The 57,671-nt window shown below is 67.1% G+C and carries 44 protein-coding genes (2 of these 44 running past the window's edge); 23 read left to right on the top strand and 21 right to left on the bottom strand.

The genetic code is table 11. The annotated features are described in order from the left end of the window. Positions 1-230, bottom strand: partial view of a hypothetical protein gene (locus ABV408_RS15670; RefSeq protein ID WP_353979814.1) — the 5' end (the start) only. 1,477 nt of this gene lie to the left of the window's left edge; the window shows 230 of its 1,707 coding nt (coding positions 1-230); its start codon is at positions 228-230; the stop codon falls past the left edge of the window. Positions 231-515: 285 nt separating this feature from the next. Between ABV408_RS15670 and ABV408_RS15665 the strand changes: the two genes are divergently transcribed. Continuing rightward, a complete protein-coding gene (locus ABV408_RS15665) occupies positions 516-2,708 on the top strand; it encodes an alkaline phosphatase PhoX (RefSeq protein ID WP_353979813.1) in 2,193 nt (730 codons plus the stop codon). Between the two features lie 378 nt (positions 2,709-3,086). On the opposite strand, the gene ppk1 is transcribed toward ABV408_RS15665, so the two are convergent. From ppk1 to ABV408_RS15590, 15 genes are all read right to left on the bottom strand, one after another. Further along, positions 3,087-5,294: a polyphosphate kinase 1 gene (ppk1, locus tag ABV408_RS15660; protein ID WP_353979812.1), complete on the bottom strand. Its 2,208-nt coding sequence runs from the start codon at positions 5,292-5,294 to the stop codon at positions 3,087-3,089. Between the two features lie 55 nt (positions 5,295-5,349). Continuing rightward, entirely contained in the window at positions 5,350-6,357 is a 1,008-nt protein-coding gene (gene hemB, locus ABV408_RS15655) for a porphobilinogen synthase (RefSeq protein WP_353979811.1), read from the bottom strand. 243 nt (positions 6,358-6,600) lie between these two features. After that, a complete protein-coding gene (gene tatC / locus ABV408_RS15650; protein ID WP_353979810.1) occupies positions 6,601-7,380 on the bottom strand; it encodes a twin-arginine translocase subunit TatC in 780 nt (259 codons plus the stop codon). Then, on the bottom strand, positions 7,377-7,865 hold the full coding sequence (tatB, locus tag ABV408_RS15645; RefSeq protein ID WP_353979809.1) for a Sec-independent protein translocase protein TatB: 489 nt from the start codon (positions 7,863-7,865) through the stop codon (positions 7,377-7,379). Before tatB ends, tatC begins: the two co-directional genes overlap by 4 nt. 6 nt (positions 7,866-7,871) lie before the next feature. Next, entirely contained in the window at positions 7,872-8,141 is a 270-nt protein-coding gene (gene tatA / locus ABV408_RS15640; protein ID WP_353979808.1) for a Sec-independent protein translocase subunit TatA, read from the bottom strand. Between the two features lie 57 nt (positions 8,142-8,198). Continuing rightward, on the bottom strand, positions 8,199-8,540 hold the full coding sequence (locus tag ABV408_RS15635; RefSeq protein WP_353979807.1) for a phosphoribosyl-ATP diphosphatase: 342 nt from the start codon (positions 8,538-8,540) through the stop codon (positions 8,199-8,201). A gap of 207 nt (positions 8,541-8,747) precedes the next feature. Then, complete coding sequence (gene ubiB / locus ABV408_RS15630) at positions 8,748-10,370, bottom strand: ubiquinone biosynthesis regulatory protein kinase UbiB (RefSeq protein ID WP_353979806.1); 1,623 nt, start codon at positions 10,368-10,370, stop codon at positions 8,748-8,750. Next, on the bottom strand, positions 10,367-11,017 hold the full coding sequence (locus ABV408_RS15625) for an SCP2 sterol-binding domain-containing protein (protein ID WP_353979805.1): 651 nt from the start codon (positions 11,015-11,017) through the stop codon (positions 10,367-10,369). The genes ubiB and ABV408_RS15625 overlap by 4 nt, the downstream gene beginning before the upstream one ends. A 2-nt stretch (positions 11,018-11,019) precedes the next feature. Next, positions 11,020-11,766: a bifunctional demethylmenaquinone methyltransferase/2-methoxy-6-polyprenyl-1,4-benzoquinol methylase UbiE gene (gene ubiE, locus ABV408_RS15620; protein WP_035475680.1), complete on the bottom strand. Its 747-nt coding sequence runs from the start codon at positions 11,764-11,766 to the stop codon at positions 11,020-11,022. Positions 11,767-11,920: 154 nt separating this feature from the next. Next, the gene (locus ABV408_RS15615) at positions 11,921-12,304 is read right to left on the bottom strand and encodes a DUF971 domain-containing protein (RefSeq protein ID WP_353979804.1); all 384 of its coding nucleotides are present in this window, start codon (positions 12,302-12,304) and stop codon (positions 11,921-11,923) included. Between the two features lie 350 nt (positions 12,305-12,654). Further along, on the bottom strand, positions 12,655-14,028 hold the full coding sequence (hslU, locus tag ABV408_RS15610) for an ATP-dependent protease ATPase subunit HslU (protein ID WP_353979803.1): 1,374 nt from the start codon (positions 14,026-14,028) through the stop codon (positions 12,655-12,657). A 14-nt stretch (positions 14,029-14,042) separates the two neighbouring features. Next, positions 14,043-14,561 carry an ATP-dependent protease subunit HslV gene (gene hslV, locus ABV408_RS15605; RefSeq protein WP_035475675.1) on the bottom strand — a complete coding sequence of 173 codons (519 nt, stop codon included), beginning with the start codon at positions 14,559-14,561 and terminating at the stop codon, positions 14,043-14,045. Positions 14,562-15,166: 605 nt separating this feature from the next. Then, positions 15,167-15,844: an SPOR domain-containing protein gene (locus ABV408_RS15600; RefSeq protein WP_353979802.1), complete on the bottom strand. Its 678-nt coding sequence runs from the start codon at positions 15,842-15,844 to the stop codon at positions 15,167-15,169. 3 nt (positions 15,845-15,847) lie between these two features. Beyond that, the gene (argS, locus tag ABV408_RS15595) at positions 15,848-17,533 is read right to left on the bottom strand and encodes an arginine--tRNA ligase (RefSeq protein WP_353979801.1); all 1,686 of its coding nucleotides are present in this window, start codon (positions 17,531-17,533) and stop codon (positions 15,848-15,850) included. Between the two features lie 150 nt (positions 17,534-17,683). Then, positions 17,684-19,933, bottom strand: coding sequence for a primosomal protein N' (locus ABV408_RS15590; RefSeq protein ID WP_353979800.1), 2,250 nt, complete (start codon positions 19,931-19,933; stop codon positions 17,684-17,686). A gap of 210 nt (positions 19,934-20,143) precedes the next feature. On the opposite strand from ABV408_RS15590, the gene rpmE reads away from it, so the two are divergent. Together rpmE and ABV408_RS15580 are read left to right on the top strand one after the other, a co-directional pair. Then, on the top strand, positions 20,144-20,359 hold the full coding sequence (rpmE, locus tag ABV408_RS15585) for a 50S ribosomal protein L31 (RefSeq protein WP_035475666.1): 216 nt from the start codon (positions 20,144-20,146) through the stop codon (positions 20,357-20,359). 454 nt (positions 20,360-20,813) lie between these two features. Beyond that, positions 20,814-22,082, top strand: a complete 1,269-nt coding sequence (locus tag ABV408_RS15580; protein ID WP_285950444.1) for a malic enzyme-like NAD(P)-binding protein — start codon at positions 20,814-20,816, stop codon at positions 22,080-22,082. A 173-nt stretch (positions 22,083-22,255) separates the two neighbouring features. On the opposite strand, the gene ABV408_RS15575 is transcribed toward ABV408_RS15580, so the two are convergent. Next, complete coding sequence (locus tag ABV408_RS15575; protein ID WP_353979799.1) at positions 22,256-23,008, bottom strand: DUF481 domain-containing protein; 753 nt, start codon at positions 23,006-23,008, stop codon at positions 22,256-22,258. Between the two features lie 128 nt (positions 23,009-23,136). After that, positions 23,137-25,659, bottom strand: coding sequence for a penicillin-binding protein 1A (locus ABV408_RS15570; protein ID WP_353979798.1), 2,523 nt, complete (start codon positions 25,657-25,659; stop codon positions 23,137-23,139). 435 nt (positions 25,660-26,094) lie between these two features. Here ABV408_RS15570 and pilM point away from each other — a divergent pair, with 435 nt between their 5' ends. The 10 genes from pilM (at position 26,095) to ABV408_RS15520 (ending at position 39,942) form a co-directional block, all read left to right on the top strand. Then, positions 26,095-27,153, top strand: a complete 1,059-nt coding sequence (pilM, locus tag ABV408_RS15565; protein WP_353979797.1) for a type IV pilus assembly protein PilM — start codon at positions 26,095-26,097, stop codon at positions 27,151-27,153. Beyond that, entirely contained in the window at positions 27,150-27,728 is a 579-nt protein-coding gene (locus tag ABV408_RS15560) for a PilN domain-containing protein (protein WP_353979796.1), read from the top strand. Before pilM ends, ABV408_RS15560 begins: the two co-directional genes overlap by 4 nt. Beyond that, positions 27,725-28,396, top strand: coding sequence for a type 4a pilus biogenesis protein PilO (locus ABV408_RS15555; RefSeq protein ID WP_353979795.1), 672 nt, complete (start codon positions 27,725-27,727; stop codon positions 28,394-28,396). Before ABV408_RS15560 ends, ABV408_RS15555 begins: the two co-directional genes overlap by 4 nt. Continuing rightward, complete coding sequence (locus ABV408_RS15550) at positions 28,393-28,944, top strand: pilus assembly protein PilP (protein WP_353979794.1); 552 nt, start codon at positions 28,393-28,395, stop codon at positions 28,942-28,944. The genes ABV408_RS15555 and ABV408_RS15550 overlap by 4 nt, the downstream gene beginning before the upstream one ends. 80 nt (positions 28,945-29,024) lie before the next feature. Then, positions 29,025-31,136, top strand: a complete 2,112-nt coding sequence (gene pilQ / locus ABV408_RS15545) for a type IV pilus secretin PilQ (RefSeq protein ID WP_353979793.1) — start codon at positions 29,025-29,027, stop codon at positions 31,134-31,136. After that, the gene (gene aroK, locus ABV408_RS15540; protein ID WP_353979792.1) at positions 31,136-31,690 is read left to right on the top strand and encodes a shikimate kinase AroK; all 555 of its coding nucleotides are present in this window, start codon (positions 31,136-31,138) and stop codon (positions 31,688-31,690) included. The genes pilQ and aroK overlap by 1 nt, the downstream gene beginning before the upstream one ends. Before the next feature lie 55 nt (positions 31,691-31,745). Further along, positions 31,746-32,858, top strand: coding sequence for a 3-dehydroquinate synthase (gene aroB, locus ABV408_RS15535; RefSeq protein WP_353979791.1), 1,113 nt, complete (start codon positions 31,746-31,748; stop codon positions 32,856-32,858). A gap of 691 nt (positions 32,859-33,549) precedes the next feature. Next, entirely contained in the window at positions 33,550-38,001 is a 4,452-nt protein-coding gene (gltB, locus tag ABV408_RS15530; protein WP_353979790.1) for a glutamate synthase large subunit, read from the top strand. A 118-nt stretch (positions 38,002-38,119) separates the two neighbouring features. Next, positions 38,120-39,550 (top strand): FAD-dependent oxidoreductase, encoded by a 1,431-nt coding sequence (locus ABV408_RS15525; RefSeq protein ID WP_035475647.1) that lies wholly within the window; start codon positions 38,120-38,122, stop codon positions 39,548-39,550. A 149-nt stretch (positions 39,551-39,699) separates the two neighbouring features. Next, on the top strand, positions 39,700-39,942 hold the full coding sequence (locus tag ABV408_RS15520) for a hypothetical protein (RefSeq protein WP_353979789.1): 243 nt from the start codon (positions 39,700-39,702) through the stop codon (positions 39,940-39,942). 37 nt (positions 39,943-39,979) lie between these two features. Here ABV408_RS15520 and ABV408_RS15515 read toward each other — a convergent pair whose 3' ends face one another. Further along, positions 39,980-41,197 (bottom strand): NAD(P)/FAD-dependent oxidoreductase, encoded by a 1,218-nt coding sequence (locus tag ABV408_RS15515; protein ID WP_353979788.1) that lies wholly within the window; start codon positions 41,195-41,197, stop codon positions 39,980-39,982. A 243-nt stretch (positions 41,198-41,440) separates the two neighbouring features. On the opposite strand from ABV408_RS15515, the gene ABV408_RS15510 reads away from it, so the two are divergent. The 4 genes from ABV408_RS15510 (at position 41,441) to eno (ending at position 46,871) form a co-directional block, all read left to right on the top strand. Further along, the gene (locus tag ABV408_RS15510) at positions 41,441-42,751 is read left to right on the top strand and encodes a solute carrier family 23 protein (RefSeq protein ID WP_353979787.1); all 1,311 of its coding nucleotides are present in this window, start codon (positions 41,441-41,443) and stop codon (positions 42,749-42,751) included. 73 nt (positions 42,752-42,824) lie between these two features. Then, complete coding sequence (locus ABV408_RS15505; protein WP_353979786.1) at positions 42,825-43,532, top strand: gamma-glutamylcyclotransferase; 708 nt, start codon at positions 42,825-42,827, stop codon at positions 43,530-43,532. A gap of 141 nt (positions 43,533-43,673) precedes the next feature. Beyond that, entirely contained in the window at positions 43,674-45,332 is a 1,659-nt protein-coding gene (locus ABV408_RS15500) for a CTP synthase (RefSeq protein WP_353979785.1), read from the top strand. 246 nt (positions 45,333-45,578) lie between these two features. Then, positions 45,579-46,871 (top strand): phosphopyruvate hydratase, encoded by a 1,293-nt coding sequence (gene eno / locus ABV408_RS15495; protein ID WP_353979784.1) that lies wholly within the window; start codon positions 45,579-45,581, stop codon positions 46,869-46,871. 92 nt (positions 46,872-46,963) lie between these two features. On the opposite strand, the gene fdxA is transcribed toward eno, so the two are convergent. Beyond that, positions 46,964-47,287 carry a ferredoxin FdxA gene (gene fdxA / locus ABV408_RS15490; RefSeq protein WP_110688979.1) on the bottom strand — a complete coding sequence of 108 codons (324 nt, stop codon included), beginning with the start codon at positions 47,285-47,287 and terminating at the stop codon, positions 46,964-46,966. Between the two features lie 279 nt (positions 47,288-47,566). Next, the gene (gene mutS / locus ABV408_RS15485) at positions 47,567-50,146 is read right to left on the bottom strand and encodes a DNA mismatch repair protein MutS (RefSeq protein ID WP_353979783.1); all 2,580 of its coding nucleotides are present in this window, start codon (positions 50,144-50,146) and stop codon (positions 47,567-47,569) included. 244 nt (positions 50,147-50,390) lie between these two features. Between mutS and ABV408_RS15480 the strand changes: the two genes are divergently transcribed. From ABV408_RS15480 to ABV408_RS15455, 6 genes are all read left to right on the top strand, one after another. Continuing rightward, complete coding sequence (locus tag ABV408_RS15480; protein WP_110675103.1) at positions 50,391-50,576, top strand: hypothetical protein; 186 nt, start codon at positions 50,391-50,393, stop codon at positions 50,574-50,576. A gap of 212 nt (positions 50,577-50,788) precedes the next feature. Then, complete coding sequence (locus tag ABV408_RS15475) at positions 50,789-51,316, top strand: nicotinamide-nucleotide amidohydrolase family protein (protein ID WP_353979782.1); 528 nt, start codon at positions 50,789-50,791, stop codon at positions 51,314-51,316. A 268-nt stretch (positions 51,317-51,584) separates the two neighbouring features. Further along, positions 51,585-52,655, top strand: coding sequence for a recombinase RecA (recA, locus tag ABV408_RS15470; protein WP_353979781.1), 1,071 nt, complete (start codon positions 51,585-51,587; stop codon positions 52,653-52,655). A gap of 74 nt (positions 52,656-52,729) precedes the next feature. Beyond that, positions 52,730-53,185 carry a regulatory protein RecX gene (locus ABV408_RS15465; protein ID WP_353979780.1) on the top strand — a complete coding sequence of 152 codons (456 nt, stop codon included), beginning with the start codon at positions 52,730-52,732 and terminating at the stop codon, positions 53,183-53,185. Between the two features lie 516 nt (positions 53,186-53,701). Further along, positions 53,702-56,575: an alanine--tRNA ligase gene (gene alaS / locus ABV408_RS15460; protein ID WP_353979779.1), complete on the top strand. Its 2,874-nt coding sequence runs from the start codon at positions 53,702-53,704 to the stop codon at positions 56,573-56,575. A gap of 110 nt (positions 56,576-56,685) precedes the next feature. Next, on the top strand, positions 56,686-57,671 hold the 5' portion of the coding sequence (locus tag ABV408_RS15455; RefSeq protein ID WP_035475539.1) for an aspartate kinase. The gene runs 259 nt beyond the window's last position; 986 of the gene's 1,245 nt are visible here — the first part of the coding sequence; it begins with the start codon at positions 56,686-56,688; its stop codon lies beyond the right edge, outside the window.

Genomic DNA, 57,671 nt, shown 5'->3' with positions numbered 1-57,671 from the left:
CGCGTGGGGCCGAGACACTCCAGGGTATCGGCGACATAGAGCAGCTCGACCTGGCGTCCGGGTGCCGAGGCGCGTGCGGCGCCTGTCATCGGCGTGGCGCAGCCGCTCAGCACGCCACCCATGCCGGCGCCGAGCCCCGCGCCCAGCAGGGCGCCGATGAGGCGGCGGCGGGTCGGGTCGCAGCGTCGACCGCTGGTGGCCGGAGCGTTGATAGAAAGGGGGTCGATCATGGGGCTCCCGCGAATGATCCAACGCGGCGTGCGGTCTTCGCCGCCGCCGGACTCGGCATCCTAATGACTGGGAGATGACGGTTTCGTGACCGCGCAGCGGGCGCGGCGCTGCCGCCAAGTCGTCATGGCGTTGTCACGTTGCTGCTCTAAGTTGCCTCCGGGTAACGCAGCCCGGTGACCGCAGTCACCGGGACGCCAAGTGGCCGGCGGCGCGCATCGCCGGCTCGGGCGCCATGGCATCAGTCGACCGTCATTAGTGGATCACTCACAGAGAGGGGACACCCCATGAGCAAGGAAATCGAGGATCATCGCGTTCTCAACCAGAGCGGCAACGAGCCGTTCACGTCGGTACTCTCCCGCCGTGTCTCGCGTCGCGGCATCATGCAGGGCGGGGCCGGGCTGGCGGCCATGGGCCTGCTCGGCGGGTTCGGTCTGGCCGGTTGCAGCAGCGACGATAGCAACGACAACGGCAGCGCCGGCGGCGGCTCTTCAGAAGCCACGCCGCTGGCGCTGGCGTTCGCCTCGATTCGCGGTTCGCGCACCAATGGGGTGGTGGTGCCCGAAGGCTATGTCGCCCAGGTGGTGATCCCCTGGGGGACGCCGCTCGACAACAGCGTTGGCGCCTGGTCCGCGGACCGCAGCGTGACGCCCGACTACCAGGCGGCCAGCGTGGGCATGAACCACGACGGCATGCACAACTTCGCGCTGAGCGAAGAGAGCGCCTCGCGTGAATTCATCATGGCGCTCAACAACGAGTACATCGATCAGGGCGCGCTGTGGGCGCCCCAGGGCGGCCCGACCAATGCTGACAGCGGCGCGCGCCCGGCCGATGAAGTGCGCACCGAGATCAACGCCCACGGCGTGACCCTGGTCAAGCTGATGCTCGATGCCAACGGCCAGTGGCGTGAAGAGCGCGGCTCGCGCTACAACCGTCGTATCACTTCGGCCACGCCGATCGAGCTCGCCGGCCCGGTACGCGGTAGCGACTACGTGGTCACCGCCTACTCCACCAATGGCACCCGCACCCGCGGCACCAACAACAACTGCGCCAACGGCTTCACCCCCTGGGGCACCTACCTCACCTGTGAGGAGAACTGGCCCAATGTCTTCACCAAGGCGAGCGACCGTTACCCTGACGACGATCGCCTGGGCCTGCCCGAGGGCCGCGCCCGCTACGGCTGGGAGACCGCCCAGGGTGGCACCAACGGGGAGTTCGCGCGCTTCAACGCCACGCCGAGCGCGGCTTCCGCCGCCGGCGACTACCGCAACGAGCCGCGCACCTTCGGCTACGTGGTGGAGATCGACCCCTACGGCAACACCGCCAGCGTGGGCACCGAGGCTGCCGCGCTCAAGCGCACCCATATCGGCCGCTTCCGCCACGAGGGCTGCTGGCCGGGCAAGGTGATCGAGGGCGAGCCGGTGGTGTTCTACTCCGGCCACGATTCGCGCAACGAGTACATCTACAAGTTCGTCTCCAAGGCCAAGTGGGACCCCCAGGACGCCAATCGCCCGGGCCAGGACTACGACCGCCTGGCGATCGGCTCCAAGTACCTCGATGAGGGCACCCTCTACGTGGCGCGCTTCAACGCCGATGGCAGCGGCGACTGGCTGCCGCTGACCCCGGACGCCACCACCCAGGACGGCCGGCCGCTGTGGCAGGCGCTCAATCTGGCCAACGAGCGCGATCTCGCCGGGGTCATCATCAACACCTGCGACGCCGCCGACTTCATGGGCGCGACGCCGATGGACCGCCCTGAGTGGGGCACCGTCGACCCCTCCTCGGGCGAGGTCTACATGACCTTGACCAACAACTCCAAGCGTACCGCCGAGGGCACCGCCGCCACCTACACCAACGGGGGCGGCGACATCGAGGCGCTGGGCGTGGGCTACGCCACGGCCCCGGTCAACGGCCCCAACCCGCGGCCCGACAACGAGGGCGGTCAGGTCATTCGCTGGCGCGAGCCGTCGCCGGCTGGCACCAACTTCGAGTGGGAGGTGTTCGTGTTCGGCGCCGCCGAAAATGATCCCGACAACTTCTCGGGGCTAACCGAGCTCAACCAGTTCGCCAGCCCCGATGGCCTGTGGTACGACGATCGCGGCGATGGCCGCGGCATCCTGTGGATCGAGACCGACAACGGCTACGACAACGTCACCGACTACACCAACGACCAGGTGCTGGCGGTGGTGCCGGGCAACGTCAGCCGCGGCCCTGGGGACAAGGCGGTGATCGATGCCGCCGACCAGGCCCAGCTCAAGCGCTTCGCCGTCGGCCCCAACGGCTGCGAGGTGACCGGTATCTTCGCCACGCCGGACAAGACCTCGCTGTTCATCAACATCCAGCATCCGGGCAACTGGCCGGCCGACCCGGACGCCAACGTGCAGGATGCCACGGTCGCCATCCCGGAGTCGGGCAGCGTGCGCGCGCGTGCCGCCACCGTGGTGATCCGCAAGCGTGATGGCGGCGAGATCGCGGTCTGATCCACGGCGATACCGTCACGCAACGCGCTCGTCATTCGAGCCTCGGGCCGCGCACTGCGCGGCCCTTTTTCGTTCAGGGCGCGCATTCAGCGTGACCCGATGGTCCGGGTAGGCGGGATCTGAGTGCTCGCGACGCGGGCAGCCGAGGGGGCAGAACAGAGGCTTGAGAACACAGGTATGTCGATCTGACGAGCGGTTGAGATGGCGATATCGATGGTGCTGGATAGGGCGAGGGCTAAGCGTCCTTTTCCACCCCCATTCCCTGCCGCCGGATAAGCCCACTTCGGCTATCGGCTGTGACAGGCTTGCCGAGTGTCTGGCTGGCGGACACGTTGCGGCAGGGCGATCGCCGCGCCCGAGGGCACGGCGAACGGCACTTCAAGCCTGGCTGGCGTAGGCGTAGAGCAGGGTTTCCTGGGCGCTGATCGGCTCGGCGTCACCGCTCTCCTGCAGGTGGTACTGTCCCTCGCTGTCGAGCACCCAGCTCTGGCAGTTATCGAGCAGGTAGGTATCGAGGTCCTTGCGCACCTGCTGGGCGACCTTCTTGTCGAGCAGCGGAAAACAGGTCTCGACGCGGTGGAACATGTTGCGTTCCATGGCGTCGGCGCTGGAGCACCACACCTCGTGGGCACCGTCGTTGCTGAAGTAGTAGACCCGGGTATGCTCGAGGAAGCGGCCGATGATCGAGCGCACGTTGATGTTCTCGGAGATACCCGGCACGCCGGGGCGCAGACAGCACATACCGCGGATGATCAGATCGCAGCGTACGCCGGCCTGTGAGGCGCGGTAGAGCGCGCGGATCAACTTGGGCTCGGTGATCGCGTTGCACTTGATCACCAGACGCGCCTTCTTGCCGCTCTCGGCCAGCTTGGCCTCGCGCTCGATCATCGCGATCAGGGTGTCGTGGAGGGTGAAGGGGGCGTGCAGCAGAGTGTTGATCTTGCGCGGTTTGCCCATGCCGGAGAGCTGCTGGAAGACGCGGTGGACGTCCTCGCAGAGCGCCTCGTTGGCAGTCATCAGGCTGTAGTCGGTGTAGAGCTTGGCGGTCTTGGCGTGGTAGTTGCCGGTGCCGAGGTGCGCATAGTGGCGCAGCTCACCCTTCTCGCGGCGCACGATGTGCATCATCTTGGCGTGGGTCTTGTAGGCCATCACCCCGTAGATGACGATGGCGCCGGCCTCCTGCAGGCGCGAGGCCAGTGCCAGGTTGTCGGCTTCGTCGAAGCGTGCCCGCAGCTCGATCACCACGGTCACCTCCTTGCCGCCACGCGCCGCTTCCACCAGCGCGCTGACGATCGAGGAGTCGGCGCCGGTGCGATAGAGCGTCTGCTTGATCGCCATCACGTCGCTGTCGCGGGCGGCCTGGCGCAGCAGCTCCTCGACCGGGGTGAACGACTGGAACGGATGGTGCAGCAGGATATCGCCCTGGCTGATCATCGAGAACAGGTTGACGTCGCCGCGCACCTGCTTGGGCAGCCCCGGGGTGAAGGAGCGGTAGCGCAGGTCGGGGCGCTGGACGTCATCCAGCACCGACATCAGCCGGGTCAGGTTGACCGGCCCGTTGACTCGATAGAGATCCGCCTCGCCGAGCTCGAACTGCCTGAGCAGGAAGTCGATCAGGTTGTCCGGGCAGTTGTCGGCCACTTCCAGGCGCACGCCGCTGCCGTAGCGCCGAGCCAGCAGCTCGCCGCGCAGCGCCGAGGCCAGGTCCGAGACCTCTTCCGGGTCGACCGAGAGGTCGGCGTTGCGGGTCAGGCGGAACTGGTAGCAGCCCTCCACCTCCATGCCCGGGAACACCTCATGCGCATGGGCGTGGATCATCGACGACAGGAACACATAGTCGGTGAAGCCCGCCTCGCACAGCGCTTCGGGCAGACGGATCAGGCGCGGCAGCGAGCGCGGCGCGGGCAGGATCGCAAGCCCCCCCTCGCGGCCGAAGGCGTCGGTGCCGTCGAGCTCGACGATGAAGTTGAGACTCTTGTTGACCAGCCGCGGGAAGGGGTGCGAGGGGTCCAGCCCGATCGGGCTGATCACCGGCGCGATCTCCTCCTCGAAGTAGTCGGCGACCCAGGCCGCCTGGGCCGGCGTCCACTGCGAACGGCGTCGGAAGCGGATGTTCTGCTCCTCCAGCGCCGGCACCAGGGCGTCGTTGAGAATATGGTACTGGCGGTCGACCTGCTCATGCGCAATGCGCGAGATCTCTTCCAGGGTGCGCGCCGGGGGCAGACCGTCGGCGCCCACCTCTTCGTTGGCCAGGGCCAGCTGGTGCTTGAGGCCGGCGACCCGGATCTCGAAGAACTCGTCCAGGTTGGAGGAGAAGATCAGCAGGAACATCAGCCGATTGAGCAGCGGATGCGAGGGGTCCAGCGACTGCTCGAGCACGCGGATGTTGAACTGCAGGTGCGACAGCTCGCGGTTGAAATAGAGCGTGGGATCGCTCAGGTCCGCCTGCGGCGAGGGGGTCGCCTTGGCGTGGATGCCCTTGCGGGTGCGGTTGACCCGCAGGGGCGGCGAGCTGCCGTCGTCGACCAGCCCGCTGGGGCTGGCGAGTTCTCGGCCTGGGCTGGGCGTGTCCTGGGTGTCCGTCATCGTCTGTTCTCCACAATGATGATGTCCCGCACCCGGGCGGACGCGCCCGCGGTGGTCAGGCGTTGAGTAGTTGCGCTGCGCGCTTGGCGAAGTAGGTGAGAATGCCGTCGGCACCGGCCCGCTTGAAGCAGGTGAGCGACTCCAGGATCACGCTGTCGGCGTCGAGCCAGCCCTTCTCGAAGGCGGCCATGTGCATCGCGTATTCACCGCTGACCTGATACACGAATGTCGGCACGCCGAACGATTCCTTGACCCGCTGGACCACGTCCAGATAGGGCATGCCCGGCTTGACCATCACCATGTCGGCACCCTCCTGGATGTCGAGGGCGGTCTCGTGGAGCGCCTCGTTGGTGTTGGCCGGGTCCATCTGGTAGCTGAACTTGTCGGCCTTACCCAGATTGCCGCTGGAGCCGATGGCGTCGCGGAAGGGGCCGTAGTACTTCGAGGCGTACTTGGCCGAGTAGGCCATGATCTGGGTCTCGTGGAGTCCTTCACGCTCGAAGGTGGCGCGAATCTCGCCGATGCGGCCATCCATCATGTCGGACGGCGAGATCACGTCGGCGCCGGCCTCGGCGTGCGACAGCGCCTGCTTGATCAGCGCCTCGATGGTGCGATCGTTCTGCAGGTAGCCGTGCTCGTCTGGAATGCCGTCCTGGCCGTGGGTGGTGTAGGGGTCGAGCGCCACGTCGGTGATGATGCCGAGCTCCGGGAAGCGCTCGCGCAGCGCGCGGATGGCGCGCTGGATGACCCCGTCCGGATTCCACGCCTCGGCACCGTCGGCGCTCTTCTTCTCCGGCGGGGTGAACGGAAACAGATCGATCGCCGGAATCCCCAGCGCCATCAGCTCTTCGGTTTCGCGCAGCAGCTCGTCGATCGACAGCCGCTCGACGCCGGGCATCGAGGGGACCGCCTCGCGGCGATTCTCGCCGTCGAGCACGAATACCGGCAGGATCAGATCGTCCGTGGTCAGGGCCGACTCCCGCGCCAGGCGGCGGGAGAACTCACGCTTGCGCAGTCGACGCATCCGGGTGGCGGGGTACTGACGGGACAGGGAATGACGCATGGGGATCTCCACAGAAGCGACGAGACGGGTGTGACACCGCCCCGCGACGCCGAAGGCAACGCTATCAGCGTCGAATGACAAAACGATGACATGAGCATCATGGGGTTTGCCCAGTATAACAACCCTGTGCCGGACAGGGCGGAGAGAACCGGGCGGAGAGAAGGAAACGGAGAGAGCGGCCGCGCGGGGCTCATCGGCCACGGCCATCGAGTCCCGGGCGGTGATCGGACCGCCAGGTCGGCGCTAGGCGTCTGCGTCTGCGTCTGCGTCGACGTGGGCGCGGCGCCGGCGTACCAGGCGTGCGAACATAATGCCGACTTCGAACAGCAGCCACATCGGCACCGCCAGCAGGCTCTGCGAGATGACGTCCGGCGGGGTCAGCAGCATGCCGACGACGAAGCAGATCAGGATCACGTAGGGGCGCTTCTTGGTCAGGCTCCTGACGTCGGTGATGCCGGTCCAGATCAGCAGGAAGGTGGCGATGGGGATCTCGAACGCCACGCCGAAGGCGAAGAACATCTTCAGCACGAAATTGAGATAGGCGTTGATGTCCGTCATCACCTGCACGTCCTGCGGGCCGGTGTGGACGAAGAAGCTGAACAGCAGCGGAAACACCACATAGTAGGCAAAGGCCGCACCGCAGTAGAACAGCACGATGCTCGATGCCAGCAGCGGAAAGGCGATGGCCTTCTCGTGGCGGTAGAGCCCCGGGGCGATAAAGGCCCAGGCTTGATACAGGATCACCGGTACGGCGGCGAAGATCGAGACCACCATGGTGAGCTTGAACGGCGCCAGGAACGGCGAGGTCACCTCGGTGGCGATCATGCGCGAGCCCGCTGGCAGCAGCGCGATCAACGGCTCGGCGACAAAACGGTAGATATCGTTGGAGAAGGCGTAGAGCACGGCGAAGATGGCGATCACCACGATCACCGCCTTCATCAGGCGCGAGCGCAGTTCGATGAGGTGCTCGATCAGCGGGGCCTGCGGCTGCTCTTCCTCCGGTGGGCGTGAGGCGTCACTCATCGGGTACTCGAATCCTTGTCCTCGGTACTGCTCGTCGGCGCCGGCAGGTCATCCGTGGCGCGTGGCAGCGGGTCGGCTGGGGGCGTCGCGGCGTCGGCCGCTGTCGAATCGGCCGATGTGGCGCGTGCCGTGCCGGGGCGGGCTTCATCGCTGCCGCGGCGAGCTTCGTCGGTACCGAGGGTCTTCTCGACCTCGTGCCGAGCACGACCCACGCCCTCGTCGAGCTGGCGCTGACCCTGCTCGACCTCCTGCCTGACCCGGCCGACGCCCTCGTCGAGCTTGCGCTGCTGCTCGGCGAGCTTCTGGCGCAGCTCTTCCGCCTCCAGCTGGGAGGTGATCTCGCGCTGCATGTTGGCGACGCTGCGGCGAATGCGGCCGATCCACAGCCCGGCGGTGCGGGCGGCAATCGGCAAGCGCTCCGGCCCCAGCACCAGCAGGCCTACGATGCCGATCAGCAGCAGTTCGAAAAAGCCGATATCGAACATCGCCGCTTACTTGCGCTCGGCCTTGTCGTCGGCGCCCGACTTGATCTCGTCGCTATCGAAGCGGCTGTCCTGGGACGCCTGCTGGGAGTGGTCGATACGCTGCTGGGCGGTACTCTCGGACTTCTCTTTCTCGTCCTCGTCGTGCATCGCCTTCTTGAACCCTTTCACCGCGCCGCCCAGATCGCTGCCGACGTTGCGCAGTTTCTTGGTGCCGAAGATCAAGATGATGATCCCGAGCACGATCAGCAGCTGCCAGATACTGATACCACCCAACATAACCTTACTCCTTGAGGCGTGCGCCGAGGCGCTTACACGATTGATGCTTGATAGAGCTTACCGGCTTGGCTGCCGCGCCGCCTTCTCGTCCAGGCCGGAGACGCCGAAGCGTCGGGCCAGCTCGTCGAGCACGGCACGATGGTCGACCTCCAGATGCGAGAGCATGACCAGACTGTGGAACCACAGATCGGCGACTTCGCCGACGAGCGCCTGCCGACTCTGCTCATCATCGGCCTTGACGTCCTTGGCGGCAAGCAGCGTCTCGGTCGCCTCTTCGCCCACCTTCTCCAGGATCTTGTTGAGACCCCGGTGATGAAGCTGTGCGACGTAGGAGCTTTGCGGGTCGGCGTCGCGGCGCTCGGCGAGCACGGCGGCCAATTGTTCGAGAGTATCACTCATGAGATGACAATCCTGAGTCTAGGCTTTGTACGAAAACTGTCTGCGCTCGACAATACGGCGTCAAAAATCAGCTCAATGTGCTCATTTACAGCTCGTAAACTCCGCTTTTTCGCCAATTTTTTCCTTGTCTTGCCTTCGCTCCCCGACTTTTCGTGCAAACCCTAAATAAGCGGTTCGCAGGCGCGGGCCGCGGTGGACGGCCCGCGCTCAGCGCCAGGCGAGCAGCGCCACTCCCAGTACGGCGGCGACCACCACCGGCCACGGCTGCTGTTCGGCCCAGCCGAGCATCGGCTGCCAGCCCAGCGCCAGCGCCAGCAGCAAGAGCCCCAGGCGTAGCCGTCGGGCGCGCGCGCTGGCACGTTCGAAGCGCAGCTGCAGGCCACTCAGCGCGGCGGTCTGCTGGCGCCGCTGGCGGCGCTGCTCCTCGCGCTCGGAGAGCGCCTGGTGGGCCAGCACCGGCAGCTCCGGCAACTGATGTGCCAGCTCCGGGGCGTGTTTCTTGAGCGTCTGCCAGAAGCCCTTGGGGCCGGCGCGTTCGCGCATCCAGCGCTCGAGATAGGGCCGCGCGGTGCTCCACAGATCGAGATCCGGATAGAGCTGGCGCCCCAGCCCTTCGATATTGAGCAGAGTCTTCTGCAGCAGCACCAGCTGCGGCTGCACTTCCATGTGGAAACGGCGTGCGGTCTGGAACAGGCCCAGCAGCACCTGGCCGAAGGAGATGTCCTTGAGCGGCTTCTCCAGGATCGGCTCGCACACCGCACGGATCGCCGAGGCGAACTCGTTGGCCCGGGTGCCTTCGCCGACCCAGCCGGACTCGATGTGCAACACCGCCACCTCGTAGTAGTCCTGGCGGAAGAAGGCGAGCAGGTTACGCGCCAGGTAGTCCTGGTCTTCCCGCGTGAGACTGCCGACGATGCCGCAGTCGATGGCGATATAGCGCGGCTCGGTGGGATTCTCGCGGGAAACGAAGATGTTGCCGGGGTGCATGTCGGCGTGGAAGAAGTTGTCGCGGAACACCTGGGTGAAGAAGATCTCCACGCCGCGCTCGGCGAGCTTCTTGAGGTCGGTGCCCTGGGCCTTGAGCGCTTCCACGTCGGCCACCGGAATGCCCTCGATGCGCTCCTGTACCATCACCTGGCGATGGGTCAGCGACCAGTAGATGCTGGGCACGTAGAGCAGTGGCGAGCTCTGGAAGTTGCGCTTGAGCTGCGAGGTGTTGGCCGCTTCCTTGTTGAGATCGAGCTCGTCGAACAGCGTCGCTTCGTAGTCCTGGACCACCTCGACCGGGCGCAGGCGGCGCGCCTCCGGCACCCGGCGCAGTAGCCGTGCCACGGTATAGAGCAGGCCGATGTCTTCGCGCATGGTGCGCTCGATGCCGGGGCGGATGATCTTGACCACCACGCGCTCGCCGCTATGCAGCTCGGCGGCATGCACCTGGGCGATCGAGGCCGAGGCCATGGGCTCGGTCTCGAAGCTGGCGAAGGCTTCGGTGACCGGCTTGCCCAGCTCCTTCTCGACCATGGCGCGGGCGGTTTCGCCGGGGAATGGCGGCACCTGGTCCTGCAGCCGCTTGAGCTCGTCGGCGATGTCCGGCGGCAGCAGATCGCGTCGGGTCGAGAGCATCTGGCCGAACTTGACGAAGATTGGCCCCAGCGACTCCAGTGCCAGCCGCAGCCGCTCGCCGCGGGTGTGGCTGCCGGTGGGGATGAGCCGGGCCGGGGCGAAGCGCCACAGCCAGCGCAGCACCGGCGGCAGACGCTCCTGGGGCACCAGGGTGTCGAGCCGGTAGCGTGAGACGGTCCAGGCGATACGCATCAGCCGCAGACTCATGGGCGCGGCTCCTGTGCGGCACTGGCCGTGTGTTCGCGCTCGAGACGGGTGACCCGCGCCGAGATACGGTCGATGCGCAGGCGTAGCGCGCTCAGGGCATCACGCGCGACCTCGAGCTGATCCTGTCCGGGCACCAGCCGCGCTTCCTCGAACAGATACTCGCGCCAGTCCTGCTGCCACTCGCCGGCGCTGGCTCGCGCCTGGCGGGTCAGATAGCCGAGCCCGCGGGCCAGGCCGTGGGCCGGCGTGGCGCCGAGGGTCTGGGCCAGCGCGCCCTCCCAGTCGAGGTCGAGGTCGAGCAGCAGCGTCTGCAGCGGCGCCAGCATGCCGGTATCGCCACTGACGTCGAGATCGCCGTTGAACAGCAGACGCTCCAGCGAATCGCCGGCGACCCAGCGCTCGAGCACGTGGCGGTCGACGCCGATCACCAGGTCGTCGTGCTGCTGCCAGTCGCTGATCCGGGAGAGGCGTATGCCGGTGTCGGTGAAGCCCATCCGCAGCGCCAGTGGCGGGGTGGCGCTCACCAGGCGCAGGCTGCGGCCGGCGAGGGGGCGCAGGCGTGCGGGGGTCGCGGGGTCCCGCGCCAGCAGACGCGCGATGGCCCGCTCCGCGGCCACCAGCGTGAAGTTGTCGACCACGCCAGCCATGCTCAGAGCTTGATGCCGCGGTGCAGGGCGACGATGCCCCCGGTCATGTTGGTGTACTCGACGCGTTCGAGTCCGGCGGCCTGCATCATGCCCTTGAGCGTCTCCTGGTCCGGATGCATGCGGATCGACTCGGCCAGATAGCGGTAGCTGTCGGCGTCGTTGGCGACCAGCCGCCCGACCTGCGGCAGTACCCGGAACGAGTACTGGTCGTAGGCCTTGGAGAGCAGGCCATTGACCGGTTTGGAGAACTCCAGCACCAGCAGACGCCCGCCGGGCTTGAGTACGCGGGTCATCGAGCGCAGCGCGGCATCCTTGTCGGTGACGTTGCGCAGGCCGAAGGCGATGGTGATGCAGTGGAAACTGTTGTCGGGGAACGGCAGACTCTCGGCGTTGGCCTGCACGTACTCGACGTTGTCACCGACGCCGCTGTCGATCAGCTTGTCACGCCCGACCCGCAGCATCGAGGCGTTGATATCGGCCAGCACCACCCGGCCGCTGGGGCCGACGCGCTTGGCGAACTGGCGCGTCAGATCGCCGGTACCGCCGGCGATATCGAGCACCCGATGGCCGGCGCGGACCCCGCTGCGCTCCAGGGTGAGATGTTTCCATAGCCGATGGATACCCAACGACATCAGGTCGTTCATCACGTCGTAGCGCGCGGCCACCGAATGGAAGACGTCCGCCACCCGGGCGGCCTTCTCCTCGACTGCGACCTGCTCGTAGCCGAAGTCGGTCGTGCGCTTGTCCATGTGCTTCTCCCCGAAAAGACGCTGTAGATCGCCGCGCGAACGCCGTCAACGGCGGCCGCGGCGAGGGCAGGCGGGACGAGTCTTCGCTGACTCGGTCGATGGTGCATTGTAGCGTCTGGCCCGGGCCTTGTCTTTGCGCCGCGGCGCCGCGTCCTCACACCTGATGGATCTGGATCGTGCTCGGCTCGCGCGAGGCCCCGGCCTGTGCCAGCCGCGCCAGGTAGTCGGTCCAGCGTGCCTCCTGTTCGGTCGCCAGCTCGTAAAGGTAGTCCCAGGTGTAGAGACCGCTGTCGTGGCCGTCGTCGAAGTGCAGCTTGAGCGCATAGCGCCCGGCCTGAGTGACGTCGAGCAGCCCGACATGGCGCTTGCCGGTCTGTAGTACCGCTTCGCTGGGGTGATGTCCCTGCACCTCGGCCGAGGGCGAGTAGACCCGCAGCAGCTCGATCGCCAGGCGGTAGCTGCTGCCGTCGGCATAGCCGAGTTCGAGCTCACGGTCACGCTTGTGGTAGTGCACGCGGGTGGGGACGGGGGCGGACATGGCGAAACCTCCTGGCGCGGTGCAGGCGCCCATGTGAAGAAGACGAGCGGCGCGACGGACGACGCCCGCAAGCCCCGAGACGTCGCAGGCCATCAGGCCTTAGAACGCCTTTCACAACCGCTAGAAGACGTGGGCTCATCCGGTGGCAGGGCGTCGCGAGGGCGCTGTGAACCCCTCCCTGGGCGCTACCTTTGCCATCCCTGGCAAAGGACCCTCGCTTTGCCCTGCCCCCGGCGCCCATCGTCAGAGGGGCTGGAAATAGGCGCTATGTGTATCGAGTCCTGCGGGCGTCGAGGCCGCGTGGCGATATGGCTGCGGGCACGCGCTTGGCATGCCCGCGGCGCTCGGAATTACAGAATATAGCGCGACAGATCCTCGTCCACCGCCAGCTCGCCGAGCTGGGCGTCGACGTAGGCGCCATCCACCACCAAGGGGCTCGTGAAGTCGCCGCCCTGGTAAGAGGCCTCCTCGAGCAGCCGCTCCATCACCGTGTGCAGGCGGCGCGCGCCGATGTTCTCGGTGCCGTCGTTGACCTGCCAGGCGATCTCGGCGATCCGCGCGATGCCGTCTTCGGTGAACTGCACCTCCAGCCCTTCGGTGCCGAGCAGCGCTTGATACTGCTTGGTCAGCGCCGCCGAGGGCTCGGTCAGGATGCGCTTGAAGTCGTCCGGGGTCAGGGCGGTGAGCTCGACCCGTATCGGCAGGCGCCCCTGCAGCTCGGGGATCAGGTCCGAGGGCTTGGAGAGGTGGAAGGCGCCGGAGGCGATGAACAGGATATGGTCGGTGCGCACCATGCCGTGCTTGGTGGAGACGGTGGAGCCCTCGATCAGCGGCAGCAGATCACGCTGCACGCCCTCGCGGGAGACGTCGCCGCCGCTGCCGCCGGACTCGCCGCGCTTGGCGACCTTGTCGATCTCGTCGAGGAACACGATGCCGTTCTGCTCCACCGCTTCCAGCGCGCGCTGCTTGATCTCCTCCTCGTTGACCAGCTTGGCGGCTTCCTCGTCCTGCAGCAGCTTCCACGCCTCCTTGACCGTGACCCGGCGGCTCTCCGTCTTCTGCTTGCCCATGTTGGCGAACAGGCTCTGCAGCTGGTTGGTCATCTCCTCCATGCCCGGCGGGGTCATGATGTCGATGCCCTGGCTCGCCGGCGTGACCTCGATATCGATCTCCTTGTCGTCGAGCTGGCCTTCGCGCAGTTTCTTGCGGAACACCTGGCGCGTGCCGGAGTCGTCGCGACCGCTGTCGTACTCGCTGCCCCGCGGGCGCGGCAGCAGGGCATCGAGAATGCGCTCCTCCGCGGCATCCTCGGCCTTGTTGCGGACCTCGGTCTTGGCCTGCTCGCGCACCATCTTGATCGACATTTCCATCAGGTCGCGCACGATCGACTCGACGTCGCGGCCGACGTAGCCGACCTCGGTGAACTTGGTCGCCTCGACCTTGAGGAAGGGGGCGCCGGCGAGCTTGGCCAGACGCCGCGCGATCTCGGTCTTGCCCACGCCGGTGGGGCCGATCATCAGAATGTTCTTGGGCACGATCTCGCCGCGCATGTCGGCGTCCAGGCGCATGCGGCGCCAGCGGTTGCGCAGGGCGATCGCCACCGCGCGCTTGGCGTCGTGCTGGCCGATGATGTACTGGTCCAGCGAATGGACGATCTCGCGTGGGGTCATCGCCGACTGCGTGTCGGTCGGTGCCGGGAGGGCGTTCTGGGTATCCTGGGTCATGGCACTCGCTCTCGTCACAGCTCTTCGAGCGTGATGTGGTGATTGGTGAAGACGCAGATGTCGGCGGCGATGTTGAGCGACTTCTCGGTGATGTCGCGGGCGCCGAGCTCGGTGTTCTCGAGCAGTGCGCGGGCCGAGGCCTGGGCGAAGTGCCCGCCGGAGCCGATGGCGATGATGCCGCGCTCCGGTTCGACCACGTCACCGTTGCCGGTGATGATCAGCGAAGCGCTCTTGTCGGCCACCGCCAGCATCGCTTCGAGGCGGCGCAGGGCACGGTCGGTACGCCACTCCTTGGCCAGCTCCACCGCGGCCTTGGTCAGGTGGCCCTGGTACTTCTCGAGCTGGGCCTCGAAGCGTTCGAACAGGGTGAAGGCGTCGGCGGTGCCGCCGGCGAAACCGGCCAGAACCTGGCCACGATAGAGCCGGCGGACCTTGCTGGCATTGCCCTTCATCACCGTGTTGCCCAGCGATACCTGGCCATCTCCCGCCAGCGCGACCTGGTCGCCACGGCGCACGGATACGATTGTGGTCATCAAGCTACTCCTTATGGCGCGCCGTCGGGAGCCGATCTGAAACGATCCGCCGCGACCGCTGTGGGTCGGGCGGCCGGCAACCACCCGACGGCGCCGAAAAAGACGCGCGGCATCGCGAGATCGCGATGCGCCGTGCTGGCAGAGGTGCGGGCAGTCGGGACGGAAATCAAGCTAAGCGGGTTATCGAAGGTGGCGGGGCGGCCGATCTATGAGCGCCTTTCACAACCGCTAGACGACGTGGGCTTATCCGGCGGCAGGGCGTCGCGAGGGCGCTGTAAACCCTTCCCTGGGCGCTACCTTTGCCATCCCTGGCAAAGGACCCTCGCTTTGCCCTACCCCCGGCGCCCATCGTCGGATGGGGTTGGAAATGGGCTCTAATCTGGATAGATAGGTCGAAGACGGGAAAAGAGCTGGTTGGGTAGGAGCGTGGGAAGATGCGTGGGCAGCGCCTCTCCGCCCCGGATCGATCGGCTTGAGCGATCCAAGGCGGGCAGGGCGGAAAGACTTCCGGGCCAACTAGGCCCGGGGCAGACAAGATCCCAGAGGAGAGAGCCCGTAAGGTTTGTACGAAAAGTCGGCGAGCGCAGGCAGTTTTCGTACAGAGCCTAGTTCTGCAGCCGGATCATCAGCGGCTCGATACCCTGTGTCACCATCAGATCCTGGGCCCGATTGAGCTCGCGGGTATCGCGATAGGGGCCGACCTGGACCCGGTGCCAGATCTGATTGCCGTTGGCGCGCACGTCGGTGATCTTGGCCAGCAGACCGAAATCCTTGAGCCGGTTGGCGAGCCGTTCGGCATCGGCGATATCGCGGAACGATGCCGCCTGCAGCATGTAGCTGCCGGTCGCGGCGGGCTGCTTGGTCTGGTTGGCGGCATCGTCGGCCGCTGCCTCCTGGTTGGCCTTGGCGGTGGCCTCGGGGCTGCTGCTACTGCTGCTGTTCGGCGCGATCACCTCGGTTTCCGGCAGCAGGGTGTAGAACTCGAAGGTGGGCGTGGCCGGCTGGGCGCTGCTGGTGCCTGCCTTGCCGCTCTCGCTGCCGCCGCCGCTGGACGCGCTGCTGCTCGACTGGCTGGCCGGCTTGGGTACCACTGCGGCCACCGGCTCCGGCGAGGTGTGATCGAGATACTGCGACAGCGCGAAACCGCCGATCAGGCCGGCGATCGCCCACAGCCAGCCGGGGATACCGCTGACCCCCTGGCTATTGCCTGAACTGCGCGCGCGGGCGCGGGTAGTCGCGCCCTTGGGCGCGGCACGTGAGTTCTGCGCGGGGCGTCTGGCCATCCTCTACATCTCCTCGGGGGCACTGACGCCGAGCAGCGCCAATCCATTGCTGATCACCTGGCGCGCGGCCAGACCCAGGGCCAGGCGCGCGTTGCGCAGTCCGGCATCGTCGACCATGACTTTCTGGGCGTTGTAGCAGGTGTGGAAATCGCTCGCCAGATCGATCAGGTACTGGGCGATCTGGTGCGGCTCGCAGGCCTCGGCGGCGCGCTCCACGGTGTCGGGGTAGCGCGCCAGGCGGTTCATCAGCGCCTTCTCCTGCTCGGCGTCGAGACGCTCCAGATTGGCCATGGCGGTGGCGTGGTCGAATGCCAGACCGTCGCGCTCCGCCTTGCGCAGCACGCTGCAGACCCGGGCATGGGCATACTGGATGTAGTAGACCGGGTTGTCGTTGGTCTGCGAACGGGCCAGATCGATATCGAAGGTGAGCTGCGAGTCGGCGCGGCGCGCGGCGAGGAAATAGCGCGTGGCATCGCGCCCGACCTCGTCGATCAGATCGCGCAGGGTGACATAGCTGCCGGCGCGCTTGGAGAGTTTGACCTCGACCCCGGAGCGTGTCACCAGCACCATCTGGTGCAGCACGTAGTCGGGCCAGCCCTGGGGGATGCCGACCTCGAGCGCCTGCAGCCCGGCGCGTACCCGGGTCACCGTGGAGTGGTGATCGGCGCCCTGCTCGTCGATCACCCGGGTGAAGCCACGCTGCCACTTGTTGTGGTGGTAGGCGACATCCGGCACGAAGTAGGTGTAGCTGCCGTCGGACTTGCGCATCACCCGGTCCTTGTCGTCACCGAATGCGGTAGTGCGCAGCCAAAGGGCGCCGTCGGCTTCATAGGTGTGGCCGTTGGCGATCAGTTGCTCGACCGTCTCCTCCACCCGGCCCTCGGCGTAGAGCGAGGACTCGAGGAAGTAGACGTCGAACTCGACCTCGAACGCCTTGAGGTCGAGATCCTGCTCGCGGCGCAGGTAGGCCACGGCGAAGGCGCGGATCGCCGCCTCGTCCTCGGGGTCGGCGGCAGCGGTCACCTCGCGGTCGTCGGCGGTCACCGTCTCGCCGGCCAGGTAGGCCTTGGCCACGTCGGCGATGTAGTCACCGCGATAGCCGTCCGCCGGCCACTCGGCATCCTCCGGGGTGAGGCCGTGGACGCGGGCCTTGACCGAGCGCATCAGGTTGTCGATCTGGGCCCCGGCATCGTTGTAGTAGAACTCCGAGGTGACATCGTAACCGGTGGCCTCGAGCAGACGGCTCAAGCAGTCGCCGATCGCCGCGCCGCGGCCGTGGCCGACGTGCAGCGGGCCGGTGGGGTTGGCCGAGACGAACTCCACCTGCACCTTCTCGCCGGCACCCTTGAGGCTGCGACCGAAGGTGTCGCCGGCGTCGAGGATGGCGCTGACCACGCCGGCGATGGCGTCGGTGGCGGCGAAGAAGTTGATGAACCCGGGCCCGGCGATCTCCACCTGACGCACGGCGTCGCTCGCCGGCAGCGCCGCGACCAGCTTGTCGGCCAGCTCGCGCGGCTTGAGGCCGGCCGGCTTTGCCAGCACCAGGGCGAGGTTGGTGGCGTAGTCGCCGTGGGCCTTGTCGCGGGCCGGGTCGACCTTGATCGCCGGCGTGACGTCGGCCGGCAGCTCGCCGCGCTGTTTGAGTGCCGCGACGGCGTCGTCGAGCAGTTGGATGATCGTCTCTTTCATGGCCTGCTTCGTAGTCGTGGGGCCTGTCGCCCGGGGCATGGTCACCCGAGCTTGGCGCGGGTAAAAGGCCGCCATTATCGATGATTGCGCACGGGCTTTAAACCCTGATGCGCCGGCCACCGGCGAGATGTCGAGCGAATACGGGGCCGCTCAGCTCAGGCTCATCGGGTCGACATCCAGTGACCAGCGCACCCGGCGCGAGCTCTCCTGCTCCAGTCGCGCGACCAGCCAGGCGGCGGCCTCGTGCAGCGCGCTGCGGCGCTCGGCGCTCAGCATCAGCTGGACATGGTAGCGGTTCTGGCGCCGCTCCATGGGTGCCGGCACCGGCCCCAGGGCGTGCACCGGCGAGCCGTGTGTGGCTAGCCACTCGCGCAGCGCCTCGCCGGCGGCCTCGGCGGTGGCCTGGGCGTCGGCCTCCTTGACCGCCTCGAAGCGTGCCAGCGCCAGGTGGCGATAGGGCGGCAGCGCGGCCAGGCGACGCTCTTCCAGCAGCTGGTAGGCGAGGGCGTCGTAGCCGCTGTCTGCCAGCAGGCGCAGATTGGGGTCGTCCGGGTGCAGCGTCTGTACCAGCACGCGGCCGGGGCGCTCGGCGCGGCCGGCGCGGCCGGCGACCTGGATCAGCAGCTGGGCGCTCTGTTCCAGGGCGCGGAAATCGCTGGCGTAGAGTCCGGCGTCGGCGTTGACCACCACCACCAATGTGACGTGGGGCAGATGGTGGCCCTTGGCCAACATCTGGGTGCCGACCAGCAGACTCGGCTCGCCGCGGCGGATCTCGCCGAGCACCTGATCGAGTGCCTCCTTGCGCCGGGTGCTGTCGCGATCGATGCGATAGATCGGCGTCTTGGGGAAGAGTGTCGTCAGCGTCTCCTCGGTGCGCTCGGTACCGGCGCCCAGGGGGCGCAGGTCGGCGCTGCCGCAGCTGGGGCAGGCATCCGGCTGCGGCTGCTGGTGCTCGCAGTGGTGGCACACCAGGCGCGGCGGTTGGCGATGCAGCGTGAGGCGCGAGTCGCAGTGGCGGCATTCGGCGATCCAGCCGCATTGATGACAGGCCAGCGAGGGCGAGAAGCCGCGCCGATTGATGAATACCAGCACCTGCCCCTCCGCTGCGAGGGCCTGGCGGATCGCCTCGATCACCGGCGGGATCAGCCCGCCCTGGCGTACGCGGCCGCGCAGGTCGGTCAGCTCCAGCCGCGCCGGGGCGTGGCGGCTGGCGCGGGTGGTCAGGCGCAGATGTCGGTAGCGCCCGCTGCGCGCCTGGGCCAGGCTCTCCAGTGACGGCGTGGCGCTGCCCAGCAGGATCGGGATGCCCTCGCGGTGGGCGCGGGCGATGGCGAGATCGCGGGCGTGGTAGCGCAGGCCATCCTGCTGCTTGAACGAGCCGTCGTGCTCCTCGTCGACGATGATCGCACCGGGCCGCGCCAGCGGGGTGAAGATCGCCGAGCGGGTGCCGATGATCACCGGCGCGCGACCGCTGCGCGCGGCCTCCCAGGCGTCCAGGCGCTCGAGGTCGGTGAGCCCGGAGTGCAGCGACACCACCGGCACCCGGAAACGCTTGCGAAAGCGCGCCAGGGTCTGCGGGGTCAGGCCGATCTCCGGCACCAGCACCAGCGCCTGCCTGCCTTGGCCGAGCACGGCTTCGATCAGCTGTAGATAGACCTCGGTCTTGCCGCTGCCGGTGACGCCGTGGAGCAGGCAGGGGTGATAGCGATCGAGCCCTTCGTGCAGTGCCGCCAGCGCCGCCGCCTGCTCGCGGTTGAGGGTCAGCGCCGGGGTCGCCAGCAGTGGCCCGGATGGCGCCGCCGATGCGGTCAGCGGCTCTTCGTGGCAATTGACCAGGCCGCGCCGAGCCAGGCCCTGCAGCTGGGCCCGGGTGAAACCCTGGGCGCTGACCGCGCTGGTGACCAGGCCGTGGCGATGCTGGGCGAGCAGCGTGACCAGCTCGCGTTGACGCGGCGCGCGGGCGAGCTGTTCAAGCGCTGTCGCCTCCGGGGTCTCCAGGCGCCAGCGTTCGCGGGTGCGCGCTTCCAGCGGGCGGCCCTGGCGTAGTGGTCCCGGCAGGGCGTTGTGCAGGGTGTCGCCCAGCGCATGCTGGTAGTAGCGCGCGGTGAATTCGCACAGCCACAGCCAGTCCGCCGGCAGCGGTTCGGCATCGAGGCAGGCGACGATCGGCTTGAGCTGGGCCAGTGGCAGGTCGCTCTCGGCGGCGCAGGCGATGACGATGCCCACCAGCTCGCGGCGTCCGAAGGGGACCTTGACCCGGATGCCGGCGCGCCAGCCGCCCGCAGGCGGGGCGCCTGCGGGGCGGTAGTCGAACAGCCGGCGCAGCGGGGTGGGTACGGCGACCCGCAGCACGCGCGCCTGCGTGGCCGGCGCTGCGGCGTCGGGCTTGAAATCTGCCAATTGGCCTCCATCCAGAACAGTGCTAGAATGCTGCGCCTTCCGACGTAGGGTGCGTCTTTTATCCGAGGTGGCGCCGCCGGGCAAGTCCGGTGCCGCGAAACTTCGGGATTCCAGGCGTTCCGGTCGCGCGGGAGTCAACCGCTAATCCCTATCCGTGTACGGTGCCTGGCAAACGATCAGGTGGCGGTACACTGCCAGCGAGGCTTCACGATGAAACAGGCTATTCACCCCGAATACAAGAAGGTCACCGCGACTTGCTCCTGCGGTGCGACTCACAGCGTCGGTACCACGGCGAGCGAAGATTTCCATATCGACGTCTGCTCCCAGTGCCACCCGTTCTACACCGGCAAGCAGAAGCAGGCGACCACCGGTGGTCGCGTCGAGCGCTTCAACAAGCGCTTCGGTGCTGCCGTGCGTCGCGGCTGAACGACGTCACGCCGAGCGCTCGCGCTCGGCCCGGTCGCTGACCGAAACGTCGCTGACCGACAACAATGCCCCGGCCCTGGCCGGGGCATTGTCGTTCTGGCCCTCCTGTCTTGCCTGGCTCTACGCGTGCCTGGCTCGATCCACGCCTCTTCGAGCGCTGTTCTCTTCTTGTCTTTGATCCTCTCGTCTCCCTTCTTCTTTCTCTTCCGAGCAGCGTCCGGTGCCGGTGCCGGTGTCGGCTCCCCGGCGAGCAGCAGTACGCAAGGCGCGTGGGCGTTGCAATAAGGGATGCTCTATGGCTGGTCGGTCAGATATAAGTTGCAGCAAATGGCTGCGATATGAGTCAAAAAGGTATTCAATGGTCGCCAAGCTCCAACAATGTGTTCGCGTTGTCCGGGGCGGGGTTTTCCGTTAGGCTGGCGCCACCCAATGACCTGGATACGAGAAAAAGCTCATGAGTGACGACAAGCGCCAGGCTGCGCTCGACTACCACGCCAAGCCTTTTCCGGGAAAGCTCTCGGTCGAGCTGACCAAGCCGACGCAGACCGCCAAGCATCTGGCGCTGGCCTATAGCCCGGGCGTCGCCGAGCCGTGTCGCGAGATCGCTGCCAACCCCGAGGATGCCTATCTCTACACCGGCAAGGGCAACCTGGTCGCAGTGGTGTCCGACGGCAGCGCCATTCTGGGGTTGGGCAATCTGGGCCCGCTGGCGAGCAAGCCGGTGATGGAGGGCAAGGGCGTGCTGTTCAAGCGCTTTGCCGGCATCAACTCGGTGGATATCGAGGTCGAGGCGGATTCCCCCCAGGAGTTCATCGATACCGTCGCCAACATCGCGCTGAGCTGGGGCGGGATCAATCTCGAGGACATCAAGGCCCCGGAGTGCTTCGAGATCGAAGCCGCGCTCAAGGCGCGCTGCAACATTCCGGTGTTCCACGACGACCAGCACGGCACCGCCATCGTCACCGCGGCGGGGCTGCTCAATGCCCTCGACATCGCTGGCAAGACCCTGGATGCGGCACGCATCGTCTGTCTCGGCGCCGGCTCGGCGGCGATCGCCTGCATGAAGCTGCTGCTGGAGTGCGGCGCCCGCGCCGAGAACATCTACATGCTCGACCGCAAGGGCGTGATTCATGCCGGGCGTGACGATCTCAACGCCTACAAGGCGCAGTTCGCCACCCCGACCGATCGCCGCACCCTGGACGATGCCATCGAGGGGGCAGACGTCTTCGTCGGTCTCTCCGGCCCCAACCTGCTCAATGCCGAGCAGCTCAGCCGGATGGCCGCCGACCCGGTGGTGTTCGCCTGCTCCAACCCGGACCCGGAGATTCATCCGGACCTGGCGCGCCAGACCCGCAGCGACGTGATCATGGGGACAGGGCGCTCCGACTACCCCAACCAGGTCAACAACGTCCTCGGCTTCCCGTTCATCTTCCGTGGTGCACTCGACGTGCGCGCCACCACGATCAACGAAGCGATGAAGATCGCCGCGGTGCATGCGCTCAAGGATCTGGCGCGGGAGCCGGTGACCCAGGAGGTGCTCGACGCCTACGAGCTCGACGCGCTCTCCTTCGGCCGGGGTTACATCATCCCCACGCCGGTGGATTCGCGCCTGCTCGAACGCATCCCGGCCGCCGTGGCCCAGGCCGCGATCGACAGCGGCGTGGCATGCAAGCCTTATCCGGCGCACTATCCGCTGAAAAGCGTCAAGGATATCTACGGCTAGTACGACCGCCGTGGCGTTCTAGATGACATCACTGCCGCCCCTCGGGGCGGCAGTGTCGTTTGGGACATCTGTGAGAACCGGCGCTCGCCGGGTGTGTCTGCGTGGTGTGGTTGCGGCGCCCGCCGGGCTCACCAGCTGTACACTCACCAGCTATACACTCACCAGCTATACACTCACCAGCTATACAACAGCGACACCGAGGTGGTGGTGTCGGTGCGGGCGTCGGCGTCCGGCGGCGGGTGGGTGTTGCTCTTGACGTCGTAGGCGACACGCAGCGCCAGATGCGAGTTGAGCTGCGAGGTGATGGTCGAGAGCGAGCGCGTGGTCACACTGATATGGGTCGCTTCCACCGACATCTCCTGGTCGAAGGAGATGTCCTCGCTGAAGTTGTAGGTGTAGTCGAGTGCCGAGTAGGCCAGCGGCAGATCGTCGCTGCCCTTGTTGTCGTCGGCATAGTCGTCGTGGCGATAACCCGGGCCGACCTCGGCGGAGAGGGTATGGGTGGGGCCGTTGAGCAACTGACGGCCGTAACCGCCGATGGTGGTGAACTGCCAGGCGTAGCCGCTGAAGCGGTCGCGCTCCCAGCGGGCGAAGCCGAATAGATAGTTGTCGTCACTCAGCTCGTAGCGCTCGCGTCCGGCGACCAGATACTGCTCGCTGGTGGTGTTCTCGTTGTCCTGCACGCTGCGCGTCTCGGCGCGAAACGTGTGGGTGAAGCGCCCGGTCAGCCAGGTCAGGCGCCCCTTGGCCAGCAGCGTCTGGGTATTGCTGTTGCCGGTCAGGCGGGTGTAGCCGAGTTCCGCGCTACCGCTGAAGTTGGGCGTTTCGTCATCGGGCGCCGGTGGCGCGTAGAACAGATCGGCGGACGCGCTCGAGGCCAGCAGGCAGGTGGCGAGCAGCAGCCAGCGGCAGCGGGGCAGGGGCATGACATCTCTCCCGGCATGGGGGCGACGAACGGTGGTACTGAAACCGGCCCTCGGGCCCGGCCCGAGGGCCGCCACGACGGGCGTGGCGGGGTCTACGGCGGGGCGGCAGTCACGCCACCCGAGGCGCTTCAGAAGATCGCCTCGTAGGTGCCGGTGCCTTGGGAGCCGCTCTGGTCCTCCAGCTCCGGCTTGATGCCGCGCGGCTGGTAGTCCGGCACGTTCTGCTTGCGGAAGATCTCGTTGATGCCACCGGGCTGATCGTCGTGCAGACGCTTGCCGGTATCGGGGTCGATACGCACGCTGACGATATCTGCCGGCGCTTCCGGAATCACCTGCGGTGTGCCCTTGAGCGCCGGCCCCATGAACGCCTTCCAGATCGGCAGGGCGGCCTGGGCGCCATACTCGGCGGTGGTCGAGTTGTCGTCCTTGCCCACCCAGACGGTAGTCACCAGCGAGTTGTTGAAGCCGGAGAACCAGGCGTCGCGCTGGTCGTTGGTGGTGCCGGTCTTGCCTACGATGTCGGCGCGGTTGAGCGACAGTGCGCCGCGTCCGGTGCCTTTCTCGATCACGTCGCGCAGGATGCTGCGCAGGATATAGAGCGCATCCGGCTCGACCACCCGGGGGGCGATGCGGCGTGGTTCGCCGTCGACCTCGGTCTGGGTGGCGTCGGCGGCGCAGTCACGGCAGGCGACCAGCGGGTTGGCCTCCTCGACCACGGTGTTCTGGCTGCCCTGGGTGATCTTGTCGATGTACCAGGGCGATACCTGGAAGCCACCGTTGGCCAGCACCGCGTAGGCGTTGGCGATCTCCAGGGGGGTCAACGAGGCGCTGCCCAGCGCCAGCGACAGGCCGTGGGGCAGGCGGTCGCGGGAGAAGCCGAAACGCTCGAGGAAGTTGAGCGCGTTGTCGAGCCCCAGCGACTGCAGCACGCGGATCGTCACCAGGTTGCGCGAAGTGTAGAGACCCACGCGCAGCCGAGTGGGGCCGAGGAAGCGCTGCTCGGCATTCTCCGGACGCCAGTCGTCGGCGCCGAACTGCTCCATCACGATGGGCGCATCGTTGATGATGGTCGCCGCAGTCATGCCGCCCTCTTCCAGCGCGGCCAGATAGACGAACGGCTTGAAGTTGGAGCCGACCTGGCGCTGGGCCTGGATGGCGCGGTTGAACTTGCTGGCGGAGAAGCTGAAGCCGCCCTGCAGCGCCTCGATCGCACCGGTCTTGGGATCGAGCACCACGATCGCGCCCTCGGCGCCGGGGCGCTGGCCCAGACGCCAGTGGTCGCCATCGCGCAGGATGCGTACCAGATCGCCACGGCTGGCGATGGCCGCGGCGTTGGCCGGCACGCCGCCACGCCACTTGGCGCTGTGATACTCCCGCGCCCACTTGAGGCCGTCCCAGTCGAGGGTGATCACCTTGCCGTCGGCATCGAGCACGCGCATCTGCTTGCCCTCGGTGGAGACCACGATGGCCGGCTGCAGCGGGCCGTAGGCGGGCGTACGCTCGAGTACCTTGAGCCAGTTGCTGACGTCACCTTCGACGCCCTGGATCGTCGCCTGGCTGCTCTGGGCCGCCTGGCGTGCGGTCTGGATCACCTCGGGGGACTCCGACAGCTCCTCCTCCAGGCCCTTGCGCTCGGTGCGGTCCTGGGCCTCGACCAGACTCGGCGGGACGTCCTTCTCTTCCGGTCCGCGCCAGCCGTGGCGGGTGTCGTAGTCGATCAGCCCTTGCACCAGGGCATTACGGGCCTCGGTCTGCAGCCGGCTGTCGAGGGTGGTGGTGATGCGGATATTGTCGGTATAGGCCTTGTCGCCGAAGCGCTCGACCGCGTAGCTACGCGCCATCTCGGCGACGTAGGGGGCATCGACCTCGGTCTGGGCGATATGCCGGCTGGCGGTGATCGGCGCCTTGACCGCCTTGTCGTAGGCGGCCTGGTCGATGAAACCGAGATCGCGCATGCGATAGAGGATCCAGTTACGCCGGATCAGCGCGCGCTCGGGGTTGGCCAGCGGGTTGAAGCTGGAGGGCGCCTTGGGCAGGCCGGCGATCATCGCGTACTGCGGCAGGGTCAGCTCGTTCAGAGGCTTGCCGTAGTAGGTGTTGGCGGCGGCAGCGACACCGTAGGAGCGGTTGCCCAGATAGATCTTGTTGACGTAGAGCTCGAGGATCTCGTCCTTGCTCAGGATCTGCTCCATCTGCAGCGCCAGCAGGATCTCGCGAATCTTGCGGGTGAAGGTCTGATCGAGCGTCAGCAGATAGTTACGCGCCACCTGCATGGTGATGGTGCTGCCCCCGGACTGGATGTCGCCGCTGGAGGCGAGCTCGACGGCGGCGCGCGCCAGCCCCTTGGGGTCGACCCCGGGGTGGGTGAAGAAGCTGGCATCCTCGGCCGCCAGCAGGGCGTCGATCAGCGGCTTGGGAATCTGATCGAAGCTCACCGGCATGCGGCGCTCCTCGCCGTACTCGCCGATCAGCTTGCCATCCTCGGTATAGATGCGCAGCGGCGTCTGCAGTTCGTAGTTCTGCAGCTGGTGGACATCCGGCAGCCCCGGGGCGAAGTAGAGCGCGGCACCGACCACCGCCAGCAGGGCGCCGGCGCCTAGCGAGAGCAGCAGCCAGAAGGCGGTGGACAGTAGGCGGGTAAAGAGCTTCATGGGCAGAGTGCAATTCCTTGACGGAGGTCGGTGCGGCCGGTCGCGCGTCAGCCATCCCTGGCCTTGAGGATGTCGAACCAGCGGGCATTATATGGACGCGACCGAATTGGGGCCAGTTTCCACCCCCTCGGTTCCTGCAAGCAGCGCGCATTCTGTGTAACGAAATGTCTCAAGTCGGCCGCCGACCCGCCGTTAAATGGGATTGGGATGATCGCGTCCCCTACTTTCGCTGCCCGCTAGGGAAATGCTGAATAAATCGACGAGCGAGATGAAGCGCGAGGCGCATGGAGCGCAGAAAACGAGACATAACATGAAGTTAGGCGAGTTTTCGAGTACCACGCAACGAAGCGATTCGCTCGCGCAGGCATTTATGCAGCGTTTCCATTGGGTTGCCTGGCGAGGTAAGACAGTGCTGCCCCCGAAAAGGTCCCTGAAGTGCTACGCCTGAAACGATCCCAGAGAGGCCTGGTCGGGGTCGATATCACCTCCGCCACGGTCAAGCTGCTCGAGCTGGAGCGCCACGCCGGGCGTCTGCGAATCGATAGCTATGCCGTACGCCCGCTGCGCGAGGGGGCGGTGGTGGAGCGGCGTATCCGCGATCAGCGCGAGGTCGTCGATACCCTCAAGCGGGCGGTCGAGCACGGCCGGCTCAAGTCGCGTCGGGCGGTGGTGGCGGTGCCCAACTCTGCCGCGATCACGCGCAAGCTGACGCTGCCCGCCTCGCTCAGCGACGAGGATATCGAGGCGCGTATCCAGATGGAATCGGAGAAGTACGTGCCGTTTCCGCTCAACGAGGTCGCCTTCGACTTCCAGCGTCTGGGCCGCCATCGGCGCTACGAGGACCAGCAGGAGGTGATGCTGGTGGCCTGCCGGGTGCAGGATATCGAGTTGCTCACCGCGACCCTGTCAGAGGCCGGTCTCGAGGCGGTGGCGGTGGATGTAGAGGGGTTCGCGCTGGAGCGCATGTGGCGCGATATGGCGAGCCAGTTCGACAGCCCCGACGCCGATGCCGTGGCGCTGGTCGATATCGGCGCCAACCTGTGCGCCTTTCACGTGCTCAAGGGCGGCCGCATCGTCTATAGCCGAGACAATCTGTGCGGCGGGCGCCAGCTCACCGACGCCATCAGTCGTCGCTACCGTATCAGCTTCGAGGAGGCGGGGCGGGCCAAGAAGCGTGGCGGCCTGCCCGATGACTATCGTCAGCAGGTGCTGACCCCCTTCATCGATACCTTGATCCAGCACATCGGGCGTTCGCTGCAGCTCTACTATACCGCCGCGGGTCAGCAGGAGATCCGTCAACTGGTGCTCGCCGGCGGCTCCTGCGTGCTGCCGGGCTTCGTCGATCGGCTGCGCGCCCAGAGCGGGTTGGAGGCGACGTTGGCCAATCCGTTCGGCGGGATGCGCGTGCATCCGCGCCTGGATGTCGATGCCCTGGCCGCCGACGCGCCGGCGATGCTCACCGCCTGTGGGCTGGCCATGCGGGTACGCGCATGAGCATCGAGATCAACCTGCTGCCGTGGCGCGAGCGTGAGCGCGAGCAGCGTACCCGGCGCTTCCAGCGAGGCGTGCTGCTGGCACTGCTGCTGGGGCTGGTCGCCGGCGGGCTGATCGCCCTGCACCAGCAGGCGCTGGTGCGCGCGGAGCAGGCCCGCCTGGGGATGATCGAGCGCCATACTCAGCAATTGACCCGGGACATCGAATCGGTGCGCGACTTTCGCCGCCTGCGCCAGCGCATGCTCGAGCAGATCGACCTGATCGGCACGCTGCAGGCGAGCCGGCCGCTCACCGTCGAGGTGTTCGACCAGCTCACCGCCACGCTGGTCGATGGCGTCCACTACACCAAGCTGGTGCGTGACGATCACACCCTCGAGCTCGACGGCATCGCCGCTTCCAATCGTCAGGTCTCCGAGCAGATGCGGCGTCTCGCCGCCAGCCCGGTGCTGGGGGTGCCGTTGCTCTCCGATGTCAGCGCCGGTGACGGCGCCGATGCGCCGCGACGTTTCCAGATGAGCGTCGAGGAGCAGCCGGCGACGGACGCCACCCACGCACCCGCGGCGTCGGCACCATGAGGGCGCTGCGGCGGTGCCGGCAGCGGCTGCGCGGCTGGGGGCAGGATCAGGCGCGTCAGCTGCGCGAACTGCCCTGGCGCGAGCTCGACCTCAAGGAGTCGGGCACCTGGCCCACCAGCCTGCAGGGATTGATCGCGCTGGCGGTGTTCACGCTGGCCCTGCTGGCCATGCAGTGGCTGCTGGCGTCATCGCCGCGGGCCGAGCACGCGCGTCTCGAAGCGCAGGAGACGCAGGCGCTCTCGCGCTTCGAGACGCTCTCCTATCAGGCGATCAATCTGCCGATGATGCGCCAGCAGATGGGCGAGCTGAAGACGCGCATGCAGCGCGTGCTCGAACAGTTGCCGAGTGATGCCGAGGTGCCCGCGCTGCTGGATGCGATCAGCGACGCCGCCCGCGAGCAGCAGTTGAGTATCGACAGCATCAAGCTCGAGCCGGCGGTGGCGCGCGAGTTCGTGTTCGAGCAGCCGTTCGATATCCAGGTGCGCGGCGGCTATCACCAGATCGCCGCCTTCCTGGCCCAGGTCGCCGCCATGCCGCGCATCGTCACCCTGCACGACTTCACCCTGGCGCCGGTGGAGGGCTCGCCCACGCTGCGCCTGAAGATGCTGGCCAAGACCTACCGCTACCGTGAGACGGATGACGCCGGCGACACGGAGGGCGGGTCATGATTTGGCGAGGGCGTCCGTGGCTGGTGCTGGCGTGTGCCGCCCTGCTGGCCGGCTGCGGCGATGCGCATCTGGACGCGCTGGAGCAGCAGCTGCAGACGCTGCGTCAGAAGCCGGAGGGCAAGATCGCGGCGCTGCCGGAGATGCCCAGCTACGCGGTGGCGAGCTATCACGGCAGTGCCCTGCGCAGCCCCTTTGCCCCCGCCGGGCAAACGCTCGAGGTGCCGGTGGCGCCGGCCGAGCCCCGCGTGAAGCGCGAGCGTCAGCCGCTCGAGGCGTTTGCGCTGGAGAGCCTCGCCCTGGTGGGCACGCTGAGCGTGGGCGACACGCCCTCGGGTTTGATTCGGGCCCCGGACGGGCGTCTCTACCGGGTCTTTATTGGCGACTATCTGGGGCGCGATCAGGGGTGCGTCACGCAGATCACGCGGCGCAGCCTGAGCCTGGTGGAGCGGGTGCGCGACACCCAGGGGGCGTGGCGCGAGCGTACCCGGCAGTTGAGTCTGACCGCGAGCGGTGACCGGGACGCCGAGTCGCCGCGGGATCCGGGATGAGGGCCTGGGTGCTGTCTGAAAAGCCGACGAGTGCCAGCCGCCGCGGCGATGGCCCCAAGCAGATCAGCAGGAGAGCGAACATGGCATGTCGATTCAGATGGGGGAGCGGGCTGCTGGCCTGGCTGCTGCTGGGGCTGGCCATGCCGGCCTGGGCGGGGCCGAGTCTGACCGCGCTGGACTTCACCGAGCGCGGCCCCGGGCGCCTCGATGTCGAATTGCGCTTCAGTGGTGGGGTGCCGGAGGTGCGCGGCTACCGTACCGCTGCGCCACCGCGACTGGCGCTGGATCTGCTCGCCACCACCAGCGCACTGGCGCAGAGCCGCTTCGCACTCGGCAGTGGTGGGGTCGAGTCGCTGCGGGTGCTGGCCGCCGAGGGGCGTACACGGCTGGTATTTGCCCTCGACGAGGCCCACGACTACCGGCTGGAGCGGCGTGCGGATCGTCTGGTGGTGCATCTGGGCGCCGCGCCGGCGGCCAGCACTGAAGCCGCGACGCCGGCGTCGGGGTTCGTCGCCGAAGCCGGGCGCGAAGCGCCCGGTGTGAGTCGCGCCGCTGCCTCCAGCCGGTCACGGGTCACGGCGCTCGACTTTCGCCGCAGCGACACCAACCACGGTGAGCTGCTGCTGACCCTCGATCGACCCGGGGTGGCGGCGTCGGTCTCCGGTAGCGGGCGCCGGATCACCCTGACGCTGCCCGGCGTGGAACTACCGGATGCTCAGTACCAGACCCTCGATGTGAGCGACTTCGGCACCGCGGTAACGCGCATCGTGCCGCAGCGCGATGCCGAAGGGATTCGCTTCGAGATCGGCGCGACGCAGGCGGTGGAGCCGCTGGTGACCCAGAACGGGCGCGAGCTGCGCCTGGAGCTCGCCCCCCAGGACGAAGGTGGGCGCGCCGCGGTCAGCGTCGGTACCGCCGCCGCGGCGCCGAGCTACACGGGCAAGCCGGTGACCCTCGACTTCCAGGACATTCCGGTGCGTGACGTGCTCTCGATCATCGCCCAGGTCTCGGGGCTCAATGTGGTCGCCAGCGATAGCGTCCAGGGCAACGTCACCCTCAATCTGGTCGACGTGCCCTGGGATCAGGCGCTCGATCTGGTGCTGCAGAGCCGTGGCCTGGCGGCGCGGCGTACCGGCGACGTGATGGTGGTGGCACCAGCCGGCGAGCTGGCCAGCCTGCAGCGTCAGACCCTGGAGAGCCGCGAGCAGTCTCAGCAGCTGGCGCCGCTGGTCACCGAGTTCATACCGATCCGCTACGCCAAGGCGGACACCCTGGCCGGGCTGCTGCGCGGCGGCGAGGGAGTGGGGCTGATGTCCGAGCGCGGCCGGGTCACCGTCGATGTGCGCACCAATACGCTGATCCTGCAGGACACTCGCGACCAGTTGGAGGCGATCCGGCGCACCATCGAGCAGCTCGACGTGCCGGTGCGCCAGGTCCAGATCGAGGCGCGTATCGTCATCGCGCGTGACAGCGCCACCCGCGAACTGGGCGTCAACTGGGGCATGTCATCGCCGGCCGGGGGGCGCTTCAACCTGAGCGGTGCCGCCGATGGCGACCCGTCCAGCGTGCCTACCACCAGCGACGATCCCCAGTCCTACGGCGGCGGTCTGGCGGTCGATCTGGGCAATGCCACCCAGCCCGCCAGCGCCTTCAGCTTCGGCTATCTCTCCGGTGATGTGCTGATCGACCTGGAGCTGCGCGCGCTGGAGAGCGAGGGCAAGAGCCAGACCATCTCCCAGCCCAAGGTGATCACCGCCAACCAGCGCACCGCGGTGATCAAGCAGGGGCAGGAGGTGCCTTACCAGGAGGCGTCCTCCAGCGGTGCCACCACCACCGAGTTCAAGGAGGCGGTGCTGTCGCTGGAGGTGACCCCGCAGATCACCCCGGACGACCGCATCATCATGGATCTGCGGGTCAACAACGACGATATCTCGGACACCCGCTTCGAGGGCGCGCCGGCGATCGACACCAACGAGATCCAGACCCAGGTGCTGGTCGACAACGGCGAAACCGTGGTGCTGGGGGGGATCCTCACCTCGGAGCAGCTGCACACGCTGTTCAAGACGCCCTTCCTGGGTGACATCCCGCTGATCGGGCAGCTGTTCCGCTATACCCAGGAGAGCAATGAAAAGGTAGAATTGCTGATCTTCATTACGCCCAAGATCATCGAGGACAGACTGGCCATTCGCTGATGCGGTCGCTTCCCAATCTTTTTCTCATCGGCCCCATGGGTGCCGGCAAAAGCACGATCGGCCGCCTTCTGGCGGCCGAATTGCAGCGCGAATTCCTGGATAGCGACCATCAGATCGAGGCGCGATGCGGGGCGAATATCCCGTGGATTTTCGACGTCGAAGGCGAGCAGGGTTTCCGTGACCGCGAGACGGCGATGATCGACGAGCTGACCCAGCGCAGCGAGGTGGTGATGGCCACCGGCGGCGGCGCAGTGATGCGCGAGCTCAACCGCCAGTATCTGCGCGAGCGCGGCACCGTCATCTACCTGGCGACCACGGTCGAGCAGCAGATTCGGCGTACCGCCCGCGACCGCAACCGCCCGCTGCTGCGCAATGCCAACCCCGAGCAGGTGCTGCGCGATCTGTTCGCGCTGCGCGATCCGCTCTATCGTGCCACCGCCGACCTCATCGTGCGTACCGACCGCCGCAGCCCCAAGAGCGTGGTGGCGGACATCGTGCGCCGGGTCACGCGGCTCAGTCAGCCGCTCCAGGCCGAGGTCTCGCCGCCGCGCTAGGCGTGCCGCTATAACCGTCGTGCCACTTCGTTCACTGGTAAAAGGGTCACCCGTCATGACGCAGTCTCCTTCCGCCGCCATGGAGTCGCTCGACGTCGCGCTCGGCGAGCGCGCCTATCCCATCCATATCGGTGCCGGGCTGCTCGACGAACCGGGCTGCCTGCTGCCCTATCTGGCCGGGCGTCAGGTGATGATCGTCACCAACGACACCGTGGCCCCTTACTATCTCGACCGGCTCCGCCACACCCTGAGCGGAGCCGATCTCGAGGTCTGCGAGGTGATCCTGCCCGACGGCGAGGCGACCAAGACCCTGGCCTCGGTGGAGCGCATCTGGGATGCGCTGCTGGCGGCCGGCTTCAATCGCCGCTGCACCCTGATCGCCCTGGGTGGCGGCGTCATCGGCGACATGGCTGGCTACGCCGCGGCGAGCTACCAGCGCGGGGTCGCCTTCATCCAGGTGCCGACCACGCTGCTGGCCCAGGTCGACTCCTCGGTGGGCGGCAAGACCGGGGTCAACCACCCGCGCGGCAAGAACATGATCGGCGCCTTCTGGCAGCCGCGCGCGGTGCTGATCGATACCCAGACGCTGGAGACACTGCCCGAGCGCGAGCTCTCGGCGGGGCTGGCCGAGGTGATCAAGTACGGCCTGATCTGGGATGCGGACTTCCTCGACTGGCTCGAACGCGAAATGCCGGCGCTGCGCGCACTGGACGCTGCGGCGATTCGCCATGCCATTCGCCGCAGTTGCGAGATCAAGGCGGAGATCGTCGCCGAGGACGAGACCGAGCAGGGTGTGCGTGCGCTGCTCAATCTCGGCCACACCTTTGGCCACGCCATCGAGGCGCACCAGGGTTACGGCAACTGGCTGCACGGCGAGGCGGTGGGGGCCGGCATGGCGATGGCTGCGGCACTCTCGGCCGAGCGTGGCTGGCTCAGCGCGGCCGAGGTCGAGCGCATCGCTGCGCTACTGACGGCGGCGGGGCTGCCGCAGACGGCGCCCGCTGCCATGAGCGTCGCCGATTTCCTCGAGCGCATGCGTCTGGACAAGAAGAATCTCGACAGCCGCCTGCGGCTGATCCTGCTCGAAGCGCTGGGGCGTGCCGCGATCCACGACGATACCGACCCGGCCATGCTCGAACGCCTGATCGAGCACTTCCCCCGCGGCTGAGCGCGCCACGCCGCATACCTGCCATCTGGCGCTGGCATCACGCGCCCGTCCGACGGGGCGGGCGTCTCCCCGAGGCGGCGCATCTGCCTCGCGCGAGGCGTTGCCCGCGCGTCCTGGTTCCGCCCCCGCTCGTTCTGATGCTGGCCCCGCCAGCGCGCACGTTCATCGCGCTGTCGTCTCCGTCGCGTAAACCTCTCACGGCGCTTGCGTTGCCGCCGTGACGGCCTGTGCCGCCGCGCCATGGGTCACGTTCGCACCTGTGCGGCGAGGGGGCTGGCGGCGCTGGGGTCTCGGTGCCGGGGTGGGGTATGCCTGTAATTGGCATGTACTATGTCGTATCGGCATGGGCGATGGGGCGGTTTTGGCGTGTCAATGTGTAACAGGTTCTTGCTTTAGACTTTGGTCTAAACCGTCTCGCTAAGCCGTTGAGCTGTCAGGGTATTTTTTTAGTTATAAATATAAGTGCCAGATTTTCAATGGTTTTGTCGCCAGGGTCAGGCCAGGGCGCGATTGCGTTGGGGCGGGGGAGTGGCTATTCTGGGCGGCCTTTTGACGCCGTTTCGTGGCGCCAGCGTCGGCGCGGGGTGACGCTGAAAACCGGTCTCCAGCCCGGTTCAGAATAATAAAAAACCTTGCATTATCTCCCTGGATTTTACCGAACGCAAGTTCCCCTGTTCTGTGAGGCACGCCCATGATGAGAGGTCTTCACCAGCCCGGCGAATTCCGCGACAACTGCGGCTTCGGACTGATTGCGCACATGGAGGGGCAGGCCAGTCACGATCTGCTCGAGACGGCGATCGAGTCGTTGACGTGCATGACCCACCGTGGCGGTATCGCCGCCGATGGCAAGACCGGCGACGGCTGCGGGCTGCTGCTCAAGATGCCGGTCGGCTTCATGCGCGAGGTGGCCCAGGAAGCGCTGGGCGTGGCGCTGGGTGAGCGTTTCGCCGTCGGCTGTGTGTTCTTCGCCGATGACGATGCGCGTGAAACCGAGGCGCGCCAGGTACTGGAGCGTGAACTCGAGGCTCGCGGCCTGGCGGTCAAGGGCTGGCGCGACGTGCCCACCGACCCCAGCGTGTGCGGCCCGATGGCGCTCGACTGCCTGCCGCGCATCCGCCAGGTGTTCGTCGAGGGCGACCCTTCGCAGTCGGACGCGGCCTTCAACGTCGAGCTGTTCATGGCGCGGCGTCTGGCCGAGCAGGCGCTGCGCGGCGACGAGGAGTTCTATGTCTGTTCGCTGTCATCCAAGGTGGTCTCCTACAAGGGCTTGATGATGCCCGCCGATCTGCCCACCTTCTTCCAGGACCTGGGCGATCCGCGACTGGAGACCGCGATCTGCGTCTTCCACCAGCGCTTCTCCACCAATACCGCGCCGCGCTGGCCGCTGGCGCAGCCGTTTCGCTTCATGGCGCACAACGGCGAGATCAACACCATCGAGGCCAACCGCAGCTGGGCCAATGCGCGCAAGGCCAACTTCGTCAGCTCGCTGCTGCCCGATATCGAGGGTCTCGACGAGATCGTCAATACCACCGGCTCCGACTCGTCGAGCATGGACAACATGCTCGAGGTGCTGCTCACCGGCGGCATGGATCTCTATAACGCGGTGCGCATGATGGTGCCGCCGGCGTGGCAGAACGTGGAGACCATGGACGGCGACCTGCGCGCCTTCTACGAGTACAACTCCATGCACATGGAGGCGTGGGACGGCCCCGCCGGCATCGTCATGACCGAGGGGCGTCATGCGGTGTGCATGCTCGACCGCAACGGCCTGCGTCCGGCGCGCTGGGTGATCACCGACAACGGCTATATCACCCTCTCCTCCGAGATCGGGGTGTGGAACTACGCTCCCGAATCGGTGGTGGCCAAGGGCCGCGTGGGGCCGGGGCAGATCCTGGCGGTCGATACCGAGACCGGCGAGGTGCTGCACACCGACGATATCGACCAGCGGCTCAAGTCGGCCTATCCCTACAAGCGCTGGCTCAAGGAGCACGCCCACTATCTCGAGTCGGCGCTGACCGAGCTGGCGCGCTTCCAGCCGATGTCCCTCGACGAGCTCAACGTCTATCAGAAGATGTTCTCGGTGACCTTCGAGGAGCGCGACCAGCTGCTGCGTCCGCTGGCCGAGAGCGGCCAGGAGGCGGTGGGCTCGATGGGCGACGATACGCCAATGGCGGTGCTGTCGCGTCACAACCGCCTGCTCACCGACTTCTTCCGCCAGAAGTTCGCCCAGGTCACCAACCCGCCGATCGACCCGCTGCGCGAGGCGATCGTGATGTCGCTGGAGACCTGCTGCGGGGCCGAGCTCAACGTCTTCGAGGCGACCCCGGAGCACGCCAATCGGCTGATCCTGACCACGCCGATCCTGTCGCCGCGCAAGTTCACCGCGCTCGTCGAGCAGGATGACCCGGCATTCGCCTCGGTGCGTCTGCCGCTGCACTACGACCCCGAGACCACCACGCTGCGTCAGGCGCTGCACGCGCTGTGCCAGCGTGCCGAGCAGGCCGCCCTCGACGGCAAGGTGCTACTGGTGCTGTCGGATGCCGAGCTGGAGCAGGGCAAGCTGCCGATCCAGGCGCTGCTCGCCACCGGTGCGGTGCACCACCATCTGGCCCGACTGGCGCTGCGCCCGCGGGTCAACCTGGTGGTCGAGACCGGCTACGCCCGTGACGCCCATCAGATGGCGGTGTTCTTCGGCGTCGGCGCCACCGCGATCTACCCCTACCTGGCCTATCAGGTGATGGCGGACATGCATCGCACCGGCGAGCTGGTGGGCAATCCGGCGGATACCCGCGAGAACTATCGCAAGGGGATGCAGAAAGGCCTCTACAAGATTCTGTCGAAGATGGGGATCTCGCAGATCTCCTCCTACCGCGGCTCGCAGCTGTTCGAGGCGGTGGGGCTCGGCAGCGAGGTGATGCAGCTCTGTTTCACCGGGATGATGTCGCGGATCGAGGGGACCGGCTTCAGCGAGCTGCAGATGCAGCAGGAGCTCTCCGCCCGCGACGCCTGGATTCCACGCAAGGGACTCAAGCAGGGCGGGCTGGTCAAGTTCGTGCACGGCCACGAGTACCACGCCTATAACCCGGACGTGGTGATGAAGCTGCAGCAGGCGGTGCAGCAGGGCGACTACACCCAGTGGAAGGCGTTCGCACGTCTGGTCAACGAGCGGCCGGTGGCCACGGTGCGCGATCTGCTGCGCTTGAAGCCGGCCCCCGAGCCGTTGCCGCTCGACGAGGTCGAGCCGGTCGAGGCGCTGCTGCCGCGCTTCGACAGCGCCGGCATGTCGCTCGGCGCACTGTCGCCGGAAGCCCACGAGGCGCTGGCCCAGGCGATGAACGAGACCGGCGGGCGCTCCAACTCCGGTGAGGGCGGCGAGGATCCGGCGCGTTACGGCACCATTCGCTCCTCCAAGATCAAGCAGATCGCCTCCGGGCGCTTCGGCGTCACCCCGGCCTATCTGGTCAACGCCGAGGTGCTGCAGATCAAGGTCGCCCAGGGCGCCAAGCCCGGCGAGGGCGGCCAGCTACCCGGCGGCAAGGTCAACGAGATGATCGCGCGGCTGCGCTACGCGGTCCCCGGCGTGACCCTGATCTCGCCGCCGCCGCACCACGACATCTACTCAATCGAGGATCTGGCGCAGCTGATCTTCGACCTCAAGCAGGTCAACCCGGCGGCTCAGGTCTCGGTCAAGCTGGTCTCCGAGCCGGGCATCGGCACCATCGCCACCGGGGTGGCCAAGGCCTATGCCGACCTGATCACCGTCTCCGGCTACGACGGCGGTACCGCGGCGAGCCCGATCACCTCGATCCGTCACGCCGGCAGTCCGTGGGAGCTGGGTCTGCCCGAGGTGCATCAGGCGCTGCGCATCAATGGCCTGCGCGACAAGATCCGGCTGCAGACCGACGGCGGCCTCAAGACCGGTCTCGACGTGATCAAGGCGGCGATCCTCGGCGCCGAGAGCTTCGGCTTCGGCACCGCGCCGATGGTCGCGCTGGGCTGCAAGTACCTCAAGATCTGCCACCTCAACAACTGCGCCACCGGGGTCGCTACCCAGCACCAGGAGCTGCGCGACGAGCACTTCCGCGGCACCGTCGACATGGTCAAGCACTACTTCCGCTTCATCGCCGAGGAAGTGCGCGAGCTGATGGCGCTGCTCGGGGTGCGCAAGCTCACCGATCTGATCGGGCGTACCGATCTGCTCGAGTGCCTCGAGGGCGAGACCGCGGCACAGCGCAAGCTCGACCTGACACCGCTGCTGGCCAATGACTTCGTCCCTGCCGACGCGCCGCAGTTCTGCCAGGTCAGCCGCAACGTGCCCCATGACCCCGGCGCCAAGAACCAGGAGCTCTACGACGCCCTGATCGACGCGATCGAGGCCAAGTCCGGCGGCGAGTTCAGCTTTACGATCACCAACTGTGACCGGTCGGTGGCCGCTCGGGTCTCCGGCGAGATCGCCAAGCGTTACGGCGAGGCGGGGCTCGAGGATGCGCCGATCACGGCGCGCTTCACCGGCGTGGCGGGGCAGAGCTTCGGGGTGTGGAACGCCCGCGGCCTGCATCTCTACCTGGAAGGCGACGCCAACGACTACGTCGGCAAGGGCATGAACGGCGGCAAGGTGGTGATCACGCCGCCGCGGGCCAGCCGCTTCAACAGCCACGAGACGGCGATCATCGGCAACACCTGTCTCTACGGTGCCACCGGCGGCAAGCTGTTCGCCGCGGGTACCGCCGGTGAGCGCTTCGCGGTGCGCAACTCCGGCACCCATGCGGTGATCGAGGGCGCCGGCGATCACTGCTGCGAGTACATGACCGGTGGTCTGGTCTGCGTGCTGGGCAAGACCGGGATCAACTTCGGTGCGGGCATGACCGGCGGCTTCGCCTATGTGCTCGACGAGGATCGCGGCTTCGTCGATCGCTACAACCACGAGCTGGTGGAGATCCATCGCATCAACACCGAGTCGATGGAGGCCTATCGCCGCCATCTGCGCGAGGTGATCACCGAGTACGTGGCAGAGACCGGCTCCCGGCGCGGGCGCGAGATCCTCGAGGATTTCTCCGACTTCATCCGCCACTTCTGGCTGGTCAAGCCCAAGGCCGCGAGCCTCAATGGCCTGCTGGCCCAATCCAGGCGCCAGCCAGAATAAGCAGCGGCGTCAGCCAGAATGTGAGCCGGCGCAAGCCCGAACAAGCCCCCGGCGCCGCCAGCCTGACGCGGCGGCGCCCGATCCCGCCCTATCGGCAGCGGGAGTGAGGAGAGAGATCATGGCAAACCGTTTGAGCAACGATTTTCAGTTCATCGACGTCGGCCGGCGCGACCCGCAGAAGAAGGATGCCCGCAGCCGCGCCAAGGAGTTCGCGGAGATCTACGAGCCGTTCCGCCCCAGCGAAGCGGCCAGCCAGGCACACCGTTGCCTGCACTGCGGCAACCCCTACTGCGAGTGGAAGTGTCCGGTCCACAACTACATCCCCAACTGGCTCAAGCTGGTCAGCGAGGGCAACATTCTGGAGGCGGCGGAGCTCTCCCATCGCACCAACTCGCTGCCCGAGGTGTGCGGTCGGGTGTGCCCCCAGGATCGCCTGTGCGAGGGTGACTGTACCCTCAACGACGGCTTTGGTGCGGTCACCATCGGTTCGGTGGAGAAGTACATCACCGATACCGCCTTCGCCATGGGCTGGCGCCCGGACATGTCCAAGGTGAGCTGGACCGACAAGCGCGTCGCCATCGTTGGTGCCGGGCCGGCGGGTCTCGGCTGCGCCGATATCCTGGTGCGTAACGGGGTCAAGGCGGTGGTCTATGACCGCTACCCGGAGATCGGCGGCCTTTTGACCTTCGGTATCCCCGAGTTCAAGCTCGAGAAGCACGTGATGGAGCGTCGCCGCGCGGTGTTCGAGGAGATGGGCGTGGAGTTCCGGCTCGGCACCGAGATCGGCCGTGACGTCACCTTCGAGCAGCTCCACGACGAGTACGATGCGGTGTTCCTCGGCATGGGCACCTACAAGTACATGGTCGGCGGCTTCCCCGGCGAGGAGATGGAGGGTGTCTACAAGGCGCTCGACTTCCTGATCGCCAACGCCAACCACTATCTCGGTTTCGAGAAGGATCCTGCGGACCATGTCTCCATGGCCGGCAAGCGGGTGGTCGTGCTGGGTGGTGGCGACACTGCCATGGACTGCAACCGCACCTCGATCCGCCAGGGCGCGGCGAGCGTCACCTGTGCCTATCGGCGTGACGAGGAGAACATGCCTGGCTCCAAGCGCGAGGTGGCCAACGCCCGCGAAGAGGGAGTCGACTTCCTGTTCAACCGCCAGCCGGTGGCAGTGGTCGGCGAAGGCAAGGTCGAAGGGGTCAAGCTGGTGCGCACGCGCATGGGCGAACCCGACGCCAACGGCCGTCGCAGCGCCGAGGTGGTACCGGGCTCCGAGGAGATCCTGGCGTGTGACGCGGTGATCATCGCCTTCGGTTTCCAGCCCAGCGAGATCGAGTGGTTCGATACCCACCAGATCGAAGTCGACGAGCGCGGCCGGGTGCTGGCGCCGGAGATTCCGGCGCAGATGGAGCGCTTCGCCTATCAGACCAGCAATGAAAAGGTGTTCGCCGGTGGCGACATGGTGCGCGGCTCCGACCTGGTGGTCACCGCCATCTACGAAGGGCGTCAGGCCGCCGAGGGGATTCTCGACTATCTCAAGGTATGATGGCGAGAGCGCGTGATCCGGCGGCGGTGTGAGGGCGTACGTCGCCGGACGCTGGCGGCGCGGCAGATAGCCCCACGGGGTGGTGTCGGCGGCGCCGAATCGCTAGAGTGGCGCGCTTTCCCTGCATCGCAAACGCCAGAGGTGACCGCATGATCCGACTCGAACGCAATATTCTCGACCAGGCCAACACGCTGATGCGCACGCTGGAAGATCACGTGCTCGACAGCGACGTCGCCGACGCCGAGCAGGCGAGCGCGGTGTGCCGCCAGCTGGAAGCGCTGCTGGCGCTGGGCAAGACCCGCGACAGCGGCATGTCCGACGAGTGCGCCGGCATGCTCGAAGAGATCGAGCGCCGTTCCCGGGTGATGGCCGCCCGCCTGCCGACGGCCTGAGCCGTCGGCAGGTCGCGGCGCGCGCCCAAGACACCGCTCAGCCCAGCGGGATGCGTCCGCTGAGCGTGGTGGCATCCTGCGGCCCGGGCTCGGCGAGCACTTCGCGTGCGGCGTCGAGCGGGGCCTCGTCGAAACCGAGCAGTAGTACCCCCACCACGCGGCCTGACTCTAGTTGGCCCGAGTCTAGACGGTCCGACTCTAGATAGTAGTAGACCCCCTTGTCAGCGTGGCTGTCGGCGACGATGTCGAGCGTGGCATCGAGACGCCCCAGCGCCTTCCAGGCGATATCGAAGACGTTGGAGTAGGAGTAGGGCGTGTGGGTGTAGGCCTCGTCACTGCCGGCCATGATGCGCCCGACCGCAGCGCCCTGACAGTTGGCGTTGTCGACGTGCTCGGCGTGCCAGCGCCCGAGGATGCGATCCGGGTAGGTGGCGACGTCGCCGGCGGCGTAGATCGCGGCGTCGGCGGTGCGCAGCCGCTCGTCGACCAGGATACCGCCGTCGATCTCGAGTCCGGCGTCCTTCGCCAGCGCGGTGCAGGGCTCGACCCCGAGTCCGAACATCACGCCGTCGGCGGCCAGCTCGCTGCCATCGTCGAGTTCGAGCGTGACCGTGCCGTCGGCCTCGCGTCCTGCTTTCACCTTGCGCCCGCTGAGCAGCGCCACGCCGTGGTCGAGGTAGGTCTGGTGCAGGCGGTCGGCGACCTCGGGCGGCAGCATGCCGCCGCCCAGCACCGGCTCGGGGCAGATCAGGGTGACGCGACAGTCGTTCTGGATCAGCGCCGCGGCCAGCTCGCTACCGATATAGCTGCCGCCGACCACCGCGATGTGGCGATTCTCGCCCGCCAGCCGGCGCAGATGGTCGTAGTCGTCGACGCTGCGGAAATAGCGCACCCGCTCGCTCTCGGCCAGATCCAGACGAATCGGCTCGCAGCCGGTGGCGAGCAGCAGCTGGCCGTAGCCGAAGGTCTCGCCGGCACTGGTGGTGACCTTTCGCGCCTGACGGTCGATGGCGCTGACCCGAGTGTCGACATGGAGCGTGGTGCCGGGGTCCTGCTCCGGCTGCATCCAGATCTTGTCGTAGCTGAATTCGGGGTCGGTCCAGAGCTTCTTGGAGAGCGCCGGACGGGTCACCGGGCCGCGCGGCTCGGCGCCCAGAATGCCGATGCTGCCCTCGCTGTCGCGTTCGCGGATGCCGTCGACGGCGTTGGCGGCGACCATGCCGGCGCCGACGATGAGATAGTCGTAGCGTTGCATATCCACTCCCTGGTTGGCTGGTGGCGGGCGTCCCATCCTTCCCCGATGGCGACGCCGGGAACTCGCGCTCGGGCCGCATGACGGCACCGATAGCCTCAGCGTAGTTCACCTGCGCCGGCGTGGTATGACGCCACAAGGGAGAGGCAGCGGCCCACGACTGCGCTAGAATGCGCGGCGCCTGGTGCCGCACGCGCCCTTGCCTAGTCCACACGATAGCCCCTGACGCCCTGGAGAACGCCCCCGATGTCATCCTGGTTTCCGCACTGGCGCCGCGTCGACGCCAAGCGCGTCGCCCTGGTCGCCCCCGACGAGACCCTAGCCGCCCCCCAGACCCTGCTGATGGGGATCCAGCACGCCGTGGCCATGTTCGGCTCCACCGTGCTGGCGCCGCTGCTGATGGGCTTCGACCCCAATCTGGCGATCCTGATGTCGGGGATCGGCACGCTGCTGTTCTTCCTCGTCGTCGGCGGCCGGGTGCCCAGCTACCTGGGCTCGAGTTTCGCCTTCATCGGTGTGGTGATCGCGGCCACCGGCTATGCCGGCAGTGGCGCCAATCCCAATATCGGCGTGGCGCTGGGCGGCATCATTGCCTGCGGGGTGCTCTATGCGCTGGTCGGGCTGGTGGTGATGGCGCTGGGCACGCGCTGGATCGACGTGCTGCTGCCGCCGGTGGTGACCGGCGCCATCGTCATGACCATCGGCCTCAACCTGGCCCCGGTGGCGGTGTCCGGCGTCGCCGGTTCCACCTTCGATTCGCTCATGGCGCTGATGACCGTGCTGTGCATCGGCCTGGCGGCGGTGCTCACCCGGGGCATGCTGCAGCGGCTGCTGATCCTGATCGGGCTGATCGCCGCCTATGCGATCTATGCACTGTTCACCAACGGTTTCGGCTGGGGCACGTCGATCGACTTCTCGGTGATCGGCGCCGCCCCCTGGCTGGGGCTGCCGACCTTCAGCGCGCCGCAGTTCGACCCCCACGCCATGGTCCTGATCGCCCCGGTGGCGGTGATCCTGGTGGCCGAGAACCTGGGTCATATCAAGGCGGTGGGCGCGATGACCGGGCGCGATCTCGACCCCTACATCGGGCGCGCCTTCTTCGCCGACGGCGTGGCTACCGTGGTTTCGGGCAGCGCCGGGGGCACCGGCGTCACCACCTATGCCGAGAACATCGGGGTGATGGCGGTGACCAAGGTCTACTCGACGCTGATCTTCGTCGCCGCCGCCGGCTTCGCCATCCTGCTCGGTTTCTCGCCGCGCTTCGGTGCGCTGATCCAGACCATTCCGGGGCCGGTGCTGGCCGGGGCCTCGATCGTGGTGTTCGGGCTGATTGCGGTGGCCGGCGCGCGCATCTGGGTGCAGAACGCGGTCGATCTGGGCGATACCACCAATCTGATCGTGGTGGCGGTGACGCTGGTGCTGGGCGCGGGCAACTTCTCGCTGGCCCTGGGGGGCTTTACCCTGGACGGCATCGGGACCGCCACCTTCGGCGCCATCGCCCTGCACGCGCTGTTGCGCTATGGCGTGGGCAGACGCCAGCCCGACGCCCAGTCCTAGAGTTGGTACGCCAAGCCGGCCCGCTGCGGCCGCCCTGTCGGCGGCCGCTCGATCACTGCCAGGGGTGACCCGCATGAGAGATTCCCAAGCCAGCGCCCCGCAGTCCGGCGAACAGTCGCTCGCGATGACCCGCGAGGTGCTCGAACAGGACCGCCTGCGGCGCTACTTCGAGCGCACCTATCCCGAGGTGCCGCTGACCTCGCCGGCGGCGCTCGACGCCTCCGTGCGCGAGATGCTGGCGAGCGTGCCCGAACCCGCCCGCGACCTCGATGGCGTCTATCTGTTCGCCTACGGCTCGCTGATCTGGAACCCCTGCGTCGAAGTCGCCGAGCGCCATACCTGCCGGCTCTACGGTTACCACCGCGACTTCTGCCTCAAGCTCGAGCACGGACGCGGTACGCCCGAGTCCCCGGGGCTGATGCTGGCGCTGGCGCCGGGCGGCTCGTGCCGAGGGGTGGCGCTGCGGGTACCGGCGGCCAATCTCGAGCGTGAGCTGACCCTGGTGTGGCGCCGCGAGATGCTCACCGGGGCCTACCAGCCGCGCTGGGTACGCCTGAGCAGCGACATCGGCCCGCTATGGGGCATCGCCTTCGTGATCAATCCGGCCCACGACCGCTACATCGGGCGTCAGCCCGACGAGGCGGTGATCCAGCTCCTGCGCACTGGCCGTGGCGTGCTCGGCTCGTGCCGCGAGTATCTCGACAACACGGTCGGCGATCTCCACGCTCTGGGTATTCGCGATCATCGTCTGGAGCGGCTGCAGCGGGCGGTGCACGGCTGAGAAGGGCGCCGGCGGCGCTGTCGCGTTGCGGAGTAAATTGAGCCGGCGGCCGCTCTCTGGTAGTCTGGCGTCCCATCCTGGCCCGACTTTCTCCCCCGGGTCTTTCTCACGGCTTTACGACCACGATTCGACAGGTTTTCCATGACACGATATATCTTCGTGACCGGCGGCGTTGTGTCCTCCTTGGGCAAGGGCATTGCGGCGGCCTCGCTGGCGGCCATTCTCGAGGCCCGCGGCCTCAAGGTGACCATTCTCAAGCTGGATCCGTACATCAACGTCGATCCGGGCACCATGAGTCCGTTCCAGCATGGCGAGGTGTTCGTCACCGAGGATGGCGCGGAAACCGACCTCGACCTGGGCCACTACGAGCGCTTCATCCGCACCAAGATGACCCAGGGCAACAACTTCACCACCGGCCGCGTCTACGAACACGTGCTGCGCAAGGAGCGCCGCGGCGACTATCTCGGCGGTACGGTGCAGGTGATCCCGCACATCACCGACGAGATCAAGCACCGTGTGATCAAGGGGGGAGAGGGGTACGACGTGGCGCTGGTGGAGATCGGCGGCACCGTCGGTGACATCGAGTCGCTGCCGTTTTTGGAGTCGATCCGCCAGCTGCGCAGCGAAGTCGGGGCCAGCCGTGCGCTGTTCATGCACCTGACCCTGGTGCCCTACATCAAGACCGCCGGCGAGACCAAGACCAAGCCGACCCAGCACAGCGTCAAGGAGCTGCGTTCGATCGGTATCCAGCCGGACATCCTGATCTGCCGCAGCGAAGTCGAGCTGGAGGAGAGCGAGCGGCGCAAGATCGCGCTGTTCACCAACGTCGAGGAGCGCGCGGTCATCCCGCTGCAGGATGCCGACACTATCTATCGCATTCCGCTGATGCTGCACGAGCACGGTCTCGACGACATCGTCTGCGACAAGCTGCGCCTGGATGCGCCGGCCGCCGACCTGGCCGAGTGGGTCCACGTGCTCGATGCCAAGCTCAACCCGCTCAAGTCGATCAACATCGCCATGGTCGGCAAGTACATGGAGCTGCTCGACGCCTACAAGTCGCTCAATGAAGCGCTGACCCACGCCGGTATCCAGACCCGGGTCAAGGTCAACGTCGAGTACATCGACTCCGAGCTGATCGAGCGCCACGGCACCGAGCGCCTGGCCGGCAAGGACGCCATTCTGGTGCCCGGCGGCTTCGGCGAGCGCGGCGTCGAGGGCAAGATCGCCACCGCCCGCTTTGCCCGCGAGAACGGCATCCCGTACCTGGGCATCTGTCTCGGCATGCAGGTGGCGGTGATCGAGTTCGCCCGCCACGTGGCCGGCTGGGCCGATGCCAACTCCACCGAGTTCACCCGCGATACCCAGCATCCGGTGGTCGGCCTGATCACCGAGTGGATCAACGCCGAGGGCCAGATCGAACTGCGTGACGAAGCCTCCGACCTGGGCGGTACCATGCGTCTGGGCGGTCAGGAGTGCCAGCTCGCGTCCGGTTCGCGGGCCCAGGCGATCTACGGCCTGGAGACGATCACCGAGCGCCATCGCCACCGCTTCGAGGTCAACAACCAGTTCATCGGCGAGCTGGAGAAGGCTGGCCTGGTGATCTCCGGCAAGAGCGGCGACCAGTCGCTGGTGGAGATGATCGAGCTTCCCGATCATCCCTGGTTCGTGGCGTGTCAGTTCCACCCGGAGTTCACCTCCACGCCGCGCGATGGCCACCCGCTGTTCACCGGCTTCGTCAATGCGGCGCTGGAGCACAAGGCGAGCCGCCAGCGGCAACAGGGCGCGAGCCACCAGGAGTGACCATGGCGGGGGATGAAGCGATTCATCCCCCGCTCTCTTTGTGCAGGGCTCATACTCTCTTTTCGGTACTCACTTTTCGGTACTCATGCGCTTTTGGGTACTCGTGCTGGCCGTGAAACGCCACGCGGCGTCTCGTCGCGCCGGCGAAAGCTGGTAACATGAATCCGCTTTTCCGCATCCGGCGCACGCCGTGCCGGACGCTTCACGCTCACTGCTTGAGTTTTTCAACCGACAGGACGACGTAACATGGCTGAGATCGTTGATATCCGCGCCCTCGAAGTGCTCGATTCCCGAGGTAACCCGACCGTTCAGGCTCAGGTCGTGCTGAGCGGTGGCATCAGCGCCAGCGCCTGCGCGCCGAGCGGTGCCTCCACCGGCTCGCGGGAAGCGCTCGAGCTGCGTGACGGTGACAAGGGCCGTTACCTGGGCAAGGGCGTGCTCAAGGCGGTGGAGGCCGTCAACGGTCAGATCCGCGAGCGCCTGGTGGGGATGGATGCCAGCGACCAGCGTGCGCTGGACCAGGCCATGCTCGATCTCGACGGCAGCGACAACAAGGCCAACCTGGGCGCCAATGCCATCCTCGCGGTGTCGCTGGCGGCGGCCAAGGCTGCGGCGATCGCCAAGGGTGTGCCGCTCTACGCGCATATCGCCGAGCTCTACGGCCAGCCGGGCCACTACCTGATGCCGGTGCCGATGATGAACATCCTCAACGGCGGCGAGCATGCCGACAACAACGTCGACATCCAGGAGTTCATGGTCCAGCCGGTGGGCGCGCCCAATTTCCGCGAGGCGCTGCGCATGGGTGCGGAGATCTTCCACGCGCTGAAGAAGGTGCTCTCGGCCAAGGAGCTCTCCACCTCGGTGGGTGACGAGGGCGGTTTCGCCCCCAACCTGGCCTCCAACGCCGAGGCGCTGGCGGTGATCAAGCAGGCGGTCTCCGACGCCGGCTACACCCTGGGCAAGGACGTCACCCTGGCGCTCGACTGCGCTTCCAGCGAGTTCTACAAGGACGGCACCTACGACCTCTCCGGCGAAGGCAAGTCCTATGACGCCGCCGGTTTCGCCGACTACCTGGCCGAGCTGTGCGACGCCTACCCGATCGTCTCGGTCGAGGATGGCATGGACGAGTCCGACTGGGATGGCTGGAAGGCTCTCACCGAGAAACTCGGCGACCGCGTGCAACTGGTCGGCGACGATCTCTTCGTCACCAACACACGCATCCTCAAGCGCGGCATCGACGAGCAGATCGGCAACTCGATCCTGATCAAGTTCAACCAGATCGGCTCGCTCTCCGAGACGCTGGATGCGATCAAGATGGCCCAGGACGCCGGCTTTACCGCGGTGATCTCGCACCGCTCCGGCGAGACCGAGGACACCACCATCGCCGACCTCGCCGTGGGCACTGCCGCCGGCCAGATCAAGACCGGCTCGCTGTGCCGCTCCGATCGTGTGGCCAAGTACAACCGCCTGCTGGTGATCGAGCAGGAGCTCGAAGGCAAGGTGGCCTATCCGGGGCTGAAGGCGATCAAGGGCCAGTAAAATCGCTGTCGACCGATAAACCAAGAAGGCCGCTCATCGAGCGGCCTTCTTGCGTTCTTCGGCAGCGAGCGTCCGATTGGCGTAATAGCAAATCAGCGTTCGAGCAGCTCGATCTTGTTGGGCTTGCCATCCCACTCCTTGGCATCCTCCGGCGGCGCCTTCTGCTCGGTGATATTGGGCCACACCTCGGAAAGCTCGGCGTTCAACTCGATGAACTTCTCCTGGCCCGCCGGCAGCTCGTCCTCCGAGAAGATCGCCTCGGCGGGGCACTCCGGCTCGCACAGGGCGCAGTCGATGCACTCGTCCGGGTGGATGACGAGGAAGTTCGGCCCCTCATAGAAGCAGTCCACCGGGCAGACTTCGACGCAGTCGGTGTATTTGCACTTGATGCAGTTCTCGGTGACGACGAACGTCATGGGTGATCTCTCCTATTGCCGGGGCGGATACGCGGCTGGCCCCTCTTTTTCTCGGTCACGGTCCCTGGGTCGCGGCCTCTGCCGGCCGCTGTTCTTGCGTCTGCTACCCGCTCACGACGACCCCTTCTGGTCGTGCCCGGGTATCCGCCATGCGCGCGCGGATGCCACGCTGGAATGGCGCCATATTCTAGGCGTCGCCCGGCGGAACCGGCAAGTTGAGGCTGGGAACGTCTGGGAATGGTGTTATACCGCGGCGGGCCGGGTCGGCCCGCCGCGGGGCTACCGCTGGGCCTTCCACTCATAGAGCAGCTCCAGCGCGGCGCGCGGGGTGAGCGCGTCGACGTCGAGCGACTCCAGCGCCTCGACCAGCGGATGCACCGGGGCCGCGAACAGGTCCGCCTGCTGCGGCGCGGCGGTAGGGGCGGCCGCACCGCGCTCGGCGGCGACCGGAGGCTGTTCGAGGCTGGCCAGCTTCTCGCGGGCACGCGCGATCACCGGCTGCGGTACGCCGGCGAGCTGGGCCACCTGGAGGCCGTAGCTCTGGCTCGCCGGCCCCTCCTCGACCCGGTGCATGAAGACGATGCCATCCTTGTGCTCGGCGGCGGTGAGGTGGACGTTGGCCACCGTCTCCTGCTGCTCGGCCAGCGCGGTCATCTCGAAGTAGTGGGTGGCGAACAGGGTGAAGGCGCGTGCGCGGGCCAGATGCTCGGCGCTGGCCCAGGCCAGCGAGAGGCCGTCGAAGGTGCTGGTGCCGCGGCCGATCTCGTCCATCAGCACCAGGCTCTCGGCGGTGGCGTTGTGCAGGATGCTGGCGGTCTCGGTCATCTCCACCATGAAGGTCGAGCGGCCACCGGCGAGATCGTCGCTGGAGCCGATACGCGTGAAGATGCGATCCACCGGGCCGATCTCGGCGCGCTCGGCGGGCACGAAGCTGCCGGTATGGGCGAGCAGGGCGATCAGCGCGGCCTGGCGCATGTAGGTCGACTTGCCGCCCATGTTGGGGCCGGTGATTACCAGCATGCGGCGGGCATCGTCCAGGCGCAGGTCGTTGGGCACGAAGGGGTGCTGGCTGACGTGCTCGACCACCGGGTGACGGCCGCCGATGATCTCGAATCCGGGCGTCTCGCCGAGCTGCGGGCGCACGAAGTCGAGATTCCGCGCGCGCTCGGAGAAGGTGCACAGTACGTCCAGCGCGGCCAGGGCGCGGGCGGTGGCCTGCAGCGCGTCGAGCTCGGCGTTGAGGGTCTCGATCAGCCCTTCGTAGAGCAGCTTCTCGCGGGCCAGGGCGCGCGACTTGGCCGACAGCGCCTTGTCCTCGAACTCCTTGAGCTCGGGGATGATGAAGCGCTCGGCATTCTTCAGCGTCTGGCGCCGGATGTAGTCCACCGGCACCTCGCGGGCCTGGGCCCGGGGGATCTCGATATAGTAGCCGTGGACCCGGTTGTAGCCGACCTTGAGCCCGGCCAGGCCGGTGCGCTCGCGCTCGCGCAGTTCGAGCTTCACCAGATAGTCGCCGGCGTGCTCGGCCAGGCCGCGGTACTCGTCGAGCTCGGCGTCGAAGCCCTCGCGGATCACACCGCCGTCGCGGATCACCACTGGCGGGTTGTCGATCAGCGCCTGGCTGAGGGTCGCCGCCGTCTCGGGGTAGGGGCGAATGTGCCGGGCCAGATCGTCGAGGGCGCTCTCTCCCTCGATCGTCCCCAGCGCGCTCTGCAGCTGGGGCAGCGCATTGAGCGCGTCGCGCAGGCGGGCCAGATCCCGCGGGCGGGCGCTGCGCAGGGCGACCCGGGCGAGAATGCGCTCGACGTCGCCGACCTCGCCCAGGATCTCGCGCAGCGCCAGGTGGTCGTCCTGTTCCAGCAGCAGTTGTACCGCCGCCTGGCGCGCGCTGACCTGAGCGCGATCGCGCAGCGGGCGGTTGAGCCAGCGCTTGAGCAGGCGTGACCCCATCGGCGTGGTGGTGGTGTCGAGCACGCTGGCCAGGGTGTTGTCGCCGCTGCCGCCGAGGTTGATGTCGATCTCCAGATTGCGGCGGCTGGCGGCGTCGATCACCACCGCGTCGTCGCGGCTCTCGATGCCGAGGGCGTTGACGTGTGGCAGGCGCGAGCGCTGGGTGTCGCGGGCGTAGTCGATCAGCACCCCGGCGGCGACCAGCGCGACCTCCAGGTGGGTGCAGCCGAAGCCGCGCAGATCGGCCACCTGGAACTGGTCGCACAGCAGGCGGTTAGCGGTCTCCAGGTCGAAGTGCCAGTCGTTCTGGCGACGCAGTCCGGTGCGCTCGGCCAGCGCCGGGGGCAGGTCCTGGGTCTCGGCGGCGAGCAGCTCGGCCGGCTGCAGGCGATGGATCTCGGCCTGCATGTCGGCCTCGCCGTCGACCTCGACTACGGCGAAGCGGCCGCTGGAGAGCTCCAGCCAGGCGATGCCCCAGCGTTCGCCGTGGCGGTGCAGGGCCACCAGCAGATTGTCGCGGCGCTCGTCCAGAAGCGCCTCGTCGTGCAGCGTGCCCGGGGTGACGATCCGCACCACCCGACGCTCCACCGGTCCCTTGCTGGTGGCGGGGTCGCCGATCTGCTCGCAGATCGCCACCGACTCGCCCGAGCGCACCAGTCGCGCCAGGTAGGACTCGGCGCTGTGATAGGGTACGCCGGCCATGGGAATCGGCGAACCGGCTGACTGGCCGCGCGCGGTCAGGGTGATGTCGAGCAGCTTGGCGGCGCGCTTGGCGTCGTCGTAGAACAGTTCGTAGAAATCGCCCATGCGGTAGAACAGCAGCACCTCGGGATGCTCACGCTTGATCTTGAGGTACTGCGCCATCATCGGCGTATGCTGCTGGGCTTTGCTGGCGGCCGTATCCTGCATGGCGTTACGAGGCTCTCTGGGTATCGTGGGGCATCATTGCGGCACGCGCCTCGCCGGGGCCGGCGAAGCATGAAGTATGAAACATGGAGAAAGGCCGAAGGTTACCACGTGGGTCAGCGTCGCTGCATCGCCGATCGCCCGCGCCGGGGTGACGCCGGTTCATGCCCGAGGTGTAGTGTTTTCAGTCTCGCCCGCGGCGGGCGAATCGTTACAGTGGGTGAAATCGGCATCCGAGGACCCCCTCATGGCCCGGCTGGTGCTCAATCACCTCAGTGACTCCACGTTCAGGCTGCTCTCGATCGAGGCCAACCGGCGCAACGTCAACGTCAGCGAACTGGCGGTCATCCTGCTCGAGATCGCGGTCGCCGATCTGTGTGCCGGGGGGCACGCGCAGCCGCTGCCGCCCACCTACCCGCGCGACGCCGAATAGTCGCCCGCGTGGGCGCCCGCGCCGGCCAGACGCGTTGCGTCGGCGCGCAAAGCTCGCATACTAAGTATCTGGCACCGGCCATATGCCACCTCGCATATGATGCCTCGCTATGCCATCAATCGCAGGCCGATACGCATATGCCAGCAGCGGCCTGACAAGACGCGCCCGTCCGCAGAGGGTGCCGGTACGGCGCAGAAGCCGCAGGAGTCCTCATGAACTTTCCAACCGATCATCCGCTGCCCCCCGGCAGTGACCAGGACCCGCAGGTGCTCGCCCGGCGCCTGGGCGAGGCGTGCCTGGCCGCCGGCTGTTTCGTCACCACCGCCGAGTCGTGCACCGGCGGTGGCGTGGCCGAGGCGATCACCGCGATCGCCGGTAGCTCGGGCTACTTCGCCAGCGGCTATGTCACCTACGCCAACGCCGCCAAGCAGCGCATGCTGGGGGTGTCGGCGCGGACGTTAGAGGCGCATGGGGCGGTCAGCGCGGCCACCGTGCGCGAGATGGTCGCCGGCGCTTGCCGCGACAGCGGCGCTGAGCTCGGCGTGGCGATCAGCGGCGTGGCCGGCCCTGGCGGCGGCAGTGCCGAGAAGCCGGTGGGGACGGTGTGGTTCGCCTGGGGCGATGCCGAGGCCCAGCGGGTGGCGTGCTTTCGGCTGCCGGGGGAGCGCGCCGCGGTGCGCGCCCAGGCGGTGGCGATCGCCCTGGCGGGGCTGCTCGAATCCTTCTCCGCCGCGAGCTGAGCGGTACTTGGTACTGGCCTCGCCGGGCGCTATCCCGGAAAATGCAGCGACGCATGCGGAAAATCGACGCGAGGATATAGGCGCGAGCGATTTTTTTCGCCATACTACTGGCTAATCATACAGTGATCGGGCGGCCTGGCCGTCTCGCCCGTCGCCAAGGACGCCTCGCCCACGGGGTGGCCCTATGCGGCGGGCTCACTTTTCCGGCCGCCACCCCACGACGCCAGCTTTCCAAGGCTCGTCTTCGACGCACTCACAGGAGACTTTCATGGCACAGGACGAAAATCGCAGCAAGGCACTCAGCGCGGCTTTGTCGCAGATCGACCGCCAATTCGGCAAAGGCACCGTGATGCGTCTGGGCGATACGCCGCGCACCGCCATCCCGGTGGTCTCGACCGGCTCGCTGGGGCTGGATATCGCTCTCGGGGTGGGCGGTCTGCCCTACGGCCGTGTGGTCGAGATCTTCGGTCCCGAATCCTCGGGCAAGACCACCCTGACCCTGTCGGTGATCGCCCAGGCGCAGAAGCAGGGCAAGACCTGCGCCTTCATCGACGCCGAGCACGCGCTCGATCCTAGCTACGCCGAGAAGCTGGGGGTCGACCTCGACCAGCTGCTGGTGTCGCAGCCGGACACCGGCGAACAGGCGCTGGAGATCTGCGACATGCTGGTGCGCTCCGGCGGTGTCGACGTCATCATCATCGACTCGGTGGCGGCGCTCACCCCGCGCGCCGAGATCGAGGGCGAGATGGGCGACTCCCACGTCGGCCTGCAGGCGCGTCTGATGTCGCAGGCACTGCGCAAGATCACCGGCAACATCAAGAACGCCAACTGCATGGTGGTGTTCATCAACCAGATCCGCATGAAGATCGGGGTGATGTTCGGCAGCCCCGAGACCACCACCGGCGGTAACGCGCTGAAGTTCTACTCCAGCGTGCGTCTCGACATTCGCCGCATCGGCTCGGTCAAGCAGGGTGACGAGGTCACCGGTAACGAGACCCGGGTCAAGGTGGTCAAGAACAAGGTGGCGCCGCCGTTCCGCCAGTCCGAGTTCCAGATTCTCTACGGCAAGGGCATCTACCATGCCGGCGAGGTGATCGACCTGGGCGTGCAGTGCAGTCTGGTCGACAAGGCCGGTGCCTGGTACAGCTACAAGGGCAGCAAGATCGGCCAGGGCAAGGCCAATGCGGCCCAGTACCTGGAAGAGAATCCGGCGATCATGACCGAGATCGAGGATCAGATTCGCGCCCAGCTGCTGGCCGTCGCCGCGCCCAAGGAGAAGGACAAGGAGAAGGAAGCGGAAGCCGCGGCCACCGACGACGCCAACGACTCGCTGCTGTAGCGCGAGGCGCGGGCAGGCGGTTGGGTTGATGACACGGGCGATTTTCAGGTCGGCGCCGAGGAGGAGAGCACGCCATGGCTGAGGCTGCGGAGATCCCGCCCCGGGAGCGGGCGATCGCCCTGCTGGCACGTCGCGAGTACAGCCGCGCCGAGCTCGAGCAGCGCTTGGCTGCCAAGGGCGTCGAGTCGGAGGAGATCGCCGTCACGCTGGACGCGCTGGCGGCGGAGGGGCTGCAGTCCGATACCCGCTTTGCCGAGATCTTCGTGCGTTCCCGGGTGCAGCTCGGTCACGGCCCGGTACGGATTCGCGGCGATCTGGCCCAGCGTGGCATCGACGATGCCCTGGCCGCGCTGGCGCTCGAGGCGGAGGCGCCGGACTGGCAGGCGCTGGCGTGTCAGGCCCTGGCCAAGCGCTTCGCCGGACCCGGTAGCACGCCCCGCGAACGGGCCAAGCGCGAGCGCTTCCTGGCCGGGCGCGGGTTCGGCTTCGACCAGGTGCGCCACGCCATGCGCCACGCCTGGGAGCTCTGAGTCCCGGGCTTTATCCCCGACCTTGTCGGGTCTGGCGGCGCCCCCTGGTGCGCCACGCTGTCATGGCAACGCGCCGGACCGCGATATCTCTCACCCTGGCGCCTTGCACTCCCGCTCCCTCGCCGTGCCAGCGGCTCGCGCTTCTCTTTCCCGTTTCGCTCTCCGCGTTCCTCTTTCCCAGCCTCTCGTTTCTCCCCATCCCCGGTTACACCCATGACACGAGACCCGGGCAGGCCCGACAAGACGTTGCCGGTGCCGTTGCCGTTGCTGGCGATCCGATCCGCCCGAGGGCGGCGAATGTCGGCGACATGGGTGTCGCACTCGACAGACTCACAGTCGACCACGTTATACTAACGCGCCTTGCGATGGCCGCAGGAGCAGCGCCTCGCTGCCGAGACGGCCGTCTGCGCGTCGCCACGTGGTCCGTTTGCCGCCGTGGGCACGCCTATCGTCACGGACTTTCGCCAAGATCCGTCGTCACGGATTTTTGCCACGGACTCTCGCTACGGATTGTTTATGAAAAGCGCAGCTATCAGACAGGCTTTCCTGAACTACTTCGAGGAGCGCGGACACACCATCGTGCCTTCTGCCTCTCTGGTGCCGGAAAACGACCCGACCCTGCTCTTCACCAACGCCGGCATGGTGCCGTTCAAGGATGTCTTCCTGGGGCGCGACCCGCGGCCCTATGTGCGGGCGACCTCGGCCCAGCGCTGCGTGCGCGCCGGCGGCAAGCACAACGACCTCGACAACGTCGGCTATACCGCGCGTCACCACACCTTCTTCGAGATGATGGGCAACTTCAGCTTCGGCGACTACTTCAAGGCCGATGCCATTCGCTTTGCCTGGACCTTCATTACCGAGGTGCTGGGGCTGCCCAAGGAGCGTCTGTGGGTCACCGTACACCACAGCGACGACGAGGCGGCGACCATCTGGGTCGACGAGATCGGGGTCGACCCGGCGCGGCTGTCGCGGCTCGACGAGGACAACTTCTGGCAGATGGGCGACACCGGCCCGTGCGGCCCGTGCTCGGAGATCTTCTACGACCACGGCCCTGAAGTGTGGGGCGGCCCGCCGGGAAGCCCGGAAGAGGATGGCGACCGCTACATCGAGGTGTGGAACCTGGTCTTCATGCAGTTCGACCGCGATGCCAGCGGCGAGCTGCACCCGCTGCCCAAGCCGTCGATCGATACCGGCATGGGCCTGGAGCGCATGGCGGCGGTGATGCAGGGCGTGCACTCCAACTACGAGATCGACCTGTTCCAGGCGCTGCTGGCGGCCGCCGCCGAGGTCACCGGCCATGCCGATACCACCACGCCGTCGCTGCGCGTGATCGCCGACCACATCCGCTCCTGTGCCTTCTTGATCGTCGATGGCGTACTGCCCTCCAACGAGGGGCGCGGCTACGTGCTGCGGCGGATCATCCGCCGTGCCATCCGCCACGGGCACAAGCTCGGCGCCAGCGGCACCTTCTTCCACAAGCTGGTGGCGGCGCTCGACGCCGAGATGGGGGAAGCCTACCCCGAGCTGCGTCAGGCGCGCGAGCAGATCGAACGCGTGCTGCTCAAGGAAGAAGAGCAGTTCGCGCGGACGCTGGACCACGGCATGAGGCTCTTGGACGTAGAGATAATTGATTTAGCTCTCAAAGAATTCCTGAGCAAGAAAGGGAAGCCTTACCTCTCCTCTAAGGTGGATAGCGTTGATCCATCTAGAGTTTGTAGGACATACCAGAAAGAATTAGGTGCGTATCAGCATATTTATGCTGCAATCGTCGGCGACGAGAGGGACTGGACGATCCTAAAATATATGGGATCTGAGTATGAATACTTGCTTCTCGTTGCGCCTGAAAAATCCAATTTTATCAAAGGCTTGGTTGCTAACGAGCCAGGTGTGACTGTGCAGTCAATGGAAGGCCTTGAGCTTGATGGTGCAACAGTATTCAAGCTCTACGACACTTACGGCTTCCCCTATGACCTCACCGCCGATGTCTGCCGCGAGCGTGGCGTGACCCTCGACGAGGCCGGCTTCGAGCGCGAGCTGGAAGCGCAGCGCCAGCGCGCCCGCGCCGCCAGTCAGTTCGGCGGCGACTACGAGGCCGCGCTGAACCTCGAGGGCAGCACCGAGTTCACCGGCTATGACCGGCTCGAGGATCAGGCCCGGGTGACCGCGCTCGTCGACGCCGAGGGCAACGAGCGCGAGCGCCTCGAAGCGGGCCAGAAAGGGGTGGTGGTGCTCGACCGCACGCCGTTCTACGCCGAGTCCGGCGGCCAGGTCGGCGACACTGGCTATCTGCACGGCGACGGCGCCCGCTTCCAGGTCACCGACACGCGCAAGCAGGCGGGCCACCACCTGCACGAGGGCGTGCTGCTCGAGGGCGAACTGAGCGTGGGGCAGACGCTCGCGCCGCAGGTCGACGCCTCGCTGCGCCAGGCCACCATGCGCAACCACTCCGCCACCCACCTGCTGCACGAAGCGCTGCGCCGTACCCTGGGCGACCACGTGCAGCAGAAGGGGTCGCTGGTGAGCGCCGAGCGTCTGCGCTTCGACTTCAGCCACTTCGAGCCGGTGACGCCGAATCAGCTGGCGGAAATCACCCGCATCGTCAACGCTGAGATTCTGGCCAACGCCCCTACCCAGACCGAGCAGATGACCCTCGATCAGGCCAAGGCCAAGGGCGCGCGGGCGCTGTTCGAGGCCAAGTACGCCGACGCCGTGCGCGTGCTCACCATCGGTAGCGACGGCTTCTCGATCGAACTGTGTGGCGGCACCCACGTGGCGCGTACCGGCGATATCGGGCCGTTCCATATCGTGGCGGAATCCGGCACCGCCGCCGGGGTGCGGCGCATCGAAGCGGTCACGGGGGAGGGCGCCCTGGCCTGGTTCGATGCCCAGGAGCGCCAGCTCAACGCGGTGGGCGAACGTCTCAAGGCGCGCCCGGAGCAGGTGGTCGAGCGTCTGGACAGCGTGCTCGAGCGCCAGCGCACGCTGGAGAAAGAGCTCGAGCGGCTCAAGGCCAAAGTGGCCAGCGCGGCCGGCAACGAGCTGCTCGACGCCGTGCGCGAGGTCGCCGGGGTGCGCGTACTCGCCACCCGCATCGAAGGGGTGGGTGGCAAGGAGCTGCGCGGCCTGCACGACCAGCTCAAGCAGAAGCTGGGCTCCGGTGTGCTGGTACTCGGCGCCGCGCAGGAAGGCAAGGTCAGTCTCATCGCTGGGGTCACCGATGACCTCACCGGACGGCTGAAGGCGGGGGAACTGGTCAACCACGTGGCGGCCCAGGTCGGCGGCAAGGGCGGCGGGCGTGCCGACATGGCTCAGGCCGGCGGCAGCGACCCGAGCCAGCTGCCGCAGGCGCTCGACAGCGTGCATGCGTGGGTGGCCGAACAGCTGGGCTGAACCGACATACTCAGTTGGGCCGAACCGACATACTCATTTGGGTGGAACCGACATACATGTGGCCGCCATCCCAGGGCGGCCCACAACGCTAGGGAGTGACGAACAGACTCATGGCGCTATACGTACAAAAGTTTGGTGGGACCTCGGTGGGCACCGTCGAGCGGATCAAGGCGGTCGCGGAGAAGGTCAAACGCTTCCGTGACGACGGTCACCAGATCGTGGTGGTGGTCTCCGCGATGAGCGGCGAAACCAATCGCCTGATCGACCTCGCCAGCCAGATCAACGAGGATCCCACCCCGCGCGAAATGGACATGCTGGTCTCCACCGGCGAGCAGGTCACCATCTCGCTGCTGGCCATGGCCCTGCATCAGCTGGGCGTGCCGGCCACTTCCTACACCGGGGCGCAGGTGGGTATCCGTACCGACAGCGCGCACACCAAGGCGCGTATTCAGCGCATCGAGACCGACGACCTCAAGGAAGATCTGGCCGAGGGTCAGGTCGTCGTGGTCGCCGGTTTCCAGGGGGTCGACGAAGAGGGCAATATCACCACCCTCGGTCGCGGCGGGTCGGACACCACCGGCGTGGCGCTGGCCGCGGCCCTGGGCGCCGACGAGTGCCAGATCTACACCGACGTCGACGGGGTCTACACCACCGACCCGCGGGTCTGTTCCAAGGCGCAGCGCCTGGAGCGCATCACCGTCGAGGAGATGATCGAGCTGGCCAGTCTCGGCTCCAAGGTCCTGCAGATCCGCTCGGTGGAGTTCGCCGGCAAATACAATGTACCGCTTCGCGTGCTGTCTAGCTTCGAGGAAGGGCCCGGCACGCTGATCGTGGCAGACGAGGAAATCGAATCGATGGAAGAACCGCTGATCTCCGGTATCGCCTTCACCGCCAACGAAGCCAAGCTGACGCTGCTCAACACCCCCGACGTTCCCGGGGTCGCGTCGCGCATTCTCGGCCCGATCGCCGATGCCAACATCGAAGTCGACATGATCGTGCAGAACGTGGCGCCGACCGGCGACTACACCGACTTCACCTTCACCGTGGGCAAGGGTGACTACAAGCAGACCATGCGCATCCTGCAGGATGACGTCAT

It is taken from the genome of Salinicola endophyticus, assembly GCF_040536835.1.
Lineage (GTDB): Bacteria > Pseudomonadota > Gammaproteobacteria > Pseudomonadales > Halomonadaceae > Salinicola > Salinicola endophyticus_A.
Note: the sequence above shows the minus strand (reverse complement) of the source record. Positions and strands in the feature narration are given on the sequence as shown.

Bases quoted from the DNA above. Each gene is read 5' to 3' on its own strand.
- ABV408_RS15665 (WP_353979813.1), top strand. From the start codon at position 516: ATGAGCAAGGAAATCGAGGATCATCGCGTTCTCAACCAGAGCGGCAAC.
- ppk1 (WP_353979812.1), bottom strand. From the start codon at position 5,294: ATGACGGACACCCAGGACACGCCCAGCCCAGGCCGAGAACTCGCCAGC.
- hemB (WP_353979811.1), bottom strand. From the start codon at position 6,357: ATGCGTCATTCCCTGTCCCGTCAGTACCCCGCCACCCGGATGCGTCGA.
- tatC (WP_353979810.1), bottom strand. From the start codon at position 7,380: ATGAGTGACGCCTCACGCCCACCGGAGGAAGAGCAGCCGCAGGCCCCG.
- tatB (WP_353979809.1), bottom strand. From the start codon at position 7,865: ATGTTCGATATCGGCTTTTTCGAACTGCTGCTGATCGGCATCGTAGGC.
- tatA (WP_353979808.1), bottom strand. From the start codon at position 8,141: ATGTTGGGTGGTATCAGTATCTGGCAGCTGCTGATCGTGCTCGGGATC.
- ABV408_RS15635 (WP_353979807.1), bottom strand. From the start codon at position 8,540: ATGAGTGATACTCTCGAACAATTGGCCGCCGTGCTCGCCGAGCGCCGC.
- ubiB (WP_353979806.1), bottom strand. From the start codon at position 10,370: ATGAGTCTGCGGCTGATGCGTATCGCCTGGACCGTCTCACGCTACCGG.
- ABV408_RS15625 (WP_353979805.1), bottom strand. From the start codon at position 11,017: ATGGCTGGCGTGGTCGACAACTTCACGCTGGTGGCCGCGGAGCGGGCC.
- ubiE (WP_035475680.1), bottom strand. From the start codon at position 11,766: ATGGACAAGCGCACGACCGACTTCGGCTACGAGCAGGTCGCAGTCGAG.
- ABV408_RS15615 (WP_353979804.1), bottom strand. From the start codon at position 12,304: ATGTCCGCCCCCGTCCCCACCCGCGTGCACTACCACAAGCGTGACCGT.
- hslU (WP_353979803.1), bottom strand. From the start codon at position 14,028: ATGACCCAGGATACCCAGAACGCCCTCCCGGCACCGACCGACACGCAG.
- hslV (WP_035475675.1), bottom strand. From the start codon at position 14,561: ATGACCACAATCGTATCCGTGCGCCGTGGCGACCAGGTCGCGCTGGCG.
- ABV408_RS15600 (WP_353979802.1), bottom strand. From the start codon at position 15,844: ATGGCCAGACGCCCCGCGCAGAACTCACGTGCCGCGCCCAAGGGCGCG.
- argS (WP_353979801.1), bottom strand. From the start codon at position 17,533: ATGAAAGAGACGATCATCCAACTGCTCGACGACGCCGTCGCGGCACTC.
- rpmE (WP_035475666.1), top strand. From the start codon at position 20,144: ATGAAACAGGCTATTCACCCCGAATACAAGAAGGTCACCGCGACTTGC.
- ABV408_RS15580 (WP_285950444.1), top strand. From the start codon at position 20,814: ATGAGTGACGACAAGCGCCAGGCTGCGCTCGACTACCACGCCAAGCCT.
- ABV408_RS15575 (WP_353979799.1), bottom strand. From the start codon at position 23,008: ATGCCCCTGCCCCGCTGCCGCTGGCTGCTGCTCGCCACCTGCCTGCTG.
- ABV408_RS15570 (WP_353979798.1), bottom strand. From the start codon at position 25,659: ATGAAGCTCTTTACCCGCCTACTGTCCACCGCCTTCTGGCTGCTGCTC.
- ABV408_RS15560 (WP_353979796.1), top strand. From the start codon at position 27,150: ATGAGCATCGAGATCAACCTGCTGCCGTGGCGCGAGCGTGAGCGCGAG.
- ABV408_RS15555 (WP_353979795.1), top strand. From the start codon at position 27,725: ATGAGGGCGCTGCGGCGGTGCCGGCAGCGGCTGCGCGGCTGGGGGCAG.
- ABV408_RS15550 (WP_353979794.1), top strand. From the start codon at position 28,393: ATGATTTGGCGAGGGCGTCCGTGGCTGGTGCTGGCGTGTGCCGCCCTG.
- pilQ (WP_353979793.1), top strand. From the start codon at position 29,025: ATGGCATGTCGATTCAGATGGGGGAGCGGGCTGCTGGCCTGGCTGCTG.
- aroK (WP_353979792.1), top strand. From the start codon at position 31,136: ATGCGGTCGCTTCCCAATCTTTTTCTCATCGGCCCCATGGGTGCCGGC.
- aroB (WP_353979791.1), top strand. From the start codon at position 31,746: ATGACGCAGTCTCCTTCCGCCGCCATGGAGTCGCTCGACGTCGCGCTC.
- gltB (WP_353979790.1), top strand. From the start codon at position 33,550: ATGATGAGAGGTCTTCACCAGCCCGGCGAATTCCGCGACAACTGCGGC.
- ABV408_RS15525 (WP_035475647.1), top strand. From the start codon at position 38,120: ATGGCAAACCGTTTGAGCAACGATTTTCAGTTCATCGACGTCGGCCGG.
- ABV408_RS15520 (WP_353979789.1), top strand. From the start codon at position 39,700: ATGATCCGACTCGAACGCAATATTCTCGACCAGGCCAACACGCTGATG.
- ABV408_RS15515 (WP_353979788.1), bottom strand. From the start codon at position 41,197: ATGCAACGCTACGACTATCTCATCGTCGGCGCCGGCATGGTCGCCGCC.
- ABV408_RS15510 (WP_353979787.1), top strand. From the start codon at position 41,441: ATGTCATCCTGGTTTCCGCACTGGCGCCGCGTCGACGCCAAGCGCGTC.
- ABV408_RS15505 (WP_353979786.1), top strand. From the start codon at position 42,825: ATGAGAGATTCCCAAGCCAGCGCCCCGCAGTCCGGCGAACAGTCGCTC.
- ABV408_RS15500 (WP_353979785.1), top strand. From the start codon at position 43,674: ATGACACGATATATCTTCGTGACCGGCGGCGTTGTGTCCTCCTTGGGC.
- eno (WP_353979784.1), top strand. From the start codon at position 45,579: ATGGCTGAGATCGTTGATATCCGCGCCCTCGAAGTGCTCGATTCCCGA.
- fdxA (WP_110688979.1), bottom strand. From the start codon at position 47,287: ATGACGTTCGTCGTCACCGAGAACTGCATCAAGTGCAAATACACCGAC.
- mutS (WP_353979783.1), bottom strand. From the start codon at position 50,146: ATGCAGGATACGGCCGCCAGCAAAGCCCAGCAGCATACGCCGATGATG.
- ABV408_RS15480 (WP_110675103.1), top strand. From the start codon at position 50,391: ATGGCCCGGCTGGTGCTCAATCACCTCAGTGACTCCACGTTCAGGCTG.
- ABV408_RS15475 (WP_353979782.1), top strand. From the start codon at position 50,789: ATGAACTTTCCAACCGATCATCCGCTGCCCCCCGGCAGTGACCAGGAC.
- recA (WP_353979781.1), top strand. From the start codon at position 51,585: ATGGCACAGGACGAAAATCGCAGCAAGGCACTCAGCGCGGCTTTGTCG.
- ABV408_RS15465 (WP_353979780.1), top strand. From the start codon at position 52,730: ATGGCTGAGGCTGCGGAGATCCCGCCCCGGGAGCGGGCGATCGCCCTG.
- alaS (WP_353979779.1), top strand. From the start codon at position 53,702: ATGAAAAGCGCAGCTATCAGACAGGCTTTCCTGAACTACTTCGAGGAG.